Source organism: Kocuria sp. CCUG 69068 (genome assembly GCF_020833785.1).
In the GTDB taxonomy this organism is placed as follows: domain Bacteria; phylum Actinomycetota; class Actinomycetes; order Actinomycetales; family Micrococcaceae; genus Kocuria; species Kocuria rosea.
Genome location: NZ_PDDL01000010.1, coordinates 1 through 55,873 on the forward strand (window position 1 = coordinate 1; position 55,873 = coordinate 55,873).

A 55,873-nucleotide genomic window follows, 5' to 3' on the forward strand; every position below is an offset into this window, starting at 1 on the left:
GACCGCGCCCCGCCCCGGGGCGCGCCCGCCCGCCGCGCCCCCTGCGGGGGCTGTCCCCCACGGCGCGACGACGGGGCCCGTGCCGGACCCGCTTTGGCGGCCGGCCGGTCCTCCGCGGCCGGGGACGCCGGTGCGGGAGCGCCCCGGGAGCTGTTGAGCCCCCTGCCGCGGACGACGCCCACGAAGTCCTGCACGAGCTCCTCCTGCTCCTCCGGCAGGTCCTGCGGCCACACCAGCGCCACGGGGACCGTGGCGGCATCGGGCACCACGCGGTGGACGAGGTCCTTGCGGTGGTGCAGCCGGGCGAGCGACATGGGCACGACGACCAGCCCCAGGCCCGCGGCGACGAGCTCGACGGCGTCCCGGGCGTGGCGCATCGGGGGCAGCGGCGCGTCCGCGGCGACAGCCTCCGGGGAGCGCAGCCGGTGGCGCTCGGGGAGGGTCGCCGGCTCCTGCAGCAGCACCTCGTCCACGAGCTCCGCGACCGGCACCTCGTCGAGCAGGGTCAGCTCGTGGTCCCGCGGCAGCACCACGACCTGCTGCTCCGCGTAGAGCTCCACCGCCCGGTACTCCTCGCGCAGCGTGGCGAGGTCGTCGAGCCCGGGGCGCGGGTGCGCGGGCAGCCGCACGAAGCACGCGTGGGCGCGCCCCGCTCCCAGCTCCTCCTCCCACGCGTCCGTCTCGAGCGGGCGCTCGGCGAGGACGCGGCCGGGGTTGCGGTCCCGCCACCGGAAGAACCACTTGCCGGGCATCACGCCGGGGACGAAGGCGACCGCCAGGTCTGCCGTCTCGCCGGCCTCGTCGGCTGCGGGGTCGTGGGGTCCGGGCGCGTCGTCCATGCCGGTCAATCTACCCACTGCCGACCCTGCTCCCCGACCACCGGCGGGAACCGCCCCGGACGCGCCGGGCGCCCGAGATGCGAAACCGGCGCAGGATGTATACGATGGAACGGTTGCTCCGGGGCTATAGCTCAGTTGGTAGAGCGTTTCGTTCGCAATGAAAAGGTCAGGGGTTCGATTCCCCTTAGCTCCACCAGAAGGTCGTTGTTCAAACCAACGACATCACCAGTTTGAGTTCCGGATTCGACTGTCTGTCCTTGGCGGCGGACGGCGAGGGTCTGGACGTCCGGGTCGAGGAACACGTTGAACGGCACTCCGGGTTCGGCGTGGATGGTGTCGTCGTCGTGGACGATGAGTTTGTCGAAGAAGGCTTGATTGGCGATCCGCCGTAGCGAGTCGTTGATGCTCATGTAGATGGCGTGCATGTCGCCTGCGAGGGCGAGGCAGTCATCCAGGTGCGCCTTGGCTTGCTCGTATTCGATGTCCCCGGCGTTGAGCTGGGCGTCGAGGAACGCGAGCCTACGGGCGATGCGGTCTTGCTCGGTCCCTAGGAGGTCGAGGGGTACTGCGCCGGCGTAGTGGGCCTGCATGAGTTTCTGCCGTTCGTCGCGCAGGGCGTCTCGTTCGGCCTTGTACCCCTGGGCCTCTTGTTTGGCGACCTGGTGGAGTCGGTCGAACTCGCTGGTGACCAGCTCACGGAGCGCTGGCAGGACGTGTTCGGGTATCTGCATGTGCCGGTAGTGGTCCTCGACGGCGGCTTCGATGTCTGGCACGAACATGGACTTGCGTTCGCAGTTGGTGCGCTTGGCGTGCCGCCCGGTGCACATGAAGTACGGATAGATCACGCCGCGGCGACTCTTGGCGTTGGTCAACGTCAAGCGTGATCCGCATTGGCCGCAGTAGAGGCTGCCCTTGAGGTAGTGGTCATGGGATTGGGTCTTCTCCCCGGAGGTCTGATGCGCGGTGAGCACGGCCTGGACGCGGTACCAGACCTCGGGGGCGACGAGGGGTTCGTGTAGGCCCTCGTAGGTGGCGCCGCGGAAGCGGACGCTGCCCTTGTAGTAGGGGTTGGTGAGCATCTTGTGGATCGTGGACAGCACCGGCGGCTTCGAGGGCCGCTTCGGCGTCGGGACGGTGGTCAGGCCCCGGTCGATGAGTTCTTCGCGCAGGCTGATCGTGGAGTGGTTCCCGGTGGCGTAGGCCTCGAAGGCCCACTTGACCAGCGGTGCCCGGTCGGGATCGACCTCCACAGCGCGGACCTCACGGCCGAGTTCGTCGCGTCGCGTGACGTTAAGGTAGCCCATCGGGGCCTTGCCGTTGGTGCCACCACTCCGTGCTTTCTGGTTCATGCCCTTGGAGACCTCGCCGGCGAGGTTGCGGGAGTAGAACTCCGCGATGGTGGACATGATGCCGTGCAGCAGCATCCCCGAGGGGGTCTCGTCGATGTTCTCGGTCGCGGAGACGAGCATGACGCCGGCCTCTTTGAGGGCGAGGTGGATGGTCACGTCGTCGGCGCGGTTGCGGGCGAGCCGGTCGACCTTGTGGACGATGCAGTAGGCGACCTGGTGGGTCTTGACGTACTCGATCATCCGCATCAGCTCGGGCCGGTCGGCCTTACGTGCGGACTCACCGGCGTCGATGAACTCCTCGACGATGATCGCGTTCAACCCCTGGGCCTTGCGCAGGTTCGCCTCGCGCTGGGCGGGGATGGAGAAGCCCTCATCCCGTCCGCCCTTGGACGCCTGTTCCTTGGTGGAGACGCGCAGGTAGGAGACCGCCAGGGTGGTGGTCTCCCCGATGTGATCCAGAACCTCGGTGGCAGAGGGGGTTTGTGTTGTGGTGCTCATGGGTCGTGTTTTCCCTTCCCGAATGGTCGGGCCAGCACCAGCGGGACTTGGTCCGCTGGTGCGGTGCGACTCGTAACGGGGAAACACGACCCAGCGGGTTCCGCTTCAGCGGTTCCTGCTGGGTAAGCCACGAAGGCCAAACAGGACTGCGCACCACGGGCTGAACCACGCGCGGGTTCAGCCGTTGGCTTCTTGCGTGCTCGATTCTACCTCGTCGCCTCCGACAGGCCCGGTACTGTCCGGCTCGGGCCATGGTGCGGGGCGTTGGGCATCTTGGGTGCGGGCGCGGGCCACGCCGATGAACAGTTGGACCAGCTTGTGCAGGTCCGGGCTCTGCCGTGGTTCGGCCTCGATGCGGTAGTCGCGCATCCGCTCCGGCAGGCGCTCGTCTCGTGCGGGCCGGTGTGGGCGGGTCATGAGACTTCTCCGGTGGGTTCATCGAGGGTGCGGAAGAACGCCTCCTCGGCTTCGCGGCGGGCTTGGACCTGCTCGAAGACGAACTGTACGAAGTCCTCACCCCGGTCGGCGATCACGGTCTCCTCCACCGGCGGTGCGGGGTCCTCGCCAGGCCAGACGGTCTGGCGGGTGGTCCGGTCCCGGTCGAGGCGGGTGCCGGAAGCACTTACCCATTCGCGGAGCCGATTGCGGGTGTCGGCGAAGTCGCGGTGCCAGCCGTTGGGTGCGGACCCGTTCTGTTCGGGGTCGTAGGCGCACAGCCAGTGCAGGTGCAGCGCGGATAGTTCCCAGAGGAGTTCGGGGTGGCGGTGCCAGAACGGCGGCACCACCGACGCGGGGAGCCCGTAGGTGCGGCGCAGCCAGGCGACCCAGTCATTGAGCGCCAGCCACTCGGCTTCCAGGTCATCGGCGCTCAGCAGGTTCCAGTTCACCGGGTGCGGTGGCTCAGCCACATTACCGGCTGGGTCGTCGGTGTCGGGCTCGTCGTCCAGATAGTCCGGCTCGTCACCTGGGTGGTCGGGTTCGTCTGGTTCGGGAGTGTGCTTGCTCATCGTCGATAGCCCCTGTCGGTCACATACTCACGGCCGGCGCCGACTGGGTGGCCGGTCGACGCTCGGGTGCGGTGAACGCGGCGGAGTCGCGTTCGGGTGCGGTGCGGCGGGGTGTGCGGTCGACGTCGTAGCGGGTGCGGGCCATGTCATGGCCGAGGCGGCGGGCGACGAACTCCTCGCCTTCGATGTTCTGCCCGTCGCGCTGGTAGGTGTACTCGCGGACGTACCCCTCGGCGACGAACTTGTCACCCTTGGCCAGACGTTCGTGGCCCTGCTCGGCGGCGGCCTTGAACGCGACCAGGTTGTGGAAGGTGGTCTCGGTCTGGGTGAACGACCCGTCGTCCTCTTGCCGGTAGTGCTCCTTGCCGACCTTCATGAACAGGCGGGCATCACCGCTCTCGGTGTGGCTGAGCTGCGGGTCGGACGCCACGAACCCCGAGAACGACTGCTGGGTGCGGATAGCCATCTGACTCTCCTCCTGACACATCACGCGACCCCACGTGCAGGACCGCTCGTGTCAGACAGGTGCACCCACGCGACCAGACGTGGTCAGGAGCCAGGGCGGCGCAACAGCGCTTCGATCTCGGCCCGGTCACCCTTGAGCTGGGCGGCATCAGACCGCGAGGGCCAAGGACGCAGATCGGTCACGATCGGCGATGCGGCACGCAGCAGGGTCACCCCGGTGCCGAACGGCAGGGTCCTGATCCGGTCCGGCGGGAGTATCGGCACCCGGCGCACCGAGCGCTGATTGGAGCGGGTGCCGTGATCGCCCAGGGTCACCGAGTCGGTGTATTCGTCGCGTTCGCCGATGAGGGTGGAGAGGTCTTGGAGGTCGCGGGAGTTGGAGGCACCGCCGAGGATGACCTTCACGATGGAGGCGTCCCAGATGGCTCCGGCGGCGTTGTCGGACCACTTCTCCCGCGCCTGGGCCAACGACTGCAACACCGGCAGGGTCGTTATCCCCGTGCCACCGCCCTCGGCCATCAGCGTCGGCAGGGAGGGCAACGGGGCGAGGTTGCCGATCTCATCGAGTGCCAGCAGCAGCGGCGGGTCGAGGCGTGCGCCGGGTGAGCGTGCGGCGATCCGGCGGGCGGTCTCGATGAGGTCTTCGACGAACGCCGCCACCAGAGCGGCCGAGGCGCCGGCTCCGGCGCCGGTGGCGAGCAGATAGAGGGTGCCGCGGTCTTGGATGAAAGTCTCGGGGTCGAAGCCCTCACCCGGCCCCGGTGAGACCGCATCCAGCACGCGAGGATCGGCCAGGGCTCCGAGGGCCAGCGCCACGCCTTGCCAGATGGAGTCCCTGGTCTTGGGGTCTGAGTCGATCATCGCCCCGAGCGAGTCCGCCCACCCGGTCGCGGCCTGGGTGGTGTTGGTGAGGATGGCGACGGCCTCGGCGGCGGCGGTCGGGTCGAGAGTCCAGCGGAACAGCTCCGCGGGTGGGCGGTGGTCGAGGGCGGCGGCGTGCAGGAGGGCTTGGAGGGCGGTGCGGGTCTTGCCTTCCCAGAACCCGCCGGATTCCACCCCGCCGGCGGAGAGTCCGGTGGCGGAGGCGAGTCCGGTGGCGCGGATCATCGCGGTCAGGGGGTCGTGGCAGCCGCGGATCGGTGACCACCGCATCCCGGCGGGGATGCCTTCTGCGAGGTGCTGGGGGTCGAACACCGCCACCGGACGACCGTCTCGTTGGCGGGCGCGGAGGGTGGCGGTGAGGTTGTCCGGCCGCGTCGAAGTGGTGACGACAGCGCCGGGCGCGTCCAGGATGGCGTTGATGACCACATGCAGGCCCTTACCCGAGCGGGGTGGGCCGATCAGCAGGATCGAGTCCTCCACCGAAGCCCACACCTGCCTGCCGCGCGAACGACCCAACAGGTAGCCCACATCGGACGGTGCGGCCTCGTCGAGCGAGGGACGCAACGTCGCGGCGCGGCGTAGCAATGCCTTCGAAGACGCGGTCTGAGTGACCTCATGTGCCGTGGCGGTGCCGGCCAGGCGACGCGGGTCGGTCTCGACCTTGCGCGAGTGGCGACGCAGCCGTACCCACACCCACATCCCCGCCGCAGCGAGCACGCCGAGCAGGACGGCGGTAGTGATCCAGTACGCAGCCGGGTTCAGACCATCCGCATCCAGCGCCGTCGCGGGGTCGGCGGGATTGAACAGCACTCTGAGCCCGGATGCAGGGCCGGAGGCGGGTTGGGGTGTGCCGGTGAGGAGCGCGGCCGCTGATCCTGCGGCGCGCAGGACGAGCGCGAAGCCGAAGGCACCGATCAGGGTGACGATGGCGGCATTGGTCAGCTCATCGCCCATGCTCCCAGTCTGCCGCTGCCCGGTCACCGTGAGAACCGCCGGATGTGCAGGGTGCCTGAGACCCGTCCCAGCAGCACGACCTCACCGGCGCCGCCGGCCAGGACAGGCGCGAGCCGGTCGGTGTCGATCAGGGCGCGGGCGTGGCCGGTGCCGGTGGCGTCGGTGTGAGCGACGACGACGGCGACCGCGATGTCCTCACCGGGCACGAACCCCTCACCGGTGACCTCCACCAGCTCCGGCCCCTGCTTGGTCTTGGTGTGCTTGTCACGCTGTTCCTGCGGCTTGGTCTCCGCGGGTTCTGCCGGTGTGGGCTTGCGGGCGCGGATGAGGTCGGTGAACACGGACCCGTCGACCTCGCGGACCTCGATCCGCACCGCGATGGTCCGGTCCGCAGTGATCGCGTCCATCAGCTCACCGAAGGTGCTGCGCGTCCACGCGGCGCCCTGTTGTGGTGGCGGGAACGGTGTGCCGTCGACGGTGACGTCCAGGGCACCGTTTTCGGCGACTGTGACGATGACGTGTGGCAGCAGCACCGGGGTCTCTGCCCGGTCCTGCCCGGTGGTGCGGCGTGGCTTCTTCGATGCCATCAGATGACCCCCTGGGTGAGGCGGGAGCTGGTGTCGAACAGTCCCAGCTCGGCGGGGTGAAGCTGGTGCTGGGTCACGAAGGAGCGATCCTTGATCCGCCACAACCCCTGCCCGACCCCCAGCGAGGGGAGCAGCTTCTGTTCGGTGCCGGTCAGTCCGAGGGCGGTGGCGGTAGGTCCGAGCTGGTCGGATTCCTGCCGGTACACGATCCTCGTCTCGGCGTTCGCCAGCAGGCTGTTGGCGAGGGAGCGCATGGCTGAGCCGTGGTCGCCGACGTTGTCGAGGTCGGAGAGCTTGTGGAAGATCAGCATGTTCGCGATCCCGTAATGACGAGCGAGCCGCCAGTGCGCGTCCATGCGCTTCAACAGCGCCGGGTGGGACATGAGACGCCAGGCCTCGTCGTAGATCACCCACCGCTGCCCACCGGCCGGGTCCAGCAGTGCGGACTCCATCCACGCGCTGGAGCACGTCATCAGCACCGAGATGAGGGTGGAGTTCTCCGTCACCCGCGACAGGTCGAGGCTGATCATCGGCAGCGACGCGTCGAACGCAACAGTGCTCGGTCCGTCGAAGAGCCCTTGAAGGTCACCAGCGACGAGCCTGCGTAGGGCGTGGCCGACGAGCCGGCCATCCTCGGCCAATCGACTGTCGGCGTCTGCCTCTGAGGTGCTGGGGTTGAGGATGTGGTCGACGACCATCGGCAGGATCGGCACGTCGTTCTCCCGCACCGTGGCTGTCAACGCGAGGTCGATGGCGGTGTGCTCCAACGGCGTCAACCCGCGCGCGAGGACGGTCTCCGCCAGGGCGCCGATGAGGTCCCGGCGGCGGGAGGCCACGGTCGTCTTCCACTGCTCATCACTGAGCCCGCCGGGGCGGTGGCCCTCGTCGAGAGGGTTGAGCCGAGTGTTCAGGCCGTGGCCGAGGACGATCGCCCGGCCTCCGACCGCGTTCGCGACCGCGGTGTGTTCGCCTTTGGGGTCGCCGGGGACGTAGACGCGGCGCCCGAACGGCAGGGACCGGGTGTAGAGGGACTTGGCGAGACTCGACTTGCCGGAGCCGACGATCCCGGCCAACACGACGTTGGGTGCGGTGATGATGCCACGGGCGTACAAGACCCAGGGGTCGTAGACGAAGCTGCCGCCGGAGTAGAGGTCTTGGCCCACGAACACCCCGTCGGAGCCCAGCCCGCCTTCGGCGACGAACGGATACGCCCCCGCCAACGTCGCCGAGGTGTCCTGGTGGCGCGGGAGCCGGAACCGACCCGGTGACCTGAGCGCAGCCGGGCCGGGTTCGCCAGCGGCGGGTAGGTAGCGGGTGGCGCGGCGTTCGGCGCGCTCAGCCTCGGCCTTCGCGCGCGCGGCGGCTTTCTCGGCGGCATGCTGCTCGGTCAGGAGTTTGGCGGCTGCCTTCCGGCGTTGCCTGCGCAGGCGGCGGCGCTCGGCGGCGGGGGCGACGAGGACCGAGGTGTGCAGCCGCTCCCGCTCGTCTCCCTCGCCGGTCATAGTGACAGCCCCCGTCCCGAACCGGCCGAATTGCCAGAGGGGGTGGCGTACCAGTCGCGGTCCGCGCCGAGGGCGGCGCGCCGGGCAGCCGACGTCTCCCGAGCCGGTGCGGGGTCCCGGTGTGGCTGCTCGGCCTCGTGCACCGAAGCGTCTGATGGTGTGTCGAACTCGCGGTACAGGCCAACATGCCCGAGCGCGTGGTTGTAGGTCAGCGCGTACCCGCCGTCCTGGACGGTCCGGTCGGTGCTGCCGGTGGGCGGTTGGTCGTCGTAGACGTACCCGTTCTCCAAGGCCGCCTGGGTGGTCTCCTCGCCATAGTCGTACCCGCTCAGGCGTCCGATGGCAGCCTCGGCGCCGTCGCTGTCGATCAGATCGAGCACCGCATCGGTCTCCTCCCCCTGGAGGAAGGCCACGTTCAGCCACCGCCGCCCCACCCGCGCCGGTCCGGCGACGCGCTCGGTGGAGCCGTGCTCGCTCAGCTCGGCCAGGGCGTCGGCGTTGGTGCGGGCGGCCTCGGCCACCCACGCCGGGAACAGGCCCTCGTGATCAGGGCTGCTGCCGGGATGATCGATCGCGTACTGGCGAGCCTCACCCGCGGCGCTCAGGAAGGTCACGAGGTCGCGGATGGCGCGGTCGGGGTCGACGGGAGTGCCGGCGCCGGTGAACAGGTCCCGGCCCTCCACCGCTTCGCCGGTGGTGGTGTCGGTGATCCGGTAGGCGTAGCGCTGATGCTCACCCACCGGCGCATCGGTCCACACCGCCAACGTGAGCGAACCGGCCTGCACGGTCGTGGTGGCGGGGTCGCCGCCGAGGCGTGCCACCAGTCGTTCCCGGGCGGCGTCTCGGTCGACGACCGGTTCGGGGTGCCAGGCGATCCTCCCGGAGTGCGAGAACGCCGCGTCGAGCCGGTCATAGGCCTGATCCAGCAGCGTGCCGGCCTGGTGCAGCTCATCGGCCGCGGCCAGCGCGGACGCCGCGCCCGCGGTGGGGTCGCCGTCATCGTCGAACGCCCGATCCCGCGCACCCAGGTGGGTGCTGGCGAGCTGGTCGAGCACCTGGAGCAGCGACCGAACCCCCGCCACGAGGTCACCGAACACCCGGTACGTGTCCGCCGGATCATCGAACACGCGGGAAGCGTGGGCCAGGCCCCGCAGGGCCTCGGAGGCCTCGGCCGCATCGGCGAGCGGATCGTGGAACGTGGGCATCACAGCCTCCAAGACGATGGGCGAACAGAGAGGGGCGAACCCGGTAGTTCGGGCTCACCCCTCAGGTGCACACCGGCACCCACCCCCGGCTGGTCAGCTCAGACGCGGCGGCACAACGGCAGTGCGGCGGCGGTGAACGCCGCGGCCTGCTGGCCCACCAGTAACCGGGTCTCGCACCAGGCCTGAATGGCGGCCTGCTCGATCGCCGCCACCCCCGCTTCGAGCTCTTCCACTGTCGGGGCGGAGACAGAGATGAGGCCGGTGTATCTGAGGACGCCGTGGCCGGCGGTGAGGTCGGCTTCCTGCTGGAGCACGTCTTGGTATTCGGCGGTGTGGGCGGCGTCTTCGATCTGCCCGATCTTTGCCCGCTGAGCTTGGTCGGAGATGTGCTCGACCCTCTTCTTGCGGATGTCGCGTGCGGCTTGGTCGGAGCGCATTGGGGTGCAGATCAGCGAGAACGACCGCTGGATGCCGGTCGACAAGAGCACCGGGGACAAGAACCCCGGATACACCATCGAGCGGGGCCACTCCGAGACCCACAGCACGGCGTGGTGGGCGGAGTCGGTGCGGATGCGGGTCCAGGACTCGTTGACCGCGACCGGCCCGGCGGTGGCGAGGGATTGGCCGAGTTCGCCGTGGCGTTCCAAGGTGGCGGCGATCGCCGGGTCATACGCCGAGCGCAGGATCACCGCGATCTCGCCCGGTGACAGCCATCCCGAAGGTGTCAGGTCGGCGGACCGGAGCGCGGCCACGAGGGTGGACATCTCTTGGCACAGGACGGCGGCGGCGCCGCGGATGCCGCCGCCGGCGGTTCTGATCTGCCGGGCGGAGGACTTCATGTCCAGCGACAAGCTCAGGGTGGTGGCGTGGCGTTCGCCGGCTGGTCCGGCGCGGTCGATCAGCTCGGCGTAGGTGGTCGCGGCCCAGGTGTCGTCGGCGGTGCCGTGGGCGGCCCACCACTCGGCCAGTCCGGTGCCGGAGTCCGGCAGCGTCCGCTCTAGCACCTGCAACGTGGCGATGCGTCCGGAGCGGCAGACTGTGGCCAGGACGCGGCCCCAGGAGGTGACTCGTCGTTCCTGCTCGCCGGGGTCGAGGAGTACGAATGCCGGATGGGACACTTCGCAGACCACGGTGAGGGTCTGGGCGTGGGGGTCGTGGATCATCCCGGCCTCTGTTTCGGGGTCGGTGTACTCGCGCAGCCTGGCCATGTCACCGGGCAGCGCCAGCGCCCCGGCCGGGCGTGGGGTGACGACCCGACGGCGGTACAGGAGTTGTCCGCCGGTCGAACGCCAGAGCCACCAGAACGCGACCGGCAGCCACTCCACCGCGGGCCGGCCGGCAATCGGTATCCACGTCAGCGCGGCGGCGATCGCCCAGACCGGGGCGGTGTAGGCGAGCAGGATGCCGCCACCGGCATACAGGGCCCCGACCAAGGAGAGGATGCCGGTGGCGAGGGTGATGAGCTGAGACAGCGAGAGGCCCAGGAGGATGCCACGGCGGGTGAGCCGGGAGAACTTCACCGGCACCAACTCCGCCGACGTGGCGGGCTCGGTCTGCTTCGTGGGCATTGCGGATTCACTCCTTCCCTGTCGGCTTTGGTGCCGGCGGTGGGGGCTGCTTCGGCGGACGCGCCTCCGTCCCCGACGCCCCACCAGTGGGCGCCTTGGGCTGAGGCGTCGACGACGGGGGTGCCTGCGCGGACGGCGGGGTGCTGCCGGTCTGCCCGGCGGAGTCGGCCGCGGTCTCGCCCTGGTTGCCCAGGGCCTTGCCGGCCTTGGGTCCGGCGGTCGCGGCGTCCTTGGCGACCTTCGCCGCCACCACGGCCGCTGCTGCGGGCCCCGCCGCTGCAGCCCCAGCCCCAGCACCTGCACCGCTGCTCGCGGCCGCCTTCCCGCCACCGGCCCCGGCCGAGCCAGCGGTGCCGCTGGATGCTTGCGGCTTCGGGTTCTTCGGCTCCGGGGGCTTCTTTCCACCCCCACCGCCGCTCCCGCCTCCACCGGACTTGTCGTCACCGCCGTCGAGCACCTTCTTCGGCTCGTTCCCGTTGCCGCCGGGCTTGGAGGGGGTGGGGACGGGGCGGTTGAGGGCGTTCTTGGCGTCCTGCTCCGATCCGATGGCGTGGTACATGTCGAACCCGACGAAGTTCAGGAACTTGTAGGTCATGTAGGGGGCGAAGGCGGCCATCGCCATAAGCACGATCCCGGCGATCGGGTCCGCCACGGAGGCCAGGTCGCCGTCGATCGGTGCCGACACCTGGGTGATGGCAACGAGGAACATCACGACCAGGACGAGTTTGGAGACGATCAGGGCGATGACGAACATCGCCCACTTGCTGATCCACCCCTTCGTCGCATCCCAGGAGGCGCCGGAGAACGCCAGCGGGGCGAGCACGATCGCGACCAGCAGCAGCGCCTTCCTGACCAAGAGACTGAGCCAGACGATGGTGGCGGCCGATATCGCCAGCCCGGCGAGGAAGATGGTGATGATCGCGCCGACCCCTGGTGCGGCGATGTTGATCCCCACCAGCCCTGCGGCGAGCAGGGTGATCTTGTCGCCCATCGACTCGGTGGTCTCGCCGGCGGCTTGGATGATCCCGATGCAGAGCTGATCGACGATCTCCAACAGCAACGCGGTCAGGGTGATGACCACGAACGACCCCAGCACAGACTTGGCGAGGCCGAGGGCTGCACGACTGAGCGCGGTGGGGTCGCGGCGGATCAGTCCGGTGATGAGTTGGAGGCAGAAGAACAGCAGCATCACGAACACCGCGATGCCGAACAGGATGTTGTAGACCGCCACATACTCCGGCGACGTGACGTCGACCAGGGTCGTCGTGTCGAACACCGACCACACGGCCTCGAACAACCAGCCGGCGGCGGCGCCCATCGCGCCGGCGAGCCAGTCGAACGGAGCGGAGACCAGCGAGGCGGCGGCCTCGCCGGCGGTGTCACAGACAGTTGAGACAAGGGGGATATCGCACACACCCACCGCAGATCACTCCTTCACGAAGCAGAGTCGAGTGGGTGGGGTCAGACCTGCTGGCCGACGTCCCAGAAGAAGTTGATCAGCGTGACGCTGGCGCCGCAGATGACGGCGGCGCCACAGCTCACGAGGACGCCGACCTTCCCCCTGCCCGCCAGGTGCGGGTTGGAGGAGTTGGCGCCGAAGCCCCACACGATCGCCGAAATGATCAGCGCGAGGACGGACAGAATCAGCCCGATGGTCATCACGGCGCCGACGATGGTGCGGAGCTGGCTGATGCCGGGAAGTCCGGAGTCGTTGGGGTTGATGTCGATGTTGGCCGGCAGCACCATCGGCAAGGCGGTGGCGGTGGCGGTGGTTTCGGTGAGCAGGCTCAGGACGGTCATGGCGGGGTGCTCCTTCGGGGCGTCGGCGAAACAGTGGGTCTCGCCGATCAGGTGCACCGCCCGCCCCACACAGTCGGGACCATGAAGGGGTCCGCGAATGGGGTGTGTTCAGAGTTGTTGGCCGAGGTCGATCAGCCAGTTCATCCAGGCCACGCCACCCCCGGCGAGGACTGCTGCGCCCAGGGCGGTCCAGGCGCCGACACGTGCTTTGGTGGCAGCGGCGTGATGGCCGTTCGCGGTCGACAGCGCCCACACGATGATGCAGATGATCAGCATCAGCACCGCGATGATGAGCACGAAGGTGAGCAGGGCACCGATCACCTCACGCAGGTCACCGATCCCACCGAGACCTTCGAAGTTGGGGAACACGTCCATGACGACTCAGCTCCCCGCCCGGACGGTGACATGGAGGTGGTCGGCGTGCGAGCCCGTGATGCTGTCGGGGTCGTGCATGCCGCCGCCGTCGTAGGGACGCCAGCCCTCGGCATCGCGGGCCAGGGACCAGATGAGGCCGTCCCAGATCAGGTACTCCACGCCCAGGGTCTGGGCGTGGTCCTGCATCCAGTTCGTCACCTCCCACCCGAGTTCGCGCTGCTCCGGGGTGGGGTGTTCGCCGATGGCGTTGCCGAACGTCCCGTCACAGGCGCGCCCGAGGGGGTGCTCGGAGACGGTGCCGGGCCGGGGTGAGTAACAGGCCCAGCTCGTGTCGGGGAACGCGGCGATGGTCTGGGTGTAGAGGTGCAGCATCCGCGCGGTGATCTGCCCATCCGAGGTCGGATCGTCGACCAGGCGGTCGGGTTCGCCGTCGAGGGGGTCCGGGTCACCGCCGGGTGTGCCGTTGCTGGTGTCGCAGTCGCCGTTGGGCGCTCCGGTTTCGGGTTCGGGGAGGTCGGCGGCGTTGTGGGCATTCAGCCAGGCGGCGGGGTCGGTGTGCTCACCGTTCGTGCCGCCGAGGCGGACCTCGAAATGCAGATGCGGCCCCGTGCTGTTGCCGGAGCTGCCGGTGTCGCCGATGTGCTGACCAGCCGTCACGGTGTCACCGGGGGCGACGTGGATGCCGTGTTCCCACATGTGCGCATACGCCGTGGCCACCGTGTCGCCGTCGATGGTGTGTTCGATGACGATGAGGCCGCCGTAGCCGCCGGAGAACTCCGCCACCGTCACGGTCCCGTCCGCGGCAGCCAGGAGGGGTGTGCCGTCGGGTGCGGCGAAGTCGGTGCCGGTGTGGAAGGAGTCCTCGCCAGTGATCGGATGCACTCGCGGGCCGTACTCGCTGGTGAGCACCCAGGTGCCCTCGGGCATCGGGAACACCACCCGCGACGTGGATGCCGTTGTCGTCTGGGCAGCCGGGACCACAGCATCGCCGGCGGACGCGTCCGTGCCGGACGCTGTGGTGGTGAGGGTGGACAGGATGGTCTCAGCGACCGGCTCGTAGTTGCGATACCGGTCCGGATACGCGCTGACCTCGACGGCTTGGGCGGCCTCGCCCTTGTCCATCTCCTCCCACCCGGGAATGTCCAACAGTCCCCGAGGTGAGGGGTGGTTGGGTCCGGTGGGGCCGCCGAAGAACGCCTGCGCTTGGTAGACGGGGTCCATCAGCTCCGCGACCGTGCCCCAGCCGGACTGCGGCCGCATCTGAAACAAGCCCAGGGAGTCGTGGTCGGAGCCGTCGCCGTCATTGGGATAGTCCGCGGACTCGGGGTAGGCGCTGGTGTTGGACAGCATCCGCAGCGTGGACTCGGTCAGTGCCGCCATGAGCGCGATCACCAGCCCATCGCGGGTGATCCCGTCGATGCTGCTGCCGCTCTCGATGATCGTCGCGGCATGGGTGAGCTGGGTCCGGTTCAGCGTGAACGTCTCACCGTTCGCGGTGGTGACCTCCAGTTCGTCGGGGACGTCCCCGACGGTGACGTTCGAGCCGCCGGGGATGGTGCAGGAGCCGGTGGCCGTCAGGGCGGGGTTCATCACCACCCCGATCCCGATCAGCACCAGCGACGGCGCGAGGAAGACCAGTGCGAGGGCGGCGATGGCGAGCTTCTTCAACACAACGCGTCACCGACCTATCGGAGGGGGTTGTCGAGCTGGGACAGCCGCAGCAGATGACAGGTCTCATAGGTCGGGCCGCAGACCACGAACACCGTGAACGCCACCGCGTGCTCGGAGGTCACCTGCTCGTCGTTCCACAGCCCGGTGCGGTGGCGGGTGCCCTCGATCGTGACCGCGACCGTGCCCTCGCCAAGCTGACCAGGCTGGGCCTGCTCTACCGCGGCCGCCCACGCGTCGGGGACGAACGCGTTGTCGATAGTGATGTGCTGGGCGGTGGCGTACTGCCGCAGCTCCAGCCAGGCATCCCGGCTCGGGAGGTAGGAGGCGATGTCCGAGGCGAGCCCCGCCTGCTCTTGGCCGGTGGGGTCGCCGACATCGAGGACCACGCTGGTGTAGTCCAGGGGCATGAACCCGCTGGCGGTGTCCCACTCGAACAGCACGGTGGCGACGTTGCGGGCGAAGGTCTGCGGATCGTCCGACGCCCGCACCGCCGGCAGCCGCGGCGTGGTCGTGGGCACCGGATCGGACGGCGCGGTGACACTCGGCTCAGGGCTGCCGCCGTCATCGTCCCGGCCCGGGCTGGGTGGTCCGACCAGCAGGCCGTAAACGCCGACACCGGCCAGCACGAGGACGATGACCGCCGCGGTGAGGGCGGCGATGAGTCGGCGGCGGGTACGAGGTTCGGAGAGGTCGGGAGTCTTCATACCCACCAGGTGCACTCCCACCACCAACCGAGGCAGGTCAAGGGTGGCCGTCAGAGGGCGCGCAGATGCACGCGGGCCGGCACCGGCTCATCGTCAGCAGTGTCGCGGTCGCGCAGGGCGCGCAGTTCCTCGGCGAAGCGGCTGGTTCCCTCGACGGTGGTCAGAAACAACTCGATCTGCTCATCGCTCAGCTCAGCGGCGAGATGTTCGACGTCGTAGTGCCTCCACCACCCGTCCAGCTCGCCCCAGGTGAGCACGAATGCCCGCACCGGGTACTGGGCGGGCTCGCCGTCGTCGGTGACCGGTCGGGGCCGGAGCGGGCGCTTACCGGTCTTCGTCTGCTTGGCGCGGGCGAGGGCGTCGGCGGCGAGCTGATGCAGGTCGGTCTCACGTTCGGCCTGCGCGCTCTGGCCGGCGGCGCGGATCGCCTCAAAGATCGGATGCACCGGAGCCCCGGCGTCGATGCGCTCCAGCTCAGCGCTCACCTGTGCCCGGAGCGCGGCGGGCTGGGCAGGGTCTTCGGCGATCTTCTGGAGGTAGCCGATCTTCTCCAACGTCGTGTGCGAGGCACCACCGGGGATCATCGCTGCCGCCTGTTGACGTGCCTCGCCCAACGCTCCTGACGGTCCCGCAAAATTTGCGGGACCGTCAGCGCCGGGTTGATTCTGGGCACTGAACTGGGTCGCTGCCTTCCTGCGGTCGGCGTCCTCGGCCATCAGCGTCTTCAGCTCCCGATACAGAGCGGCCGCCTCGATCTGAGTCAGCGGCTTGTGGAGCACGTTGTCGTCCTGCTCGGCCAGCAGGTGCCCGAGGCGGTCGGAGATGCCCGAGCGGACCCAGACGTTGACCTTGCGCCAGCCGAGCTTCTTGATCGCCGCCAACCGGCGCGCCCCGCACACCAGCACTCCGTCGGGGGTGATGGTGATGGGCTGCAACAGCCCGTCCCGGCCGATCGAGGCGGCGAGTTCGTCGATGTTGCCGAACGCGGTCCGGTGTCGGCGCCCGACCCGGATCGAGTCGACGGTGCGTTCCAGCTCGATGTACCCGGCCGGTGCGGTCACGACCGACCACCACCAGAATCGTCGGGGTCCTCATGGGTGCCGGGTGCGGCCAGGGAGATGGTCAGGATGAGGTCGTCATCGCGCAGCAGCACCGGCAGGGTCTCGCCGATCAGCAGCCGCAACAGCACACCCCGCCCCGCGGTCGTAGCGGCGTAGGCGGGGTGCGGGTTGCCCAACAAGGCGCGCAGCAGCGCCGTCCACGAGGAACGCGGTACGTCCAGCAGTGCGCGGGCGTGCTTGTCCCGCCGCAACGCCTCGTAGGCGGCTTGGCGGGTGCCGGTCTTGGTCAACGCGACGCAGACATGCTCGACCCCGGCCCGGGCGGTCGCCGGGTCCCAGCCCAGCAGCGTGAACAGCGCGATGGCGTCCTCGGCCGCCGACCCAGCGGACATGCACGCCCGATCCGAACCGCGCCCACCATCATCGGAGCCCGCCCCGCCAGCGTCCGTCTCCGCGTCGCCGGTGGCGTGGTAGTGGGGGTCGGTGATCTGGAAGGCCGGGTGATAGTCCATCAACGCGTTCTCCCGGTCGGAGAACCGCTCCGGATCGTGGAACGCCGAGACGTGCGGACGACGAGCCTGATGCACCGAGCAGAGCAGGCCTTGGGCGCGTTCTTCGAAGATGCAGGTGATCCGCACCGCGTGCGTGATCACCGCCCAGGGGTCGCGTGCTTCGCGGGCGGCGCGGGTGATCATCACCTTGAACGCCGCGCTGGCGGCTTCCCACGGGTCGAGGCCGTGCTTGCGGGCGAGGGGTTCGTACTTGGTCGCGGTGTGGGCCATCAGCTCCGCGGCCGTCGGATCATGGCTCCACGAGCCTGGCCCGGCGTCGTGGAGCCGGTGCAGCAGGGTGCGGAGCCCGTTGCTGGTGGCGAAGTCCTCCCCGGTTGTGCCGCCGGGAGTGTGTCGGTTGGTGGTCGTGGTCATGGTCATGGTCTGGCACCTCCTGACAGAGAGGTGCGCGCACGTCCCCACACCACCGGCAGCGTCGGCGACGTTGTGGTGGGGGCGCGCATCTCAGGTCACCCCAGCCCGATCCCCGAACGAGACACCCACGACTGATGCCGACTGCTACGGCCGAACTCCGAAACATCGGGCAGCCGCCGCGCCCGCTCACTGATGGCTTTGCCAGCCTTGCCGAGACCGCGGCCGCTGGCGCGCGTGACGTGGCTGGTGAGCTTGCGGGTGCGGCGGGCGAGTTCGACCTCGAAGTCGATACCCCGCCCCGCCACCGCCGCGGACTGGCGGGCGAGCAGGTCGGTGGGCCGCATCCACTCCACACTCCGCGCCCGCCGCGCGCTATCCGCGATCGTGGCCTTGTCGGGACGGTTGCGTTGGGCGACCTTGGCGGCCTGCACCGCCTCCGGCGTCCCCGCCTTCTCCGGCTCCTCCGGGACCGAGTGGTCCTTGGTCGGCTCGGGTGCGTTCTGCCGGCGCTCATGCTGGTGGCGGGCCTGGTCTGTGGTATTCATGGTGTCTTCGCCTCCTCGACGGTCTGCTTGTCGGGAAGGTGCGCGGACGTGAACCAGCGGCCGACCGTGGACGGGTGCACGCCGAGGTCGCGGGCGATGCGCTTGTTCGACCACCCCTGCTCACGCAGCCTCGCGGCACGCTCACGCCGATCCGAGCTCGTGGCGCCGGCCCGCAGGCGTGAGTTGACCCCCTGCGGTGGCGGTGGCGGGGCAACTGGCGCGCTGTCCCCATCTGCGGCACTCTCCGCCGGGGCTTCGACGGGCACAGGCGACTGCGTCGGATGCTCCACGGGCGCGAGCTGCTCGCGGTCGACTGCGCCCGTGTCGAGTTCAGCGGCTGTTGGGAGTGGTCGGGTGAGGATCACGGTCAGGTGGGTGATCGCCAGCAGCACCACCGGCGGCACCGCCGCCACTGCGGCGGCCAGCACGCCCGGTACGTCGGCGTCGGCGGCGACCACGGCGTGGAGGGCGTTGGCGGTCACCGAGACCGCGGCGCCGCCGATCAGCAGCACCCACGGATACCACGCCGTCTTCTGGCCGGCGAGTGCGACGACGGCGACGGTGGCGACCACGATGATGCCATCCACAATCAGCGGCCACGCCCACGCCTGCCCGGCACCGATCCCGGACCTGGCGGCGAGGTCTGCCAACGCGGTGAAGGACAGCCAGAAGGCGCCGGCGGCGATGAACACCGTCCCGGACACCGCCGTCACCACCGCCCAGCGGCGACCCGCCGCCCTGCTCGCGACCGTGCTGCTCGTGATCGGGGTGGTCATCACAGCCCCCGCACCCTCGACGACCCCGCCGACGGGCGGGTGCTGGTGTTGCGGTCGAACCAGCCGTCCGCGGCCAGCGGCGGCTCACCCCGCGCCGGCGACGACCCATCGTGTGCGCCGCGCCGGGCGGGGGTGGGGTGGACGGTGCGGTAGGCGGAGCGGACCGTGGCGGTGATCTCGCGCTCGGCGAGCCCGGCGTGACCGGCGGCCGCGGTCAGCACATCGAGCGCCTCCGACGCAGGTAGCCCGTTCTCCGCGAGCCGGCACGCCGCCCAGAACAGTCCACGGTTCCGCTCGCCCTCATCACGGGCAGCGACCCACGCTGTCAGCCGCGATACATCGGCACCCCGATCCAGACCCGCGGGCGCGGGGCGCGGTGTGGGGCGGGGGTCGAGGAAGTCCCGCAGCCCTCCCGCATCCAGCGTGCTGCTGGCGGGGCCGGTGTTGATCGTTTCCACTTCGTAGGCGACTGTGGTGCCCTCGATGGAGCGGACCGAGGGCGGGACGACGATGTAGCCACCGTCGCCGCGGAAGTCGATCCCAGCACGTGCCGCCTGCCACGACCGCTGCTCCGTGCCGGGCGTGGCCGGGTAGTAGGCGTGCATCCCGCCCGTGGGAGTGCGCACCAGCAGCTCCCACCCCTCCACCAGCCCGGCACGGGCGGCGCGATCGAAACGGGTCCGCCCATCGACCGGGCCGTGCACGTCGACATCCACCACGACCGCGCCCGAGGCGGCGCCGGTCGGAACCCCGATGTTCGCGCCCGGCGACTGCCGCCACCACGCCTCGATCTGATCCAGGTCCGTGGTGGCGTCGTGGAACCCGTGTCCGGTGGCCGGACGCTTCCCCCACGGTGCGCAGGGGAAGACCGGCACCCCCGCACGGGCGAACTCCCGCGCGGCGGCCGACAGCGGCCACGCCGCGTTCATCCGCAGCAGCACCGAGGAAACGACTCCGTGCTCGATCATCACAGCCCCCGCCCCACGACCGCCGACACCGCGGCGGGTCGCGCGGCCGGCTCAAGCGATGGAGCCGTCCGCCGCGGCGAAGCCGGCTCCGGCACCGGCGATGCCTGCGCGGCTGCGTCGCGGCGGGTCGCGTCTCGGTCCAGACCCGGCGGGGTGCCGTCACCGACCTGCGTCGTGTCGAGCTGGTCCAGGATCGTCAGCGCGGTCTTGCGGACCCGCTCCCCGGTCGCCTTGACCACCTCCACCGGCTCCTTGCCATCAACCCGTGCCGCCCATGTGGAGACGTACGGGATCGTGTAACCGCTGGTGTCCATCCCGTGCGCGGCGCCGACCATCAGCGCGACGGACTCGGCTTCGACCTCCCCGATGCCGCGATGCTGCCGCGCCTCGTCCTGATCGGGGCCGTGGAGGAGGACGTGGCCGAGTTCGTGGGCGAGGGTCTTGACCTGCGCGGCCGGGTCCATGTTCTCCCGCACCGCGACCGTGTTCGCGGTGTAGTCGGTCATGCCGTTGGCGCCGTGGATCATGCCCTCGTGCGGCACTCGCAGCACCGTGAACCCGGCTGCCTCGACCTGCGCCGCCAGCCCGTCCCACAGCCCTGCCGGGGCCTGGCCTTCCAGCAGCTTCGGTGCCGGTGGTTCGGGGATGGGGTCGCCGGCGGTCTGGGAGGCGTCCCACACATAGGCGGGCCGGACGCCGACCATCCGCGTGCGCACGACCTCACCGGCACGAGGCTTCTCGCCCTTGCCCAGGCGCCGCCACGACTCAGCATCCGCCGGGGTGGCGGTGGCGAAACGTCCGGTGACCGGCGCGAGAATCTGATACCCCGACTGGCCCTTCTGCACCTGCCTACCCAGGCCCTGCCACTGCCGATACCCGGCCACATACGACGGGAACGGCTCGGGCACCAGCCCAGCCTCGTAAGCACCTTGGTGCTGCTCCCAGATCAGCAGCGTGTTGGAAAACGATCTTGCCCTGAACCGTGCCGCGAACGCGAGCGCCCGCGCCCAGTCCTCATCGGAGACGAGCTGTTCGACCGCACCGGTCAGACGCTCGTGCAGCTCGTCGAGCTTCGCCTCCCGCGCGGCTTTGGCCTGCTCCCGTGTTGTCGCCATCGTCGTGTCCTCCGATACCCTGAGCACCGGGCCGAACCAGGCCCCGGTGACCACCAGGTGCGCCGGGATCACCAGCAATGACGAGACGGACAACGGATGACGTGACCGTCAGGCGTGTGGCGAACCCGACGAGTCCGTACCGGACTATCAGCCCCTCAGCGGTCTCGGGCGCCGAGGCCGGCGATGATGCGGATACCTGTATCGGCGTTGCGGCGATCTGTATCGCCCGCGCCTTCTCAGGCGGCAGTCTTCTGTCGGCTCAGTTCGCGGTAGCGGGCCGGGGTGACGCCCACGGCTTGGCGGAACATCCGAGCAGCGTGACCTCGGCTGTACCAGCCGACCCGTCGCATCGCCTCCTCGATCGGCAGGTCGGTCTCACGCAACAACCGGGCGAGCTGCTCCGCGCGGATGGTCACCAGGTACGTCATCGGGGTCTTGCCGTAAGCGTCGACGAAGACCCGGCCGAGCTGCGAAGGCGACAAGTGCACCGCCTCGGCCAGACCCTGGAGTGTCCACCGCCCGGCTGGATCAGCACGCAGCAACTCGACGGCTTCTCGCGCCTCTTCCCGCAGGGGCACGAACTTACGGTGGCGCGGGCTACTCGGGTGCGCCGTCCTGCGCTGGGTCGGCGAGCGGCGCACCGCGGTGGTCTTCACGTAGGGCGCGATCACGTCCAGGACCGCGAACAGCAGCGCTTGCATCCGGTAGAACCGTTCCGGTGATGGTCCGTCCAGGCTCAGAGCCACCAGTTCATCCAGCCAGGGCATGAGCATCCCAGCACGTTCCTCGCCGAGGCGGAGAATCTGCGCCGGGTCGGAGTACAGTTCAGCGGTGAAGTCTTGGGCGTCGAGCCTGTCGGTCAAGAGCCCTGCGTGCTGCCAGAACACCTGATCGGTCACATAGTCCCGATCCAGATAGAGCGTTGTGACGGTGATCGACCCCTCGGGCTCGCTCCCGCACAGCGTGTTCGCAGCCAGTGCGATCACATCACCGACTTTGACGTGGCGCTCGCCGAACTCGCTGAGCAGGATCGACGAACCGTACCGGACGAAGATGAGCTTCACGCAGTCGTAGGCGACTGGTGGCCGCGCCGACGAAACGGTGGTGGAGCGTGCCACGATGGGCGCAAACGTGGCCTCATCGAGCGCTGACCGCTCTGGGCACCGTTGCAGTGGTTCGCCGTCGTTCACGATCTCGGCCCCGGCTGACTGTTCCCCGGCTGGTCCGGCCTGTGCCCGAAGCTGCTAGCGCGCCTCACGGTCCCAGCTCGTGGTGGTACCGAAGCGCCGGTCATCGAGGATCGACCAACTGGCTATCGAGCTACTGGTGCCGGCCCGCCGCGGCGCGAGAGCATTGACACGGTGCGCCACAGGAGGACGGTGAGAATCACCAGGACCGCACTGATGAAGACCGGGCCGCGCACGCCGATGGCTTCGATAGCGAGGCGGTCGGTGATGGGTCCGACGACGGCACCGACGTTCAACGCAACGGTGGCGAAGGCGCCGCCCACGGCTGCAGCGGCTAGGACCGGTGGGCCGACGACCATCCTCAAAGCAACACCGGGCTGTGCGGAGTCGAGGGCGCAGACATGCCCTGAGTTCAGGGCCAATCTGTCGAGTCTTGGGGTGAGAGATTCTGGCCATGGGCCACGACGAAGGTCACGGGGATTGATGTGCCGTTCTGGATCAGTGGCTTGAGACCTTCGAAGTGCCGTCGGAAGCGATCCGTCTGCGCCCAGTTCTCCTTAGCCTCTGCGGATCGGAAGCGGGTGAGGACGATCAGGCTGGTGTCGTCGTCTGAGCGATAGACCTCGTTGCCCAGCCAGCCGTGCGCGGTGGCCTCTGCTCTCATGTCCTCCATTTCGGCTATCTGGAAGACAGTCAGTGCGTCGATGCCGCCTTCAACAGCGGTGAACGTGTTGATCGAGATGGATGGACTCTGGTGCCGCTGATCGGTCATGGGGAAGCTCCTCTGTGAATGCTCGGATCGCGGCAATAGCGCCGCGCTCAGTTGGGAAACGGATGGTGGGCGCGGGCGTCGGTAAGCAGGTCGGCCCACCAAGCCAGTTCCGCCAGGGCACCTTCCAGCGCCTTGGCCACGGTCTCGCTCGGTGCAAAGCGCTCGGCATCGTCTACGGCCTCCCACGGGGCGGGCAGTCCGAGACAGCGGCGGGTGGTGACCATGTTCAGTTCGGCCAGCACTCCGCGTAGATGCTCAATCGCCGAGTATCCGCCGTGTACGCCGTAGGCGACGATGGTGGCGGGCTTCAACTTCCACTGGGTGTAGTGCCAGTCGATCAGCCGCTTCAGCGACGCCGGGTAGGAGTGGTTGTACTCCGGGGTGACGAAGACGAATGCAGCAGCCGCCTCGATCCGCTCGCCTACCTCTGTCGCTGGTCCGCCGCCTGGGGAGAGCAGGTTGTCATCGGGCAGTGCGATCTGAGCCAGGTCGATCAGATCGACCTCGATGCCGTGATTCTCGGCCAGGGAGGTCAGCACCCAGTCGGCGATGCTCGGACTCATACGGTCGTCGCGAATGCTGGAAGAGATGACCGCGATCCGGCTCTGAGCGGGTGCGGGAGCAGTTTGTTGCTCGGTGGGCTGTGGTCTCGGTGATGTCATATTTCTCCAGACTGAGGGTTGAACATATGTTGAAGTCAAGGGCGGTCGTTGAACCGCGAGTGGGATGAACGACTAGCCATCGGCAGACCGTTCGCCAGCGTTCGCTGGCGCTGGTGAGGGAGGTTGTCCGTCTTTCAGAGACCTGCCCCTGCTGGTCATCATCACGACGCAGGCCAGCGCCAGGAGCAGGACGGCGGCACCGGCGGTGATGGTGGACTGTCCAGCGTTGAAAGCCGACTGCGCCGCCTCCAATAGCGTGTTCCCGACCGTTTCGGGAAGGGTGTCGGCAGTTGTGACGGCGTTCTGGAGTGACTGCCCGGCTTGCTCGGCATCGCTGGCACTTAGCTCTGACGGAAGCGAGAGTCCGTTGCGGTAGACCACCGAGGCGGCAGTGCCGAGGACAGCGATGCTCAGCGCTGCGCCGAGTTCGGAACTGGTCTCCGAGAGCGCCGAAGCCGACCCCGCGTGATCGGGCGGCGCGGCAGCGACGGTGAGGTCAGTGGCCAGGGAGAGAAACGCGGTCACGCCAACGCTCAGTGCGACACCGCTCAGCAGCACCAAGACGAGTGACTGCGTGGGGGTGGCCAAGGCGATACCGAATAGGCCAAGGCTTGCGGCACCCAGCCCGAGGACGATGACGCGCGGTTTCGATAGCCGGGTGATGAGGACGCTGGCCAGGATCGCGCCGCCGATGCCGAACACGGCCATCGGGATCATCGCCAGTGATGCGAGCAGCGGAGAGAGGCCGAGTACGAGTTGCAGGTACTGGGCCAGCGACATGTTCGGCCCGGTGAGGGCGAACATTCCGACCGCGACGATCAGCAGTCCGAGCCTGACGCCGGGCACGCGGATCAGGTCGCGGTCGATCAGGGGATGCCGTGCGCGGCGCTGATGCCACACGAACCCGACACCCGCTGCCAGCGTGAGAGCGAGCAGCAGCCACTCGGTCACACCCCAGCCGCCGGAGGTTGCTTGCTTCAGCAACGCCATCGCCGAGACGACCAACGCGAGACCGATCAGAGCACCGACGAGGGGCAACGGCGCAGAGGCCTCGGCGCGAGACTCCGCCACCCACAGCCGCAACCCGAGCAGCAGGAGCACCACGACGGGGGCATTGATGATGAACACCGACCCCCAGGGGAAGAACTCAAGCAGTCCGCCTGCGACCACCGGCCCCAGCGCACCGCCCGCCGCGAACGCTGCCGTCCACAGGCCGATGGCTCTAGCACGCTGCTGCTCGTCGGTGAACGTCGTGCGGATGAGTGCGAGCGTCGAGGGCATCAGCGTGGCACCGCCGACTCCCATCATCGCGCGAGCGAAGATCAGCCACCCGGCTGAGGTCGAAAACGCGGCAGCCAACGATGCGAGCCCGAACAGCACCGCCCCGATCACGAGCAGGCGGCGGCGTCCGATGCGATCCCCGAGCCTGCCCGCCGGGATCAAGAGTGCAGCCAGGACGAACCCGTAGGCGTCCATGATCCACAGCAGTTGTGAACCCGACGGGCGCAACTGCTCACTCAGCGACGGCACCGCGAGATAGAGCACCGTGAGATCCATCGACACCACCACTACCGGCAGCAGCAACGTGGTCAGGGCCAGACGCTGGCGCGGATTCATCTTCATACCCACGACGCTAGAACTTGAACATTGGTTGAAGTCAAGCCATGCTGGAACCATGACCACCATCGAGACTCACGCCCCCGAGTTGCTGACGGTCGGCGAGGCGGCTGAGCTCAGCGGCACCGCAACCTCAGCGATCAGGTTCTACGAGCGGCAAGGACTGATCGAGTCACAGCGCACCTCCGGCAACCAGCGCCGCTACCAGCCCTGGGTTCCCTGCGTGGTTCGCGTGGCCCGAGTGGCCCAGCGCGTTGGGTTGTCCGTGCAGGAGATCGCCAAGGTGCTGGAGGATGTTCCGGATGAGCCGACACCCGAGGACTGGCAGCGACTGACCGACCACCTCATCGCTGACGCCGAACGCCGGATCGCCGAACTCCACGCCGTGCTCGCAGACCTGAAATCCGAGACCAAGCGCTGCGACCTTCCCGGTCGCTGAGTCCTGACTTCCACATTCGCACCCGGGCCCCTACGGCAACGCTTCCTTAGTGGTGCCCGCGCTTCTTCCAACCACTTCTAGCCAACTGAATAGATAGATGCACGAACGCACCCTGTCCGCACCCTTCGCGCTCCTCGCCGCCGCACGCGGGACCAGCCCGATCGGCCTGGGCGCCGGGGTGATCCCGCTCGCCGGCGAAGACCCCGGCAAGCTCGCCGAGTAAGCCGCCACCGCCGACCTACTCAGCGGCGGACGACTCAGGCTCGGCGTCTCCTCCGGCGCCAGCCCTGCAACGCGATACCCCGTGAACACGTCTGGCTGCGCCTCACCGCCGTGCGCTCCGCTCGGCGGCGAACCCATCGACCTACCCCCAGAAGTCCTGAACCCCGGTGGACCCCACCAAGTGCTCCGTGCCCTACCCGCCAGCCCCGGACTGAGCCCTCTCCCAGTTGCCACGGGGCGGGTTCCACCTGGCGAAGGATCGCACTTGCATCGTCGCCGGGGCTGCGGTGGTGGGGTTGCATCGGGAATCGGTTGCGCCTCCGGGAAGGTTGCGGACTGCCGGTGCGAAGAGCAGACCACGACCGTTCTCGATCACCACGAACTCCGGGGGCAAGGCCTCGATTGCGGCCCCATGTGCGACCAGAACCCCGAGTGAGTGCTGGGCGCGAGGTCGGCCTGCTTGCCGGCAGTGGATACGTTCTGTCAGGGGAATCCTTCGCAGGGGATCTCCACCGGTTCGACGGCGTTTCAGTCGATGGTGGTGACGGCACCTAGGTTCGGCGCGTCGGGCCAGTAGTGGGCGAAGACCCGGGTGAGGGCTAATCGATCTCGAAGAACCAGATCGTCTCAGCGTCGAAGACGTGCTCGACGGCGAAGTCGAGGCCGCCGTATCCGGAAAACAGCGACCCGACCCGCAGACGACAGCCCTCGGGTGGAACCGAGTGGTTGCGCATGAGGGCTCCGGCGGTTCGGTGATCCCGGACCCGAACCCCTCGCGGACCCCTTCGCCGGGCTGATCACCTGCCAGGTGCGCGACCCCGATCAACGGCCGCCGATGCCTCGCTGACAACACGACCAGGCACGCCCACTCCCGGCCGTCGGCCCGACCCCGATCCGTCTCTCGCTCAGCCCACCATCGGAACTGCCACGCGTCTTGCAGGTCGAGGTAGATCGAGCCGCTACGGTACGGCCAGCCGCGTCACGGAACGACGAGCAGACCCGCGACTGCCACAAGTTCGTCGTGTAGCACGGCGATTCTCGGGCGGGTGCTGCTGATTGAAAGAAGATAGCGCCGCCATCCGTCCACGCTGAGCCGACGATCTCCAGTCACTCGAAGGCCTAAAGGCACTGTGCTCTTCCGTAGCTCATCGTTCGCTCGCTTGAGTGCGGACTCAGACTGGTGTGCGAGCGCGTTGCGAATGAGTCGGGTGGCGAGCACGGGTTTGAACTGAAACGAGGAGATTCCACCCAGTGCCGTCCGGTAAGGGTCGGCGAGCCACCGCCGAGCGAACTTATCGAGATCGCCGTGTTCACGAATCACGATGTTGTTCTCCTGCGGGTCCAATAGCTGGCGAACCAGATTCAGGCTGAAGTGAGACTGCGTGATGAGGGTCGCTGCAAGATGTGAGCTAGGGACACGAAGCTCCTCCTCCGCGTGCTCTTGCAAGCGGGTTGCGAGTTGCCTCACGGCCTGCGACGCATCCTTGTTCACTGCGGCGACCAACCAGCGTGAGAGGAACGACTCCCACGAGACAGCTAGCGAGAGGAAGGCGTCAGAGGCTGCTCGACGGCGGAGGCTAAGCGACTGCGACGCAAGCGCTGCGTCGATCGTCTCCCAGTCCGCGAGTGCGTCGGCCGTCGCCGTGGTGAAGGCCGCAGCTACATCGTTGGGCGACGCTTTTCTCATGCTGTGACTCTATCGATGTGACCGGCGTTGGCATGTGGGCGAGCGCGCACCTCGCAGCGTGACGGTTTCGATGCGGGTGATGAGTGCCGGCGATGGCTACAAGTACCTGCTGCGCACGGTGGCCGCCGCTGATGGGGACCGTTCGCTGTCGACGCCGCTGACGAGGTACTACGTGGAGGCGGGCACCCCGTAGGGGAGCAAAAGTAGTCGCGTCGCGCTCCGCGTGATTGCTGGTTTCAGGTTACCCCGTGTGCGGCAAGAGTAGTCGCGTCGTGATTGCTCGATGCCGACTCGAACACTGGCGTCGTGCAGGGTGGCCAGTGTCGGTGGCACGCGTCGGCCTCGCGGTCGGCGGATTATCCTCGGTGGATCGGCGTAATGAGACGATGGTCGTAGACGGCGATCACCAAGTGAGCGCGGTCGCCGGAGTGAACCTTCGCCAGCAACTTGCCGATGCGGGCCTTGACGTATTGGGGAGGACGCTCAGTCCGTACCTGATCTCGCCTTGAGAAGCTCGCGTCCGACCAGGGGTGAGCACCTCGGCATTCGACCCTGCGCGGTGAAGGCGACCGGCCCGTTTCCTGGCAGGGATAGGTCGTGATACGGTACATGCATGCACATGCAGACAGACGCAACAGAGGTTTCGCTCGGCAGCGGTGTCAGCGCCGCTTGGTCGAAGGTCGCCGCGTTCGCGTCGGCGGTGGATGCGAGTTTGGACAAGTGGCTCGCGGACACGCACCGGGTCGGGCTGACGGAGTTCCGCGCCCTGGTCTTCGTGAGTCAGTCGTCAGACAAGGAACTGCGCGTCAATGACCTCGCGCAGCGCGTGGGGTTGACCCAGAGTTCGGCGACCCGCCTGGTCAGTCGGTTGGAGGCCAAGGGGTTTGCTCGCCGAGATGTCTGCGAGGACGACGGGCGCGGTGTGTACGCAGTGATTACTGAGCAGGGAGAGGGGCTGCTGCGCCAGGTGCGGGAACCCTACGAGGGCCGGGTTCGGGAATTGCTGGACCGGCCGTCGCTGCACTTTCCGCACCTTGATGCGGGGCAGCTCGGCCGCGCCCTGGATGAGGTCGGAGCGGTGATCGGGTCCTGAATCCGCACGGCACCCGCCAGATCCTTTGGAGTAGTATATGCATGTACATGTAAGTAAATCGGCAAGAATGACAACGCGAGAAGGAGCCCATCAGGTGAGTACGCAGGTCGATGTCTTCGTGGACTACGTGTGCCCGTTCTGCTTCCTGGTCGAGGGAGCGGTCGAGGAGTTGAAGCGTGACCGGGATGTGGAAGTGCGGATTCGGCCGTTCGAGCTACGGCCTGATCCGGTGCCGACTCTGCGGCCGGAGGATGAGTACCTGCCGCGGGTGTGGAAGTCCTCGGTGTATCCGATGGCCGAGCGTCTGGGCGTCGATATCACCTTGCCGTCGATTTCTCCGCAGCCGCGCACCGAGAAGGCGTTCATGGTGCTGCAGCTGGCTCAGGAACAGGGCAAGGCCGAGGAGTACACCGAGGCAATGTTCAAAGCGTTCTTCCAGGACGACCGCGATATCGGCCACGACGCCGTGATCATCGAGGTGGCGCTCTCGGTGGGCTTGGACCGCTCCCAAGTGGAAGAGGCCCTGCACAGCGATCAGCGCCGGGACCGGCAGCGCGCTGATCAGGACTATGCGGTGAACACCGTCGGGATCGAAGCGGTGCCGGGCATCGTTGTCGAGGGCCAACTGCTGCGTGGAGTGCCCAGCGCGACCCGGTTGAAGAAGGTCGTCGACCAGCTCACCGCACAGGACGTCCCTCCGAGGCCCGAGCCGTGAGGCCGGCCCGGTTGCGGGCGGTCATGGAGCGGGCGGTCGAGGAGTGCATCGCGCACGTTACGACCGGTGGTCTGCCCTTCGTCGGCGTCGTCGTGGATCAGGGCGGGGTCGTCTCCGAGTTCGGCGTCAACCGGGTGCATGAAACCGGTGACCCGAGCGCACACGCCGAGATCGTGGCGATGCGAGACGCGATGGTCTCGCACGGGATTCAAAGTCTGGCCGGGACCGCGTTGTTGGCCACCGGGGAGCCCTGCGGCTTGTGCTACCGCTTCGCGATCGACCACCGCGTTGACGCCATCCACGTCGCCGTTGACCGCGATGCGGTCGCGGACTTCGGCTTCGACTACCGCGGCAGCTACCCGGCGCTGGAGATCACCGACGAGTTGCGCGCCGGCCTCCTGCGTCACCTGCCCGTTGAGCGGGGCGCAGAGCCCTTCACCAGGTACCTCCACAACTACACACTTCACGGGCGCTGACAAGGGCGCTCACACAACGAACTGACGTAAAGGAACACCATCATGAGCTGGCTCTACCTCGGCATTGCCGTCATCTTCGAAGTCGCCGTCGGCATCTCTGCCGGCAAGGCGCAGGGTTTCACCAGGCTGTGGTGGACCATCGCAACCCTGGTCAGCGGAGGGATTGCCACCTTCTTCCTCAGCCTCGCGCTGTTGACCTTCGACGTCGGCGTCGGCTACGCGCTGTGGACCTCGCTGGCCGGCGTCGGGATCGTCATCGTCGGTGCACTCTTCCTCAGCCAGCGCCTGACGTGGAAGAAGTTCCTCGGCATCGCCATCGTGATCGGCGGCGTCGTGGGGCTCAACCTCGCCAGCACCGCCTGAACCACCCCCGCGCAAACACTGTGAAAGGACATACTCCATGACCACCACGACGCACACCCCGGCATCGGGTACCGCCGAGAAGAAGACGGGCCCCTGGCTCGCCCTGCTGCTGGCCGGAGGGTTCGAGGTCGGCTACGCACTCAGCGTCAACGGCAGCCAGGGATTCACCAACCTCGTCTGGTCCATCGTCGCCGTCGTCTTCTTCCTGCTCACCCTGTTCTTCCTCAGCGTCGCCCTCAAAGGCATCGACGTCGGGATCGGCTACGCCGTCTGGGCAGGCATCGGCGCCATCGGTGCCGCACTCCTGGGCCCGGTCTTCTTCGACGAGACCCTGACGATGACCAAGGCGTTCTGGCTGGCGGTCATCATCGGCGGCGTTGTGTGGCTCAAGCTCGCCGACAGCCCCAAGCTCACCGCCCACCAGACAGATTCCGAACCGGGAGCGTCCGATCAGCAGTCCTGACCATGCTGCAAGAGCAGCGCGGCGTGGGGCCGCCGGGGCGAAACGAGAAACCAGGTGTCCCCACGCCGGGTGCGGACCGCGCAGACGGGCCGGGAAAGTCACTTCCACGACAGGGACCACCGTGCCGCACGGTAACGACGGAGGGGGCGTCAATGACTGTCCAGGCAGAGCGAGATTACTACTTCTACGAGCCCGCATCCGGGACTGGGCTTCCGCACTCACCGTTCAACGCCATCATCGCGCCTCGGCCGATCGGCTGGATATCGAGCCGGAACGTCGATGGGGTGTTGAATCTGGCGCCGTACAGCTTCTTCACGGCCTTCCACTACACCCCGCCGATCATCGGATTCGCCAGCAACGGCTCGAAGGACACTCTTGCGAACGTCGAAGCGACCGGACAGTTCTGCTGGAACTTGGTCACCCGAGAACTCGCAGAAGCGATGAACGTCACCTCGGCGGCAGCGCCCCCGGAGGTCGACGAGTTCGCCCTCGCCGGCCTGACCCCCGCGCCGTCGCGCATCATCGACACCCCGCACGTCGCCGAATCCCAAGCGGTGTTCGAATGCCGCGCCACACAAATCGTCACCCTCCACACCGCCACCGGGACCCTCACCGACACCCGCGTGGTCTTCGGTGAGGTGGTGGGCGTGCATATTGACCGCGGCCTGCTGGCCGAGGGCATCTACCAGACCGCGCTGGCCGACCCGGTCCTGCGCGGCGGCGGGCCAGGCACCTACTTCACACTCGACGAACACCACCGCTTCGACATGTTCCGCCCCGGGCCTGATGGTCGCCGATCATCGCCGTAAACAGGCCGTCCACACCGCCTAGTGAAGAATGTCGCACGAGCCGGCCTGGCGCCGCACCACGCCGTGACGGTTGCTGGTGGGGCACTCACTCCGATTGTCGTCAGGACCACGACGATCCATGCCCCGATCACACCGGTGGCTTACGACAGGGTGAAGCTCATCGCGGTCCGGTCAGGCTCGGCGATCCTGCTGAGCGAGTTCGGTGAGAAGCCGGTGAGCGCCGGCGACGTCATCCTGCTCAGTGCGAGCACGCTATGCGGGAGCGAGCCCGAGCACGCGGTCACCGTCACGACGATCTACCTCGACCGCGACTACGTCGCCGACCAGGTGTTCTGGCAGTACGCCCACCTCCTGACAGATCGCTGGGCCGCGCAGGACATCCTCGCAAAGCTGTTCTGCCCACCCGCTCAGATCCTCCGGCTCGGCAAACAACGGCTAGGAATGATCATGCCCTGGCTCGATGAGCTGACCACCCTCAGTCTCGACCGCCCCGCCCCGGAACGCTTCTACCGCGCCCAAGCGCTGCTGTTCGCCGTTCTCGACGTCATCGCTCCCTACGTGACAACGACGCCGACACCACCACCTTCGATTCAGCGCGGCACTACACGCCGTGGCGCGCCGGAGATCCGACAACTTGCGCCGCTGCGGGAGGAGGTCCGCACCGTGATCGACCTGCTACGTGACGCACCAGCCAAGCGATGGACCCTGCGCGAGCTTGCCGCAGCCGTGCATCTCTCGCCGTCCCAGCTCGGCCGAGTATTCGTCCAGACCTACGGCAAGACACCCCTGGGCTGCCTCGCAACAATCCGGGTGGAGAACCTGACGCGACTCCTGCGACAGACCGACCTCCCCATCGAGGCCGCGATGCGTGAAGTGGGATGGCACAGCCGTGGACATGCCGCCCGGGTGTTCCGCGAGGCCGTCGGCGTCACCCCGAGTCGGTACCGACGCCTCGTCCACGAAGGACCGTCCACAGGACATTCGCATCTTCCCATAGGCGGCCAGCAAAGCTGCCCGCTCACGGGCACGACCCTGTAGCGGCCAGCCACCGCCGCCCCGCTGCATAACGATCGTGAGGCTACCGGCGCAGTGCGCACCTGACGTGCATGACGGTCTCGATGCGGGTGATGAGCGCCGGCGACGGCCACAAGTATCTGCTTCGTAGCGTGGTCGCCGCGGATGGCGACCGCTCGCTCTCCACTCCGTTGACGCGGTATTGCGCGGAGGAAGGTACCCCGTAGGGGAGCAGACGTAGCTGCGTCCTGATCGCTGGAACCTTACCCGGACTTGGTGCTGGTGCTGCAGCCTCAACTCGTAACCCGAGCAGGGCGCAGGTAGGTGCTGGCCGGGCGAATGCTTACGTTGGTGGTGGCCATGCGATGGAAGACGGCTCAGCAATGTGAATTCTGGAAGCTCAGGGGAGAACGTGCCTCAGCCGGGGGTGATGAGATCTCCGAGAGCGCGGACGGCATCGGCGGCCATCGCCGCGAGCGGTCCGTTGTTGACGTAGACGACGTGGATGAACCGGACCGGGCGCGGGGTGAGGATTTCGATTACCGAGACGTGCTCCCGAGTTCCGCGGAGTCCCAGCCGCGGCAGGACCGTGGCGCCAAGTCCCCGGTCGACCATGTCGAGCGCTGTGGCGTAGTCGTGTGCCTGATGCCGGAACACCGGTTCAACGCCGGCAGACCGGCAGGCGTCGATCAGCATCTGTCTGCAGCTACTGTCGCGCAGTTCGTTGTCGATCCATGGCAGAGCGCGCAACTGCGCCAGGGAAACCGCGGAGAGCCGAGTGCACTCGTGGCCGGTCGGAACGGCGGCCACATAGTCGTCCGCGAGCAGAATCCGACTGCTCATCCCGGAGGGCGTCGCGAGTTCGCGTTCCGCTGTCACGACAAGTTGCACCTCGAAGCCTGCTGGCTTCACGTGGCCGTCGGTGAGTTCGAGGCGCACTCCGGAGGCCGGATGGGTGTTTTCGAGGTATGCCACGAGATCCGGTAGCCACCGGGCGCCAGCGGAGGAGAAGTAGCCGATCGTCAAGCAACCCAACCGCGCTGCAGCCAGATCGGCGATTCGCTCGTCCAGCACGGCGACGGCGCCGAAAACTTCGTCGATCGCTGCCACCAGTTCGGACCCGGCCTCGCTGACGATCAGTCTGCGCCCGCCGCGAACGAACAGATCGAAGCCGATGTCGCGTTCCAGGGCTCGGATCTGGGCGCTCACGGCCGAGGGCGTATAGCCCAGCCGCTCCGCGGCCGCGCGGACCGACCCGCACAGCGCTGTCGAACGGAAGGACTGAAGCTGACGGAGATCGCGCATGTCCCGAGCGTACGCAATTCCTGCACAGTTGTGCTCAAACGTGCGCTTCTCTTTCATCCACGCGGAGGCCAAGCTGAGAGCTATGAGCCACATCTCCGCGCGCCTCTCGTCCTCGCTCGCTACCGCGCCAGGCTGGCTGCCCTGGTTCGCCTGCGGACTCACCATGCTGTTCTGGGCCTCGTCATTCGTCGTCATCCGTGCCGGCGCCGAGCACTTTGAGCCGGGGCCGATGGCGCTGTTGCGCATGAGCGCAGCCGCCGCCGTCATGCTCGCGTTCGCCTTCGTCGCCCGGATCCGCCTGCCGCGCTCGTGGCGGACCTGGTGCACGGTGTGCCTATGGGGACTTCTGTGGTTCGCGGTCTACACGGTCGTCCTTAATGCTGCCGAACGCGACCTCGACGCTGCGACGGCCGCGATGCTGGTGAACCTTGCACCTCTCATCGTCGCGGTGGTCTCCGGCCTGTTCTTCGGTGAGGGCCTGAACGTGCGTCTGTTATGCGGCATTGCGGTCGCACTCGGTGGCATCGCTCTCATCACCGCCGCCACCTCGACCGGCAGGATCTCCATCATCGGTGTTGTTCTGGCTGTGGTCGCCGCGCTGATCTACGCCGGTGCAGTCCTCGCTCAGAAGCGGATTCTTCGCGTCATCGACTCGAACACGATGACGGTGATCGGGATCATGTTCGCCGCCCTGGCGTGCGTGCCATTTGCCCCGGAGCTTGGCCGACAGGTAGCCGAGGCACCGCTCGGGGCGGTCCTCGTCATCGTGTACCTCGGCGTTTTCCCCACCGCGATCGCCTTCGTTCTCTGGGGATACGCGCTGACTCACACCCCGGCGGGAGTGCTGAGCACCTCGTCGCTCGTCGTGCCCGCGCTCGTCGTCGTCATGTCGTGGGTGGTCCTCGGCGAAACTCCTCCGCCCCTGGCGGCTCTTGGTGGTCTCCTCTGCTTAGTCGGCGCGGGGTTCGCAATCGCGCCGCATGTCAGCGCGAGCCTCGCTGCCCGGCGGAGGGGGATTTCATCGGCTCGCCCGATAACCGACCTGCACCGGAGCGACCCCAGCCGTCAGTCCGGAGACTTCACCGCCAACTCCGCCGCCAAGCGACCGAGCGGCCACGTCTATGGATGCGGACTCTAGCTTTCACGCGGCCGCTGATGTGCGCGACGAGAACGGGCATATCCTCGACGGCCTCGCTACGAGGGTCGAGGTCGGCGTCCCCGAGCGAAAGTGCTGTGGTTGCTGGCGGGCATGGATGACACCAGACGGCTCATGGCCGCCCTCTCGGAGCCGGTCGTTGACGGAGTTACTGGTGCCATCAGCCCGAGGACAGACGCCATGAACACCACTTGCTAGCCTCACCGCCTCACGGCGGTGTGAAAGAGCGCCTCTGCGAATCAGGGCGCCCACGGGATCACGGCGGCACTCGTGGTGTCGCCGCGCGCGCCCGCCTCCGCTGTGAACTGTCGGCCGCCCGCTGCCGTGAACTGGAGCTCGCACCTTGTCACCATGACGGTGTCGATGCGGGTGATGAGTGCTGGGGACGGGTACAAATACCTGCTGCGCTCCGTTGCGGCAGCGGACGGTGATCGGTCGCTTTCGACGCCGTTGACGCGGTACTACGCGGAGGAAGGTACCCCACCGGGGCAGTGGCTCGGCTCTGGGGTCGCCGCGCTCGGCAAGGGTCAGCTCGCGGTCGGTGATCGGGTGTCGGAGGCCCAGCTTCAGCTCGTGATGGGGATGGGCCGTGATCCGATCACCGGCGACCCGCTCGGCCTCGCGTTCCCGGTCTACAAGTCGGTTCCGGAGCGGGTCGAGGCGCGGATCGCCGATCTCGACCCATCGCTGAGTCCGGGCGCGAAAGGTGAGGCGGTCGCGCGGATCGAGGCCGAGGAGGCCGAGCGTGGGAAGCGTCGTGCGGTGGCGGGGTTCGACTTCACGTTCTCGGTCCCGAAGTCGGCCTCGGCGTTGTGGGCGGTGGCCGACGCCGGCACCCAGGCGTTGATCGGGGAGGCGCATCATCGGGCGGTTGCGGAGGTGGTTGCGTTCATGGAGCGGGAGGTTGCGGCCACCCGCACCGGTGCAACCGCGGGCGACGGGGCCGTTGCGCAGGTCGATGTCGCCGGCTTGGTGGCGACGGCGTTCGATCACTTCGACTCCCGCTCGGGTGATCCTCATCTGCACACCCATGTCGTGATCAGCAACAAGGTGCAGACCGTGCTGGACGGGAAGTGGCGGAGCTTGGATGGGCGGCCGATGCACGCCGCGGTGGTCGCCCTGTCGGAGCTGCACGAGGCGGTGTTCGCCGACCACATGACCCGCAGCTTCGGCGTCGAATGGGAGGCTCGCGACATGGGCCGGGACCGCAATCCCGCCTGGGCGATCAGCAGCGTGCCGGAGGAGCTGGTAGCCGAGTTCTCCACCCGAGCGCGGCACATCGAGGTGGAGAAGGACCGACTGATCGCCGACTACGTCGCCCGGCACGGCCGCCAGCCCTCGACGGCGACGATCATCAAGCTCCGCGCCCAAGCCACCCTCGCCACGCGTCCGGAGAAGAAGGTCCGGTCGCTTGCCGACCTCACCACCGAGTGGCGCACCCGCGCCGCCGGAGTGCTCGGAACCGACGCGACGGCCTGGGCGCGTGAGGTGACAGACAACGACAAGCCGTTGCTGTTGCGCGCTGACGACGTGCCTTTGGACGTGGTCGCCGATCTCGGCCGGAGCGTGGTCGGCGTGGTGGGTGAGAAGCGCTCGACGTGGCGGCGGTGGAACCTGATGGCCGAGGCGTCCCGGCAGACTATGGGGTGGCGCTTCGCGTCCATGCAGGACCGGGAGGCGATCGTCGCGATGGTCGCCGACGCCGCCGAAGCTGTGTCGTTGCGGCTGACACCGCCGGACCTGGCGACCAGCCCAGCCGTGTTCCGCCGCGTGGACGGCACCAGCGTGTTCCGGCCGAAGCACTCGACCGTGTTCTCCTCCGAGGAACTCCTCGCGGCCGAGGACCGGCTGCTCGACCGCACCCGCACCCTGACCGCGCCGACCGTGTCGGTGGCGACGGTCGAGAAGATCACCACCAAGCCCGACCGTCAGGGACGGATGCTCGGTGCCGACCAGGCGGAGGCGCTGACACGCATCGCGGTCTCCGGGCGCTTGCTCGACGTGCTGGTCGGCCCGGCCGGCGCCGGGAAGACGACGGCGATGTCGGCGTTGCGGCGGGCGTGGGAGAAGGCGCACGGTGCCGGGTCCGTGGTCGGGCTGGCACCGTCCGCGGTGGCCGCGCAGGTCCTCGCCGAGGACTTGGGAATCGCGACGGAGAACACGGCGAAGTGGTGGCAGAACCACCTCGTCCACGGCACCGACTTCCAGGCGGGTCAGCTTGTCATCATCGATGAAGCCTCTCTGGCCGGCACGCTCTCGTTGGAGCGGATCACGCACCTGGCCGAGCGGGCCGGGGCGAAGGTGTTGCTGGTGGGCGACTTCGCCCAGCTCCAGTCGGTGGACGCCGGTGGCGCGTTCGGGCTCCTCGTGGGTGACCGGGACGATGCGCCCGAGCTGGTCGACGTGCACCGGTTCACCAACGAGTGGGAGAAGATCGCCTCCCTGGCACTGCGCCACGGTCGCACGCAGGTGATTGACACCTACCTCGCCCACGACCGCATCCACGACGGCGACGCCGAGGCGATGACCGACGCCGCCTACACCGCCTGGCGCGCCGACCGGAACCAAGGCTTGGTGTCGGTGCTGGTCGCCGAGACCCGCGACCACGTGAGCGCCCTCAACCAGCGCGCTCGTGCCGATCTGATTCTCGACGGCACGTTGACACCTGGTCGGGAGGTCGAGCTTAACGACGGCACCACTGCTGGGGTCGGGGACACGATCATCACCCGCCGCAACGACCGCCGCCTCCGCAACGGGAAGACGTGGGTGCGCAACGGTGACACCTGGACCATCACCGGCGTCCGCGACGACGGCTCGGTCACGATCCGCAAGACCGGCCACCGGTTCGGCGGCTCAATTGCCCTCCCCGCCTCCTACGTGGCCGATCACGTCGATCTGGGATACGCGGTCACCGCCCACAGGGCGCAAGGCGTCACTGTCGATACCGCGCATGTGCTGGTGGAGCCGACCACGACGAGGGAGAACTTCTACGTCGCGATGACCCGCGGCAAGCATTCCAACCACGCCTACGTGATGCTCGACCGGGCCGACGAGCACGCCCAGCCGCATCCCGGCGAGAATCCCGACGCCACCGGCCGGTCGGTGTTGTTCGGGGTGCTCCAGCATGTGGGTGCTGAGTTGTCCGCGCACCAGACCATCACTGCCGAACAGGAGAACTGGGGGTCGATCGCCCAGCTCGCCGCCGAGTACGAGACCATCGCCGCCGCAGCCCAACGAGACCGCTGGGCCACCCTCATCCGATCCTCCGGCCTCACCGCCGAACAAGCCGACACCGCGATCGAGTCCGAGGCGTTCGGCGCACTCACCGCCGAACTGCGCCGCGCCGAGGCCAACCACCACAACGTCGACACCCTGTTTCCGCGCCTGGTCGCCGCGCGCGGATTCACCGACGCCGACGACATCGCCTCCGTGCTGCACTACCGCGTTGCGCGCGCCACCGCCCGCCCGGCGGGCTCGGGTCGTGCTCGCAAGACGCCGCGGCTGATCGCCGGACTGATCCCGGCTGCGGACGGCCCGATGACCGACGATATGCGGCAGGCCCTCGATGAGCGGCGCGAGATGATCGAAGCTCGCGCTGATGCCGTGCTCGACACCGCACGCGAGACCGGCGAAGCGTGGGTGCAGCATCTTGGCGAGCCACCCCGCGATCAGCGCCAAGCCGCTGCGTGGCGACGTTACGGGCGCACCGTTGCGGCCTACCGCGACAGATACGGCGTCACGGATGCCCGACCTCTGGGACCGCCGCCGCAGTCCACGGCGCAGAGCATTGACGCCGCCCGTGCACGAACTGCTTTCGATCGAGCACGTGGCTTCATCATCCAAGCGAGCGATGTACCGCAGCATTCACCGGGACGCGAGGACATCGAGCGCTCGTTGTAAGTGTGGCGCAATTCGGCACTTCCGAAGCTTGCAGTCGACTTGATTCGATTGTGAGGGTCAGCCGTTGCCGAACGGCGTCGCTGATGATTCGCCATCGCCATCGCCATCACCTTCGCCGGTCGGCCAGGGATACGCATTCCAAGCGTTCAGCAGAATCGGATTCTCGGTATCAGCGTTCTTACCGATGTCACGCAGGCTGACGACACCTCCTGCACTCTTCGCTATCTCTGCGAGGAGCAGCGGCTCAACGTCTTTGCCGTGCGTCACGAGCCACTCGACTTCACGCGCGCTCGCCGCGGCTACAGGAACATCTGGGAGCCTCCCGCCGGGGATGACCGCAACGTCATGGTCGAGAAGGTACGCGGCCCCGGTATAGAACGGCTCCGCCGTGACGATCAACCCCAACATGGGGCGGTCCGTTGGGATGTGCGTGAACGCCGGGTGACTGTCAGCAAGATGGCTGACAGTCCGGGTCAACTGCTTCCGTGCGCCGCCCAGGGTCTCGCTGAGCGAGTTCATCAGCGTCGCATCGCCGGCCCGTGCTGCCGGGGCGAGGCGGCGAGACTTGACCTCCACTAAGATGACCAGATTGGGCAGGATCACAAACCAGTCAACGCTCTTGTGACCGCCACCCTTGCCGAAGACAATCTCGGGTTCGACCTCCGCGTCTTCGATCAGGTTGAGTTGTCGACCAATGTAGTGCTCGAACAGGCCTCCGAGATCATCCGCGAAAGCCTTGCCGTGCTTGGTCATCCCGGCGTAGTACAAGCCTCCCGGCGTGACCGTCCGCATGATCAGACGCGTCGCTGGAGCAACAGGCTCCCCGTCGCCCATGTCCACGAACGGCGTCGCCATCAACGGGTTGTAATCGAATCGGGCCGCTGTGGCTGTTCCGACCGAGTGGTCGTTGAAAGCAGTCCGAAAGGCTGCGGGTGTCGTGGTGAGTCGAGAGGCGATCTTCTCTATGTTCGTCCGCGGATAGAGCTTCAGCACTTCAGTGAAGTTTGGCTGATCCAGCCAGCCAGGCTTGTATGCTCCACCGTTCTGGAAGGCACCCACTTGGAGGAAGAACGTCGCGCCGATCGCCTCGCGGAACGGAATTCCGTCGAGCATGGCCGCCAGCGAGTCCTCCGTGATCACTCGGGTCTCGACGTCGGGCAGACCCTCGACCATCCAGGCGTGGGAGCGAGCAAGTTCCTCGAACATCGACTCCTGGTAGGGGAACTGCTCGTACGTGACCCGAGTCATCAGTTTGACGAGGAAGTCCTCGGACCCCACATCAGCATCGTCGATGTCCATCGCGATCTGGAACTTGTGCATCAGCTTCCGCAGCGCCTTCTCATCGACGGCCTTTGAGCGATACTCATTGCCGTAGAGAAGCGAATCTCGCGCGGCCGCAGCCAATCCCCACGGCGGCATCCGATGTTTCACAGCATCTGGCCTGACTTGCACAGGTTTAGTGACCCACGGCGTCCGGGGTCTCGAGGGCTTTGAGGATGTGGCGGGCGTCGTCGGTGAGGGGGTCGACGGCGGTGTGGAGGTGTCCGCTGATGTTGATCTGGACCTCGAGCAGCGGCCTCAGGGCCCGGATGATCTTGCGGATGCTGTAGCCGGTCTTGTCCTGGAGGTAGCGGGCGATCGCTAGCGCGGTGAACACGATCGTGAGGTGGGCTTCGATCGCGTCGCGTTGGTGGTGGAACATTGGCCTGGCCTGCAGGTCTGTCTTGCTCATTCGGAACGACTGTTCGACGTGCCAGAGGTCGTGGTAGCTGGAGAGCACCTCCGCCGCGGGCATGACGGTTGCTTCGATGTTGGTGACGTAACCCTTCAATCCTGCGAGGGACCGGGCCCTCTCGAGAGAGGCTTCGTCGAGGATGCGGCCAGCGGCGGTGGTCTTGACGAACCGGGTCCCCTTCACGTTCGCGTCGCCGGCGATCACGGCTCTGGCGCGGTTCTCCTGCTGTGTCAGGGTGTAGTCATCGTGCACGGCCCGCTTGCGGGAGTAGGCCCAGATCGCCCGCCAATGCCCGGGATGCTCATCCGCGTCCCAGACCGGCTCTCGCCGGCGCCGCTTCGTCTCGGTTTGCGTGTTGCCGTGGCGCGGGGTGACGGTGTCGATCAGCTGCCCGTCGGTGAACGCGTCTCCGTGCCAGTGGAAATGATTAGCCAGGTCACCGGGTGCTTTCTTCGGTCTCGAGCCGACGATGAACCGCAGCCCGGCCTCATCGATCGCATTCAGGTTCTCCATCGAGAGCATCCCGGCGTCGGCGACGACGACCATGTCGGCCAGTCCGTGACGGGCCTGGAATTGCTTGATGATCGGCACGATCGTTTTCGTCTCGGCCTTGTTGCCCTCGTAGCAGCCGATCTCGAGTGGGAACCCGGTCCGGTCCACGAGCAGTCCGACCACGATCTGCGGATCCACGCGGCGCTCTTTCGAGAAACCGACCTTGCGCAGCTCGTCCTCCTTCGGCGCCTCGAAGTAGAGAGTGGTGACGTCGTAGAGCACCAGCGAAACATCACCGCTGGTCCAGACGTGTTCGAAGCATTTCTTCGCGATCTGGTCGCGGTACTCCCGCTGCCCGCAGCGTCGCAGGGCGGCGTGGAAGGTGTTGCGGTGAACGGGGTTGATCCCGACCTCGCGAAGGACTCGGCGGGAATCGCTCATCGAGGTCGGCTCGATCAGCCGCGCGGCGACGAGCTGGAAGAACGCCTCATCATCGACGACCTCGAAACCGAGCCGGTGCCACGCCGCCTCGAGGACCTCCACGAGGTATCGGCTGCGCCGATCTTGCATGGTCAGCACACCCGCAGCAGGCGCAGTAGTACTGGTCAGGTCAAGATCAAGCGCTTCCTGCCCCGCATGCAGGCGTTCGCGGCCCAGATGCATCAACGCTGCGAGCTCCGCCTCGGAATGCGCGGAGCCGAGGTGCTCCAGGACCCGGTTACGGCGACCCTCCTTGGCCACGACCTGGACCGCCGTCGCACCGGAGGCTGTCTTCACCTTCCTCAAGAACGGGGCCATCGCCCGATCCTACCGCCACATTAGTGACCCACTTTCGCGATCGGAAACGCGCTGACCAGCCCTAATACCCTCAGAATGGCTGTGAACCGCGCTCACCTGTGCAAGTCAGGTCTGGATACGGCGGTTCGCCGAGCGAGGCCGAGGCCTGCGCGATCGCCGGGATCAGCTCGCTGGGTTTGAAGGCGCGGCACGCTTGAGTGAATGCCGAGTAGGGCAAGCCCGGATCGCGCGAGAAGCTCATAGACGTCCGTGTCCTTCGGAGCGCCGTTGTCTAGACGTCGAGCGAATCCTCCACGCGAGAGTGACGCTCAACATGGTGTTACGGGCGACCGCGAGGTCGGTTGGCGCAGTCAAGACGCATCCGGGAGGAGCACATCTTCGATGACACCTGATCTTGCAGACGTACGTAAACGCATGGTGGGCACGTACCTTGCGCGGTAGTCTTCACCGTCGATGGGGTCGGAGTCGTCCCATTCATGGACTACTACACGCAGGGTGTTGGTCAATCGCCCGATGAGAAGCGCAAGTGGGAACGGGCACCGCAGCAGGAGGTGCACCTCGGCGTTGGAGTTGTCGTTCGACAGGGCACGGATGTGCGCGGCGACGTCGGCGGCGATCAGGCCTGCATCAGTGGGGTCGAGGAGCGTGCCGCTCGCACTTGTGAGATGACGCCAGGCCGCGAGAAACGGCCTATGGTCTTCGATATAGCGGGTGAAGGCGGTGTCGCTGCGTTGGGGCAGGAGATCGACATACACGGCTACGGAGGGACGGCCGGCCGTGATCGCCGATGGCTCGCCGCCTTGATCTGCGATTTGCACTTGCGTTTGCGTGATGAACCGCGCTTCGCCATCGCTCGACCAGGTGGCGCCCTGTTGGTCGATCACGTCCATGTGTCCGATTCGAGACGAAGGCAAGGCCGCCCCGACCGCGAAGGCCACGGAGAGATGAGCCCCTCCAGCAACACGTAGGCGATGTGCCCCGGAACGGGTCACGGCATCGGGGAGGAGACCGATGGTGTCCTTGAGGTCTCGGAGCCCATCGGCGCTCGGAAGCCGTTCGTGATCGGAGGGCATGAGCCGGATGTCCAGTTCGTCACCGGTTCGGTCATAGACCTGTGGCGTGTTCCTGGTCTGGAGGCTCAGGTGGAACGTCTGGTCGGTTGTCTCGATTCGCTTGCGAAGAGACGCGATCCGGTGCCAGACCAAACTGCGGATCAATGCCAGCAGACCATCGCGCTCGGCGGATTGCTGATCTACACCGCTCAAGGTGCCGGGACGAATCTCTAGGAGCCGGTCGGGAGCGTCGTAATCTGTTCCGCCGTCGTCTGTCTTCACCGAGTTGATGATGCCAAGTGCAAACACTTCGTGGTCGCGGTGTAGCTCAAGGAGTTGAGGTGCTTCCAACGTCTTCACGACTCTGCTGTTCACCACGTCCGGTGTCGTCACGAGAACGCCGCCGGAGATGCCGGCCGCTATCGCTTGCTTGAGTCGGGCCTCGGTGTCGCCTGGCGGCAGATCGTCTCGGTCCCGCCAGACAGGGATGCCGGCGGCCCGGAGGAGCCAGGCGAGCTCCGTAGCAACACCAGTACCGTCCTTCTGGCGGTACGAGATGAAGACAGGGTCTGCTGGGTCAGGGGCGGCGGAATCGGATGTCATGGCGTCTCCTTGTGTTCTTCAGTTACGAAGGTGGCGTGCCTCACCGCGTCACTGGCGTGCGGGCTGTTTACAGCAGGCGCCGTAGGAAGCCTCTCGGGTGACACTGCCAAGATGCGGTCCCGTTCTACGAGCCAAATTGCAACGACCACTCGTGTCGATGAATCGAATCCAGCGATGATCGCGACGAACTTGTCGAACCCCAGTTCGGGGTCGTGCAGATGGCGCATGTAGGAGTGGAGATCAACCTCGCTCGGGGAGAGTCCTCCGGTCGGGTGGGTGTGCCATTCGCCTATCCACTGGCTACGGTCCTCCGACCAGGCGTAGTCCGCGAGACGCCGGGCATGGTCGAGGTCTCGCATAAAGGTGCGTTCGCCGCGGGTGGCATTGGGTCCAGGTCCGCCGGCGTGTCGGATGTCGATCCCATCAGTCGCGTCGTTCCCGAGCAGGATGCCGCCAGTTTCGAGTCCATCGACGGACCGCAACGCCTCGCGCGCGATCGTGCTGAGTGCGACGTCAGTGATCGTCACCGGAGGCACCTCTCTTCGACCTGTCATCCTGGCGAGCAGGTCGGGCACGATGCACGAGGTCTGGGAATGGACGACCACCGAACATCGCCGGCTTGGCTGAGGTCGAAAGGGGCTGCGAGGTCACCTGCTGGTCGAAGACCGATGATGGCGTGTTCGCCGGGAACCTGCTGGGTGTGGTCACCGTGAAGCGATTCCAGCAGTGTCGCGATCGCTACTTTTGCGGCGAACGTGCCGATGTATCGGAGATCAGGCGGCACAGCCGTCATTGGCTGGTGGACGCGCCCGGTGCCGTAATCCAACTCCTGATCCGCCTCAGCGTCCATCGCTCCCTGATCTGCAAGCTGCTGCCGTAGACAGAGGAGACATCCGAACCGGGGTGTTGGTCGCAGCCTGATGACTTCTCCGATCGAGCCATTGTCGAGCACGCACGCCAAGATCGCCGGCCTCCGTGCGCGCCTGGAGAGGTGGCTGACGACACGCCTGGGAGCAATACCGTCTGCGGCACAGAGCACCAGATCGACGCGGTCGACGATAGGCCGGATGTAGTGCGCCTCGGCAACCACGTCGCGTCGGTGGGCAAGCACTGTCTGTTGCGGCCAGTGCTGGGCGAGGTGATCTTTCATGGCCGCCACCTTGAACCGCCCGACGCTTTCGGCGCCGAGAGTGTGGCGGAGCATGTTGTGCCAGAGGAATCGGTCCGGGTCGACCAGTTCCACACGTCCGACTCCATATCCTGCGAGCGCTTCTGCTGCGGCGCTGCCGATGCTGCCGCAGCCCACGACCATGACGCTGTTGGCGGCGAGCTGCTCGATCGGCCACTTGCCAGCCAACTGTGCCAGCCCAACAACTTCTGGCTCTATCTCGATAGCGAGAGGTTCCACACCGCTGCGCCGGACAGCCCATCCCGCAAACTCCGAGGCACCCGCCTCCACCAGCTCCGGTGGAAGATCGGGGTCGTGAGTGACGACCACGCCAAGGTGGTTGCCGGGATCGCCAACGCCCGGCACCAGCTCCCTGAATTCTTTGAACCCTATGGAGATATCGGGGCGTCTGGACAAGAAGAGATGGTGAAGATGGGCGTCGTTCGGTGCCACCCTGATCCACTGAGCGGCATGGTGAGGGTCGCCTGAACGAAGCGCGGCGTACTCGCGTGGGACTTCGGCTGGAAGACGGATGTCTTTGCCGGTTTCCACGGTCTGGACGACATACATATCGTCCGCGGGAACGCGGCGGAGCACCAGCGATCCGCCCGACAGGTCGGAGCCTGCGATCTTGGTGACCGCGTCTCTGGGCATCACGATGTAGGGGTTATGGGGAGACATCTGTGTCTCCCGCCTCGGTCGGGTCCGGTGTTGGAGCTGCTCGCTGAATCGCTCGGTCAATCAGGTGGTCGTGTGAGGGGTCAGAGACGATGCCATGGACCGACATCTCATTGATGACTCCAGCCTTCATGAGGGCGTACTCGATTCGCCACCCCGATGCCTTCGCCAGAAGCTCGGTGAGGCTGGCTTCGGGCTGCCAGCCGCCATCGCTCTGGAGCAGACAGAGCGATCCTCCTGGGGCTACGTGCCATGCGGACTGTGTCTGTTCCCAGATCGACGGCTCCGGATCGAGGGAGTAGATGGTCGGCGGCACCATCGGGTGCGCCGCGGAGTAGGCGACGAGCACCCGCAGTTCCTGGTCCCCGAGCAGCTCGTCGAGAGCATTGGGCTGCGGCCGCTCGAACGGCCAGCGGGGGAGCACGCCGATCCATCCGCCGTGCGGCAAGCCGTCGTCTGCTGGACTCTGGTATTCGAGCAACGGCGCGAAAGCCTGGACTTCATCTTGGTCGCGCGCCAGTCGCACAGGTTCACGTTCAGTCCAGAGCACGGGGTTGAGCGCCGCGGTGCCCGCGCCGCGATCCGGCCCTGTTGCGCGAGTCATCCCTGCGGAGTGTCCTTCACCGGTCGGGGCGCCGCTGGTACGACCGCAGGCGCCGGGTTGCCAGTGGAGGCGGGAGGCTTCGGGAAGTCGTCCCCAAACACCTCACCCCAGTGCTTAATCGCAGCGGCAGTGTCGTTGTTCGCCTGTGCCTGGAAGGCCTTGATCGCGTTATCTCGTGCAGATCCAAGGGAATCGGCGAACTCGCAGTAGTCGATGTCAGGCTGAATCGGTCCACAGAGCCCAGCAGGATCGGCGACTTCGTTCCCACCCTCAATGTGGTAGCAGGCGCTGACGAAGAACTGCTTGATCGCAGCGGGCTGGTTGACGTCCGTCGGCAGGAAGTCGAGCGCGAGGACCTCCATGACGAGAGACTTGATCTTGGTGTCTTGCTCGGCGGCCCACCACTTGAGCATCCGAACAGTGCCGGCGAACTTGTTCCACTGTGCGTGCCTATCCGCGACCTCGGCGATCAGGGACTCGGGGTCGCAAGCGACCCAGTCTTCCGAGAGTGCTTCAGGAATGAGGAGCCGCCCATCGCGGCGAAGTGCTGGCATGGCATCAACCGTGAAAGCGTCAGGATCGTCAGGGTCATCTAGGAAGCACTTGACGGCATGGTTGCGCCACCGGGCCAGTCGGACGGCGTGGTCGTAGGTGCCGTTCGTCGCCCCGAGCAGCGCGTTGACACGCTCGCGCGTGTGATCGAGAGCGTCCGCGGCGGAACCTCCCGGCGCTCCCCACTCAGGATGATCGTCCTGATCGAAGACGACGATCACATCGACGTCATGGATCGGGTCCTTGTGCGTCCCTCGCGCGAGCGATCCGGACGCGATGACTTCCTCCACATCGTCCTCGGTGCCGAAGGCACTCTTGAAGAGATCGCGCCGGGCGCGCGCTTCGCGGACGTGTGTGATGTCAGCGTTCACGACGTCCTGAAAGGTCTTGAAGGCGTCCGTCACACTCATAGTCGTTCTCCTGGTTGGTTCGTCGTTCGATCACCGTAGTTACTGCCACCGACATTGCTGCGTCGAGCAGGTGCGGCTCGTTGCCTACTTCTTCTTGCTGCGCTTGCCGGTGGTCTCGTTGGTCGTGGTCTTCGGGTGACGCTTCACCGTGGACTGCTTCACGAACCGACCCGTGACCGCGCTGCGCCCTCGCTTGCCTGCCATGCTCCTCACCTCCTCGGTGTTCTAGACTCGATGCTGCGTTTCAATTCTAACACACTCCGTGTCGGAGGCGACGGACTGTCGCAGATGTGACACACTGGGGGTATGGCCAAAACCACGATCAACACGGCCGCGCTGTACTCCGCCCTAGACGCCGCGCGTCAAGAGCGCCAACTCTCCTGGCGAGCACTGGCCGGTGAGATCGGCGTGAGCCCCTCCTTGCTCTCCCGGCTCGGCAACGGCCTCAAGCCAGACACCGATGGCTTCGCCACGATCATCGCCTGGCTCCGACTCCCGGCCGAGGACTTCTTCGAGCACGAGGGAGAACGTGACGCCGACGACACTCGCGAACCCGACCTCATGGCCCAGCTCGCACCGCTCCTGCGCGCCCGGAAGGACCTCAGCGAAACCGACGTCAAGTACCTGCAGCAGGTGATCGGCGCGACCATCGAACGTGCACGGGCCCAGGGATGACTCGTGCGTCGAGGATTCAAGACCGAGGCGAAGCGCCTCGCGTTGGAGCTACGAACCGAAATCGGCCTCGACGCGCACGCGCCGTTCGACCCCTATGCCTTCGCGTCTGAGTACGGCATCCCCGTCGTCCAGCTCAGCGACCTCGATGGTGTGGCGCGCGACCACTTCCTACGAGCGGACGGGAGCGCACTATCCGGGGCGCTGATCCCGAACGGCAGCGGGGTGGTCATCCTGGAGAACGATGCTCAGCCCTTGACTCGTCGGCGCACCACCATGTGCCACGAACTCGCCCACGTCGTCCTGGAGCACCAGTTCGGCGTTTCGCTTTCCGACGAGAGGAAGTGTGGGCTGGGCGGCGACCAAGAAGCCGAAGCCGACTGGCTCTCGGGGGAGATGCTGATCCCCAACGACGGAGCCTTCCGGCTCGCCCGAGCGAACGCCACCGACGAGGAGGCCGCGGATGCCTACCACGTCAGCCTCGCTGTCGCCCGCTGGAGGATGAACCACAGCGGCGCCCGCAAGGTCATGGAACGCGCTCGCGCCAAGTGGTCTAAGGCGCCCAGCTCCTACCGATAGTTGCGACCCAGCAGCGGGCGATCGGCCTGGGCTCGGTGCGAGTTCGCCCGTCCCTTCCTTCACGTCCGGCCCGAGGCGTAGACTTGGCCTCGAGGCGGATTTCTCCTCTGTAATGCGCCGCTCGCGGCAGACCCTCGGGTCACTCTTCAACGCACCGCCTCGTCATATTAACTGTGCGATGGAGAGGAAGACCATGATCCGTCTGATCTGGACCGTCAGCGTCCACACCCGCTACTTCCTGCGGCGCTACATGCCCACCAACATCCTGCTGGATGCGATCCGAACTCACCGACGCGGCTTGAAGTGGGGTATCCCCGCGATGCTGCTCGCAGTCCCGTACATCCTGATCGCGAACGTCTGTGTCCAACTCATCGAGGACGGCGCACCCGGATGGCTCCACCTCGCAGTGCTGTGGGCGATCTGGAACATGCTCAAGATGCTCTGGATCGGGCCGGTCAGCGCTGTGCTCCTAATCCGCGCCCGTGTCCGCGAGTCCGTCACCGCCCGTCGCGAGCGCGCCAGCTCGCCCAGCGAAGCAGACGACGCAAAAGAGCGGGCCGTGGTGGACGCGATAGGTATCCGGTGAGGTGTGAAGAACTCAGGCGCCGACCCGGCGACGACCGCCGACACGGATGGTCCCGCCGCACGCGAGCACCGCCGAGCGCACGGCCTCATGGCTTACTCCGAGTCGCGCGGCGACCTGAGCGAGCGTCATCCCACCCGCATAGAGCTGAGCGGCGTCCACTCGGATCGCGTCGGGCAACTCCGGGCGACGCGCCGCCAAGCCCGCCTCCCGAGCTATCTCCCGCACGGTGCCGCGGTGCACGTTGAATCGTGTCGCCAGCTCGCGCACGGGCACACCAGCGGCGTAACCGGCGACCAGCTCGGCTCGATTGGAGACGCTCAAACGGGTTTGAGACTGACGCGAATTCTCACGCACCGGACCGCGCCCATCGGCGATCTGAGCACGCTGAGTGTGCGGCCGACGACCCGGCGATCTCCGTAGGACGCGGGAAATCAGCGATCCGAGCGGCTTCCGGGGGTTTGAGAAGCTGCTACGGAGGTCCACCCAAATTGTCTTACGGGAACACGCGACATGCGAAGAGTCGTCGTGTTCCTGTAAGGGTTCCTCTCCCTCGTCGCTGCCGCTGTCGTGTGCTTCGCGGATGATGGTGGCGAATGGCTCCGCGAGTCTCGGGCGTAGTTGCTCGTCGTCGGTGATGTCGAGTCTCGTGTAGAACGCCTGGTTCGCCAGCCGCCGGTCGGCATCTCCCGATCGCGCGTACGCATGGTGCGCGTCGGTGAGCAGCCGCAGGCTGTCGTGCAGGAAAGCGCGTCCGCCGGTGTGGTGTTCGTCGTGCTCGGCCAGGCGCTGGTTCACGTCGGCGAGGCCCGCCCGGATGCGGTCTTGATGCCGTTTCAGGGTGGGGAGGTCGATGGCGTCGGCGAAGTGCGCGGCCAGCAGCTTGTCACTCTCGGCTTCGAGCTTGGCGCGGTTGGCCATGAGATCGGCTATCTCTTGGTCGCGGCCTGCCATGCGCTTGTCGAACGCCGCATCGACTTTCGCGGCGAGGTCGCGGTAGGTGGCGTCGCTGATCGTGATGTTCGCGTAGGAATCCGCGACGAGGCGTTCAGCGACCGCGACCGGCACTGCACGGCGGGTGCAGCTCGTCTTCTTGGCGGCGCGGCCGGAGCAGACGAAGTAGGCGTAGGTGGTGCCGCGCGGGTTGGTGGCGAAGTCGAGCAGCATCCGTGACCCGCAGGTGCCGCAATGCAGCAAGCCTTTCAGGTGGTGGGCGTGCTGGACGTGCCGCGTCATCTTCGCCGTCCGCGCCTTGAGCAGTGACTGCACCCGGTCGAACAGGGCCGGTTCCACGATGGGCTCATGGGCACCCGGATACAGGGCTCGCTTGTACCGGATCACCCCGGCGTAGTACGGGTTCGTCAGCAGCTTGTAGAGCGTGTTCTTCCCCAACGGCTTCGACGGGCGCTTCGGCGTCGGCACCGTGACGAGGCCGCGCGCGGTGAGGTCGCGCAGCAGCCCGGTCACGGAGGTCTCGCCCTCGGCATAGTGCTCGAATGCCCAACGGATGAGCGGGGCACGTGCCGGATCGACCTCGACCGTGCGCACCTCCCTGCCGTTGTCGTCCGTCTTGCGGACGTTGAGGTAGCCGATCGGGGCGCGCATCGGGGTGCCACCCTGCGCGATCTTCTGCGACAAACCCTTGGACACTTCGGTGGCGAGGTTGCGGCTGTAGAACTCCGCGATGGAGGACATGATGCCGTGGACGAGCATCCCGGACGGGGTTTGGTCGATGGACTCGGTGGCGGAGACGAGGGTGACCCCGGCAGACAGCAGTGCTTGGTGGATAGCAACGTCGTCGGCGCGGTTGCGGGCGAGCCGGTCGAGCTTGTGCACGATGCAGAACGTGACGCGGGTCGCGGCGATGAACGCCAACATCTCCTGCAACCCATCCCGATCCGCAGACCGTGCCGACTCGCCCGCGTCCACGAACTCACGCACAATCCGTGCGCCGAGTTCGTCGGCCTTGCGAGCGTTGGCTTCGCGTTGGGCGGGGATGGAGAAGCCCTCGTCGGTGCCGCCGCGCTCGGCCTGTTCCCGCGTGGACACCCGCAGATACGAGACGGCCAGCAGCATCGGCTTGTCGCCCGCGTGGTCGTCGGTCACGCCGAACGGGGCGAGAGTGTGGGCGGGAGCGGTGGTGGTGCTCATGCTGTGCTCCTTCGTTGGTGCAGTGCCTCGGGTTCCATCCTGCCTCGTGCATCTGACACCGGGCCGAGCCCGTCGGGTGTCGGGAGGTCGTAGGGGTCGGGTTCCCCGGCGAGGTGTGCGTCGTAGCGGGCCTGGGTGATGTTCAGCACCCACTCCACCAGCTTGCGCATGTCCGGTTCCGTCCGCCGCACGACCCGCAGTCGCAACTGAGGGTCGTCGTTGCCTGTGCCCGTTCCGCGCGCACCCCTGCCCTGCGCCGCGCGTCGCGGTCGCTCAGCGTTCGTGTGTCGGGGCCGGTCACTCATCTCTATCTCGCGTCGTGGCAGATACGTGAGTTCAGGGTAGCACACATATGGCGTAGCGGCCATTGCATGAGGTGAGGTAGGCTTGGTGGCATGGTTGAGGAGTTGGAGAGCGTGCCGCTGCTGGTGCCGGAGGACTTGCCTGCGGGCTGGCAGATGCCCGACCCGACGCCTATCGACCCCGACCACGACAGCCCCGCGATTGACGCGGCGCTCAAGTATGAGCGGTGGGTCGATCCCGCGCCGGGGCTGGATCGCAGGCTCCAGTCCGGCCACCACAACAACATCGACTCCGGGCGCTGGTTCCTGATCCAGCACGTCGAGTCATCCACGCGGGTGCTGCTGCGGCTGCAACGTCAGTACGTGATGGGTGAGGAGCCCAAGGGTGAGGTGCGGATCACCGGGATCGTGTACCTGCCGGAGTGGGCGGGCGACCCGGTGGCGAGCCCGATGCTGCGCAACCTGCCCACGTCGCGGATCGAGGCGGCGATCAACCGCCGCCAGTTCGCCGTCACCGGAGCCAGCCGATTCGAGGGCGGCACCATGACCATGCCCTCGGGTCGCGTCCTGCGCGCCGAGGACGTGTTGCAGCCGCTCGGGAACCCGAAGCGCACCCCGGACTTCTACGAGGTCGTCGCGCTCCAGCACACCCGCCTCGTGGACGACGGCGAACCGAACCCGACCGCACGCATGGCGGAGATCAGCCGCGTGCCGCTCTCGACCGCGCAGGGCTGGGTCGCCCGCGCCCGCCGCAAAGGACTCCTCCCACCCGGCAGGAGAGGCCGCGCCGGATAAGACGAGAGGAGCGAGCGATGAGTGACACGACGCCGACCGCCGAGACTCCGGCAGCGCGGGCGCGGCCGGACTTCACGCACGTCTCGGACGTGATGCTCTACGACATCGCCCGCCACACCGCCTCACTGCTGACCTCGCTCTTCCTGAACCGTCAGCGGGATGCGACCGACGACGCCGAGCGAGAGCACTGGGCAGCCCGCGAGCGGCTGGTCATGCGACAGGTGCAGGCACTCGATCCCGACGACCGGGCCGGGCTGATCGCGCAGAACGAGGCCTGGCAGGACGAGGACCGCGCCCTGCGCGACGGACAGCAGTAACGAGCGGCGCGGGGGTGAGTGACCTGCTGTTCGCTCGGCACCATCCCGCCCGTGAGCCCTCTGCACAGGCCCCGGATCGGGAACCCCCTACATGTGGACTCTGACCTCGCCCCCAGGAACCCGGCACCGTCGCCACCGACCCTGCGAAGACCTCCGCCGCATCCCTCCACCTCGACGCCAGCACCGCGACTCGCCCTCTGCCCGAGCACGCCCGCGCACCACGCCTCCGCGCCCCACAGCCCACTCCTGACCCCTCAAGTTCTCGCCCCTTTCTCAGAGAATGAACGTATCCTAAGTGCCGTAGTTGCTGATACGCTAGATGCCCAGTGAGGCAGATGCAGGGTGGTGGTCGAGATGCGTGGCGGTGTGATCCCGTTCCGGGGAACCGGGGCCGATGCGCTGCGCTATGTCGAGGCCGACCGCTCCCGCGCCGACGACTACTACCTCGGCACGGAGACGACCGTCGCGCAGTTCGCGGCGCTCGACGGATCGGGCGCGGTGACTGCCGAGCTGAGCCTTGACCCTGTGGCGTATGCGGGGTGGGTGGACTGGAGAAACCCGCTGACCGGCGAGTCGATGGGCAAGCCGCGTCGAGCGGGGGCGGATCGGCGGGGCTCGCCCCGGTTCATGGAAATGGTCATCAACACGCCCAAGTCGCTGTCGATCGCGGCCGCGCTGCACCCGGAGGTCTCCGACGCTCTCGACGCGGCCCAGCAGGACGCGCTCTCGGAGCTTCGGCGGTGGCTCGCCCTCCACTCCGTGACTCGTGTGGGGTCGCTGGGTGCGCAGGAGGTCGTGCCCATCGAGCAGATGCATGTCGTCGGCATCACCCACAGGACGAGCAGGGCGGGTGATCCGCACCGGCATATCCACATGCAGATCGGCACCCGCGTCTTCGCGGCAGGGAAATGGCGGGGCCTGTTCACCGCCGCCCTGTTCAAGCAGCAGGGCGCGATCCGCGCACTCGGCACCGCCGTGATCGCCGCCAGCCCCGAGCTGGCTGACGTGCTCGACCGGCATGGCCTGACCCTCGACCCCGCCACGGGCGAAGTGGTCGAGTTGCAGCCGTACAACGCCCTGATGAGCAAGCGCGGCGCGCAGGTGGGCAAGAACCTGGAACGTCTCGAAGCCGCCTGGGATCAGGCGCATCCCGGCGAGAGCGTGGGGCCGGTCGTCGCGACCCGCCTGCGAGCCGAGGCATGGGCGCATGAACGGCCCGCGAAGAAACCGACCACTTTGGCGGAGGAAGCTGCCTGGGTTACGGAGTTGCGCGAGGCTGGATACGACCCCGAGGCGCTGCGACGGCCCGCGCCGCGCGCAACGGTGTCGCTGGATGACCTGAGCGTGCAGGAGGTTGCCTCCCGCACGCTGGATCGTTGCGCCGCCGCCGCGTCCGCGTGGACGGCGCACACGGTGACCGAGCACGCGATGCGGATTATGACCGAGCACGGCGTGCGCGCTGCTCCCGGCGAGGTACGCGACTTCATCACTGTTGCGGTGCGGTTGGCGTTGGAGGACTGCTTCACGATCCTCCCGCCCGACGCACCCCAGCCTGAGCATGTGGCGCATCTGACGAGCGTGCGCGTCATGCAGGTCGAGATGGAACTGCGCGACCTGATCGCGGCACGGGTGCAAGTCGATGAGCCGGTCCTGTCGGATGCGAAGGAACTGGCACGGGCTGCCGGCCTCGACGCCGGGCAGACCGAGGCCGCCGCTGCGGTCGCCTCAACCGACCCGTTGGTGATCGTGGAGGGCGCGGCAGGGTCGGGTAAGACGACGATGCTTGCCACCGCAATCGCCGTAGCGGAGCAGGAGGGTCGGCCGATGCGGGTGGTGGCGCCGACGAAGAAGGCCGCCGACGTCGCACACCAGACCCTCGGCGTTCCGGCTGACTCCGTGGCCGCGCTTGTCCACGCCCACGGCTACAGGTGGAACGCAGACGGGGTATGGGCACGTCTCGCACCGGGGGATACCGATCCGGAGACGGGCCGCACCTACACCGGCCCGCCCGAGGCAGCGCGCCTGCGCGAAGGTGAGCGGATCGTGGTGGACGAGGCGGGGATGCTCGACCAGGACAGCGCCCTCGCGTTGTTCACCGTCGCAGCAGAGACGGGCGGGACACTCGCGCTCGTCGGCGACCGTGCGCAACTCCCCGCAGTCGGACGCGGCGGCGTGCTCGACATGTCCGCGCAGCTTCGGGGCCGCACCATCGACATGGCCGAGGTGCACAGGTACACCGACCCCGCCTACGCGCAACTGTCGGTGCGGTTGCGCGACCGACTTGATCCCGGTGCGATCTTCGACCAGCTCGCAGCGCTTGGCCTGATCCGCCTGCACGCGGATGCGGAGAGCCTGTACGAGCACATTGCCGAGCAGCGCAGCGATGGAGAGGCGGTCACGGTTGCCACCAACGGCGAGGCAATCCGGTTGAACGCCCGCATCCGCGACGAGCGCGTGCAGGCCGGGGCCGTGGACGACGAGACGACCACCACGGGGTCGGATGGTCTTCCCATCGGGCGGGGCGACCTGATCCAGACGCGGAAGAACGACACCGCGCTGGGGGTGGCGAACCGTCAGCAGTGGGTGGTGCAACACGTCGCCGACGACGGGGCGCTGTGGGCAGTCGAGGCAGGTGGCGGCCGCAAACGCGACCAGACTGTGCGCCTGCCCGCGGCCTATGTCGCCGAGCACACCCACCTCGCCTACGCCTCGACCGCCTATGGCGTGCAGGGCATCACCGCACCGGCATCGCACACGATCCTCACCGACGCCATGAGCGGTGCAGCAGTCTACGTCGGCATGACCAGGGGTACCGACCGGAATCAGTTGCACGTCACCGCCGAGAACATCGCCGGCGCCCGGCGGCAGTTCATCGACGCGGCAGAGCGTGACCGCGCCGACCGGGGACTCGCCGACGCCACCCAGCACGCGCAGGAGGTCGTCCGGGGTCTGGTCGACGACGGTCCCGTGAAGTTCGTGCGCACCGAGATAGCAGCTCTCATTCGGCGTGCCGAACGCGCCGAAGCCAGAGCAGCACAATGGGAGCAAGCGAGCGATGCGCTGGACGAACTGCACGCCCGGCAGAGGGCGGAACGAGAGCAGGCCACCGAGGCCAACGAAGCGGCAATACAGCAGGTCGAACTCGTGCGCGCCGAGGTCGCCGGACCGTTGACCGCACAAGCCCAGGCCGCGCTCACGGAGTGGCAGCACGCCGACACCGCCCAGCGGACCGCAAGCGCGAAGGTGCGCGCGGCGGGCAGGTTCACCAAGCGCCGTGCCACCGCCGAGCACGACACCGCCCACACCGTCGTCCGCGAGGCGAAACGACGCCTCGCCGAGGCGTGGGGTGAGCCGCCTCGCTGGAACGAGACCCAGGCCGCATGGGTCGAGCGCGTCATCCAGCCCCAGATCGACACCGATCCCCGCGTGGTCGATGCCGAGCGGCAGCGTGCCGCCACAGCGCAAGCTCTACAGGCCGTGCTCGAGTCGACTCCGTGGCCGAGCATCGGTGTCTATGCGCGCATCTTCGGGGAAGACGTGGTGAGGAAGAACCCGAGCGGCTACCTCAACGCTCGGCCAGCCCGCCAGGTCGAAGAAGCGACCCGTATCGCTCAGCAGGCGCGTGCTGAAGCTGAGGCGTTGCGTTCTCTCACTCCCGGCGAAGCGGTCGAACGGGTCAGGCAGACTCGTGCAGCCGAGGCAGCC

57 protein-coding genes, 1 tRNA gene and 1 pseudogene (1 of these 59 cut by a window edge) are annotated in these 55,873 nt (G+C 67.4%); 20 read left to right on the forward strand and 39 right to left on the reverse strand.

What is annotated here, in order from left to right; genetic code table 11:
• Positions 1 to 839, reverse strand: an 839-nt coding sequence (locus tag CRM73_RS03405; RefSeq protein ID WP_229586855.1) for a LysR family transcriptional regulator substrate-binding protein, incomplete at its 3' end; no start/stop codon positions are given.
• Between the two features lie 120 nt (positions 840 to 959).
• Between CRM73_RS03405 and CRM73_RS03410 the strand changes: the two genes are divergently transcribed.
• From CRM73_RS03410 to CRM73_RS03415, 3 genes are all read left to right on the forward strand, one after another.
• Positions 960 to 1,035 (forward strand) — tRNA-Ala (locus CRM73_RS03410).
• Positions 1,036 to 1,096: 61 nt separating this feature from the next.
• Positions 1,097 to 1,231 carry a hypothetical protein gene (locus tag CRM73_RS19660; RefSeq protein WP_255662367.1) on the forward strand — a complete coding sequence of 45 codons (135 nt, stop codon included), beginning with the start codon at positions 1,097 to 1,099 and terminating at the stop codon, positions 1,229 to 1,231.
• A gap of 186 nt (positions 1,232 to 1,417) precedes the next feature.
• Positions 1,418 to 1,723, forward strand: coding sequence for a hypothetical protein (locus CRM73_RS03415; RefSeq protein ID WP_229586856.1), 306 nt, complete (start codon positions 1,418 to 1,420; stop codon positions 1,721 to 1,723).
• On the opposite strand, the pseudogene CRM73_RS19885 reads toward CRM73_RS03415, so the two are convergent.
• The 25 genes and pseudogenes from CRM73_RS19885 to CRM73_RS03535 form a co-directional block, all read right to left on the reverse strand.
• Positions 1,634 to 2,686: pseudogene (locus CRM73_RS19885) on the reverse strand (recombinase family protein); the annotation flags it as partial. The gene CRM73_RS03415 and the pseudogene CRM73_RS19885 overlap by 90 nt on opposite strands.
• Before the next feature lie 177 nt (positions 2,687 to 2,863).
• Positions 2,864 to 3,103 carry a hypothetical protein gene (locus tag CRM73_RS03420; RefSeq protein WP_188550677.1) on the reverse strand — a complete coding sequence of 80 codons (240 nt, stop codon included), beginning with the start codon at positions 3,101 to 3,103 and terminating at the stop codon, positions 2,864 to 2,866.
• Positions 3,100 to 3,693, reverse strand: coding sequence for a hypothetical protein (locus tag CRM73_RS03425; RefSeq protein WP_188550676.1), 594 nt, complete (start codon positions 3,691 to 3,693; stop codon positions 3,100 to 3,102). Before CRM73_RS03425 ends, CRM73_RS03420 begins: the two co-directional genes overlap by 4 nt.
• A gap of 19 nt (positions 3,694 to 3,712) precedes the next feature.
• Positions 3,713 to 4,159: a single-stranded DNA-binding protein gene (locus CRM73_RS03430; RefSeq protein WP_229586857.1), complete on the reverse strand. Its 447-nt coding sequence runs from the start codon at positions 4,157 to 4,159 to the stop codon at positions 3,713 to 3,715.
• 83 nt (positions 4,160 to 4,242) lie between these two features.
• On the reverse strand, positions 4,243 to 5,994 hold the full coding sequence (locus CRM73_RS03435; protein WP_188550674.1) for a type IV secretory system conjugative DNA transfer family protein: 1,752 nt from the start codon (positions 5,992 to 5,994) through the stop codon (positions 4,243 to 4,245).
• Between the two features lie 23 nt (positions 5,995 to 6,017).
• A complete protein-coding gene (locus CRM73_RS03440) occupies positions 6,018 to 6,581 on the reverse strand; it encodes a hypothetical protein (protein WP_188550673.1) in 564 nt (187 codons plus the stop codon).
• Positions 6,581 to 8,083 (reverse strand): ATP-binding protein, encoded by a 1,503-nt coding sequence (locus CRM73_RS03445; protein WP_188550672.1) that lies wholly within the window; start codon positions 8,081 to 8,083, stop codon positions 6,581 to 6,583. The genes CRM73_RS03440 and CRM73_RS03445 overlap by 1 nt, the downstream gene beginning before the upstream one ends.
• Positions 8,080 to 9,288 (reverse strand): hypothetical protein, encoded by a 1,209-nt coding sequence (locus CRM73_RS19890; protein ID WP_370658517.1) that lies wholly within the window; start codon positions 9,286 to 9,288, stop codon positions 8,080 to 8,082. The genes CRM73_RS03445 and CRM73_RS19890 overlap by 4 nt, the downstream gene beginning before the upstream one ends.
• Before the next feature lie 98 nt (positions 9,289 to 9,386).
• Positions 9,387 to 10,856 (reverse strand): SCO6880 family protein, encoded by a 1,470-nt coding sequence (locus CRM73_RS03455; protein WP_229586858.1) that lies wholly within the window; start codon positions 10,854 to 10,856, stop codon positions 9,387 to 9,389.
• Between the two features lie 7 nt (positions 10,857 to 10,863).
• On the reverse strand, positions 10,864 to 12,276 hold the full coding sequence (locus tag CRM73_RS03460; RefSeq protein WP_188550670.1) for a conjugal transfer protein TrbL: 1,413 nt from the start codon (positions 12,274 to 12,276) through the stop codon (positions 10,864 to 10,866).
• A gap of 41 nt (positions 12,277 to 12,317) precedes the next feature.
• Positions 12,318 to 12,602 carry a DUF6112 family protein gene (locus tag CRM73_RS03465; RefSeq protein ID WP_370658518.1) on the reverse strand — a complete coding sequence of 95 codons (285 nt, stop codon included), beginning with the start codon at positions 12,600 to 12,602 and terminating at the stop codon, positions 12,318 to 12,320.
• Between the two features lie 162 nt (positions 12,603 to 12,764).
• Entirely contained in the window at positions 12,765 to 13,031 is a 267-nt protein-coding gene (locus tag CRM73_RS03470) for a DUF6112 family protein (RefSeq protein ID WP_188550668.1), read from the reverse strand.
• A 6-nt stretch (positions 13,032 to 13,037) separates the two neighbouring features.
• Positions 13,038 to 14,702, reverse strand: a complete 1,665-nt coding sequence (locus CRM73_RS03475; RefSeq protein ID WP_229586859.1) for a M23 family metallopeptidase — start codon at positions 14,700 to 14,702, stop codon at positions 13,038 to 13,040.
• Positions 14,703 to 14,716: 14 nt separating this feature from the next.
• Positions 14,717 to 15,406: a hypothetical protein gene (locus CRM73_RS03480; protein ID WP_188550667.1), complete on the reverse strand. Its 690-nt coding sequence runs from the start codon at positions 15,404 to 15,406 to the stop codon at positions 14,717 to 14,719.
• Positions 15,407 to 15,456: 50 nt separating this feature from the next.
• Positions 15,457 to 16,467, reverse strand: coding sequence for a ParB N-terminal domain-containing protein (locus CRM73_RS03485; protein ID WP_188550666.1), 1,011 nt, complete (start codon positions 16,465 to 16,467; stop codon positions 15,457 to 15,459).
• The gene (locus CRM73_RS03490) at positions 16,464 to 17,399 is read right to left on the reverse strand and encodes a hypothetical protein (RefSeq protein ID WP_229586860.1); all 936 of its coding nucleotides are present in this window, start codon (positions 17,397 to 17,399) and stop codon (positions 16,464 to 16,466) included. The genes CRM73_RS03485 and CRM73_RS03490 overlap by 4 nt, the downstream gene beginning before the upstream one ends.
• Before the next feature lie 89 nt (positions 17,400 to 17,488).
• The gene (locus tag CRM73_RS03495; protein ID WP_229586861.1) at positions 17,489 to 17,938 is read right to left on the reverse strand and encodes a hypothetical protein; all 450 of its coding nucleotides are present in this window, start codon (positions 17,936 to 17,938) and stop codon (positions 17,489 to 17,491) included.
• Positions 17,935 to 18,714, reverse strand: coding sequence for a DUF2637 domain-containing protein (locus CRM73_RS03500; protein ID WP_188550663.1), 780 nt, complete (start codon positions 18,712 to 18,714; stop codon positions 17,935 to 17,937). Before CRM73_RS03500 ends, CRM73_RS03495 begins: the two co-directional genes overlap by 4 nt.
• Positions 18,714 to 19,682, reverse strand: a complete 969-nt coding sequence (locus CRM73_RS03505) for a bifunctional DNA primase/polymerase (protein WP_188550662.1) — start codon at positions 19,680 to 19,682, stop codon at positions 18,714 to 18,716. The genes CRM73_RS03500 and CRM73_RS03505 overlap by 1 nt, the downstream gene beginning before the upstream one ends.
• Positions 19,682 to 20,797, reverse strand: a complete 1,116-nt coding sequence (locus CRM73_RS03510) for an ArdC-like ssDNA-binding domain-containing protein (protein ID WP_188550741.1) — start codon at positions 20,795 to 20,797, stop codon at positions 19,682 to 19,684. The genes CRM73_RS03505 and CRM73_RS03510 overlap by 1 nt, the downstream gene beginning before the upstream one ends.
• 236 nt (positions 20,798 to 21,033) lie before the next feature.
• Positions 21,034 to 21,861, reverse strand: coding sequence for a helix-turn-helix domain-containing protein (locus tag CRM73_RS03515; RefSeq protein ID WP_229586863.1), 828 nt, complete (start codon positions 21,859 to 21,861; stop codon positions 21,034 to 21,036).
• A gap of 248 nt (positions 21,862 to 22,109) precedes the next feature.
• Complete coding sequence (locus CRM73_RS03520) at positions 22,110 to 22,307, reverse strand: hypothetical protein (protein WP_229586864.1); 198 nt, start codon at positions 22,305 to 22,307, stop codon at positions 22,110 to 22,112.
• Positions 22,308 to 22,396: 89 nt separating this feature from the next.
• Positions 22,397 to 22,756, reverse strand: a complete 360-nt coding sequence (locus CRM73_RS03525) for a putative quinol monooxygenase (protein ID WP_188550661.1) — start codon at positions 22,754 to 22,756, stop codon at positions 22,397 to 22,399.
• 47 nt (positions 22,757 to 22,803) lie between these two features.
• On the reverse strand, positions 22,804 to 23,418 hold the full coding sequence (locus tag CRM73_RS03530; protein WP_188550660.1) for an NADPH-dependent FMN reductase: 615 nt from the start codon (positions 23,416 to 23,418) through the stop codon (positions 22,804 to 22,806).
• A 72-nt stretch (positions 23,419 to 23,490) separates the two neighbouring features.
• Positions 23,491 to 25,041, reverse strand: a complete 1,551-nt coding sequence (locus CRM73_RS03535) for an MFS transporter (RefSeq protein WP_229586866.1) — start codon at positions 25,039 to 25,041, stop codon at positions 23,491 to 23,493.
• Positions 25,042 to 25,093: 52 nt separating this feature from the next.
• Here CRM73_RS03535 and CRM73_RS03540 point away from each other — a divergent pair, with 52 nt between their 5' ends.
• Positions 25,094 to 25,474 carry a MerR family DNA-binding transcriptional regulator gene (locus CRM73_RS03540; protein ID WP_188550658.1) on the forward strand — a complete coding sequence of 127 codons (381 nt, stop codon included), beginning with the start codon at positions 25,094 to 25,096 and terminating at the stop codon, positions 25,472 to 25,474.
• A 97-nt stretch (positions 25,475 to 25,571) separates the two neighbouring features.
• Entirely contained in the window at positions 25,572 to 25,697 is a 126-nt protein-coding gene (locus CRM73_RS19670) for a hypothetical protein (RefSeq protein WP_255662369.1), read from the forward strand.
• A 598-nt stretch (positions 25,698 to 26,295) separates the two neighbouring features.
• Here CRM73_RS19670 and CRM73_RS19675 read toward each other — a convergent pair.
• Positions 26,296 to 26,430 (reverse strand): hypothetical protein, encoded by a 135-nt coding sequence (locus CRM73_RS19675; protein WP_255662370.1) that lies wholly within the window; start codon positions 26,428 to 26,430, stop codon positions 26,296 to 26,298.
• Between the two features lie 245 nt (positions 26,431 to 26,675).
• Positions 26,676 to 27,383: a hypothetical protein gene (locus tag CRM73_RS03545; protein ID WP_188550657.1), complete on the reverse strand. Its 708-nt coding sequence runs from the start codon at positions 27,381 to 27,383 to the stop codon at positions 26,676 to 26,678.
• 613 nt (positions 27,384 to 27,996) lie between these two features.
• Here CRM73_RS03545 and CRM73_RS03550 point away from each other — a divergent pair.
• The 7 genes from CRM73_RS03550 (at position 27,997) to CRM73_RS03580 (ending at position 32,340) form a co-directional block, all read left to right on the forward strand.
• Entirely contained in the window at positions 27,997 to 28,476 is a 480-nt protein-coding gene (locus CRM73_RS03550) for a MarR family winged helix-turn-helix transcriptional regulator (RefSeq protein WP_188550656.1), read from the forward strand.
• Positions 28,477 to 28,570: 94 nt separating this feature from the next.
• Positions 28,571 to 29,191 (forward strand): DsbA family protein, encoded by a 621-nt coding sequence (locus tag CRM73_RS03555; RefSeq protein WP_188550655.1) that lies wholly within the window; start codon positions 28,571 to 28,573, stop codon positions 29,189 to 29,191.
• Positions 29,192 to 29,214: 23 nt separating this feature from the next.
• Positions 29,215 to 29,667, forward strand: a complete 453-nt coding sequence (locus CRM73_RS03560; protein ID WP_188550654.1) for a nucleoside deaminase — start codon at positions 29,215 to 29,217, stop codon at positions 29,665 to 29,667.
• Positions 29,668 to 29,709: 42 nt separating this feature from the next.
• A complete protein-coding gene (locus CRM73_RS03565) occupies positions 29,710 to 30,030 on the forward strand; it encodes a multidrug efflux SMR transporter (RefSeq protein ID WP_188550653.1) in 321 nt (106 codons plus the stop codon).
• A 37-nt stretch (positions 30,031 to 30,067) separates the two neighbouring features.
• Entirely contained in the window at positions 30,068 to 30,493 is a 426-nt protein-coding gene (locus CRM73_RS03570) for a multidrug efflux SMR transporter (RefSeq protein ID WP_188550652.1), read from the forward strand.
• Positions 30,494 to 30,645: 152 nt separating this feature from the next.
• Complete coding sequence (locus CRM73_RS03575) at positions 30,646 to 31,302, forward strand: flavin reductase family protein (protein ID WP_188550651.1); 657 nt, start codon at positions 30,646 to 30,648, stop codon at positions 31,300 to 31,302.
• Between the two features lie 93 nt (positions 31,303 to 31,395).
• Complete coding sequence (locus tag CRM73_RS03580; RefSeq protein WP_370658519.1) at positions 31,396 to 32,340, forward strand: helix-turn-helix domain-containing protein; 945 nt, start codon at positions 31,396 to 31,398, stop codon at positions 32,338 to 32,340.
• A 393-nt stretch (positions 32,341 to 32,733) separates the two neighbouring features.
• Here the strand turns inward: CRM73_RS03580 and CRM73_RS03585 are convergent, their stop codons facing one another.
• Entirely contained in the window at positions 32,734 to 33,621 is an 888-nt protein-coding gene (locus tag CRM73_RS03585; RefSeq protein ID WP_229586867.1) for a LysR family transcriptional regulator, read from the reverse strand.
• Positions 33,622 to 33,703: 82 nt separating this feature from the next.
• On the opposite strand from CRM73_RS03585, the gene CRM73_RS03590 reads away from it, so the two are divergent.
• Both CRM73_RS03590 and mobF (CRM73_RS03595) read left to right on the forward strand, forming a co-directional pair.
• Complete coding sequence (locus CRM73_RS03590; protein ID WP_229586868.1) at positions 33,704 to 34,759, forward strand: EamA family transporter; 1,056 nt, start codon at positions 33,704 to 33,706, stop codon at positions 34,757 to 34,759.
• Between the two features lie 369 nt (positions 34,760 to 35,128).
• Entirely contained in the window at positions 35,129 to 38,677 is a 3,549-nt protein-coding gene (gene mobF, locus CRM73_RS03595; protein WP_229586869.1) for a MobF family relaxase, read from the forward strand.
• Positions 38,678 to 38,734: 57 nt separating this feature from the next.
• On the opposite strand, the gene CRM73_RS03600 is transcribed toward mobF (CRM73_RS03595), so the two are convergent.
• From CRM73_RS03600 to CRM73_RS03635, 8 genes are all read right to left on the reverse strand, one after another.
• Positions 38,735 to 40,108, reverse strand: a complete 1,374-nt coding sequence (locus CRM73_RS03600) for a hypothetical protein (RefSeq protein WP_229586870.1) — start codon at positions 40,106 to 40,108, stop codon at positions 38,735 to 38,737.
• 25 nt (positions 40,109 to 40,133) lie between these two features.
• Entirely contained in the window at positions 40,134 to 41,702 is a 1,569-nt protein-coding gene (locus CRM73_RS03605; protein WP_229586871.1) for an IS1634 family transposase, read from the reverse strand.
• Between the two features lie 70 nt (positions 41,703 to 41,772).
• Positions 41,773 to 41,943 carry a hypothetical protein gene (locus CRM73_RS03610; protein WP_229586872.1) on the reverse strand — a complete coding sequence of 57 codons (171 nt, stop codon included), beginning with the start codon at positions 41,941 to 41,943 and terminating at the stop codon, positions 41,773 to 41,775.
• Between the two features lie 109 nt (positions 41,944 to 42,052).
• Positions 42,053 to 43,357 carry an SAVED domain-containing protein gene (locus CRM73_RS03615; protein WP_229586873.1) on the reverse strand — a complete coding sequence of 435 codons (1,305 nt, stop codon included), beginning with the start codon at positions 43,355 to 43,357 and terminating at the stop codon, positions 42,053 to 42,055.
• On the reverse strand, positions 43,354 to 43,884 hold the full coding sequence (locus tag CRM73_RS03620; protein WP_188550645.1) for a Mov34/MPN/PAD-1 family protein: 531 nt from the start codon (positions 43,882 to 43,884) through the stop codon (positions 43,354 to 43,356). Before CRM73_RS03620 ends, CRM73_RS03615 begins: the two co-directional genes overlap by 4 nt.
• Before the next feature lie 23 nt (positions 43,885 to 43,907).
• Entirely contained in the window at positions 43,908 to 45,206 is a 1,299-nt protein-coding gene (locus tag CRM73_RS03625; protein WP_188550644.1) for a ThiF family adenylyltransferase, read from the reverse strand.
• Positions 45,193 to 45,807, reverse strand: coding sequence for a hypothetical protein (locus CRM73_RS03630; RefSeq protein ID WP_188550643.1), 615 nt, complete (start codon positions 45,805 to 45,807; stop codon positions 45,193 to 45,195). Before CRM73_RS03630 ends, CRM73_RS03625 begins: the two co-directional genes overlap by 14 nt.
• A complete protein-coding gene (locus CRM73_RS03635) occupies positions 45,804 to 46,769 on the reverse strand; it encodes a nucleotidyltransferase domain-containing protein (protein ID WP_188550642.1) in 966 nt (321 codons plus the stop codon). Before CRM73_RS03635 ends, CRM73_RS03630 begins: the two co-directional genes overlap by 4 nt.
• A gap of 306 nt (positions 46,770 to 47,075) precedes the next feature.
• On the opposite strand from CRM73_RS03635, the gene CRM73_RS03640 reads away from it, so the two are divergent.
• The 3 genes from CRM73_RS03640 (at position 47,076) to CRM73_RS03650 (ending at position 48,606) form a co-directional block, all read left to right on the forward strand.
• Entirely contained in the window at positions 47,076 to 47,444 is a 369-nt protein-coding gene (locus CRM73_RS03640) for a helix-turn-helix domain-containing protein (RefSeq protein ID WP_188550641.1), read from the forward strand.
• Positions 47,445 to 47,447: 3 nt separating this feature from the next.
• Entirely contained in the window at positions 47,448 to 48,020 is a 573-nt protein-coding gene (locus CRM73_RS03645; protein WP_188550640.1) for an ImmA/IrrE family metallo-endopeptidase, read from the forward strand.
• A gap of 193 nt (positions 48,021 to 48,213) precedes the next feature.
• Positions 48,214 to 48,606: a hypothetical protein gene (locus CRM73_RS03650; RefSeq protein WP_188550639.1), complete on the forward strand. Its 393-nt coding sequence runs from the start codon at positions 48,214 to 48,216 to the stop codon at positions 48,604 to 48,606.
• A 12-nt stretch (positions 48,607 to 48,618) separates the two neighbouring features.
• On the opposite strand, the gene CRM73_RS03655 is transcribed toward CRM73_RS03650, so the two are convergent.
• Together CRM73_RS03655 and CRM73_RS03660 are read right to left on the reverse strand one after the other, a co-directional pair.
• On the reverse strand, positions 48,619 to 50,754 hold the full coding sequence (locus CRM73_RS03655; protein WP_229586874.1) for a recombinase family protein: 2,136 nt from the start codon (positions 50,752 to 50,754) through the stop codon (positions 48,619 to 48,621).
• Complete coding sequence (locus CRM73_RS03660) at positions 50,751 to 50,924, reverse strand: hypothetical protein (RefSeq protein WP_229586875.1); 174 nt, start codon at positions 50,922 to 50,924, stop codon at positions 50,751 to 50,753. The genes CRM73_RS03655 and CRM73_RS03660 overlap by 4 nt, the downstream gene beginning before the upstream one ends.
• Before the next feature lie 225 nt (positions 50,925 to 51,149).
• Here CRM73_RS03660 and CRM73_RS03665 point away from each other — a divergent pair, with 225 nt between their 5' ends.
• The 3 genes from CRM73_RS03665 to mobF (CRM73_RS03675) form a co-directional block, all read left to right on the forward strand.
• Entirely contained in the window at positions 51,150 to 51,851 is a 702-nt protein-coding gene (locus tag CRM73_RS03665; protein ID WP_229586877.1) for a hypothetical protein, read from the forward strand.
• Positions 51,852 to 51,868: 17 nt separating this feature from the next.
• Positions 51,869 to 52,168 (forward strand): hypothetical protein, encoded by a 300-nt coding sequence (locus CRM73_RS03670; RefSeq protein ID WP_229586879.1) that lies wholly within the window; start codon positions 51,869 to 51,871, stop codon positions 52,166 to 52,168.
• Between the two features lie 354 nt (positions 52,169 to 52,522).
• Positions 52,523 to 55,873 carry the 5' portion of a MobF family relaxase gene (gene mobF / locus CRM73_RS03675; protein ID WP_229586889.1) on the forward strand. Its footprint extends 105 nt past the window's final position, so the window shows 3,351 of its 3,456 coding nt (coding positions 1–3,351); it begins with the start codon at positions 52,523 to 52,525; the stop codon falls past the right edge of the window.

Coding starts and splice junctions, on each gene's coding strand:
- CRM73_RS03525 (WP_188550661.1), bottom strand. CDS start 22,756: ATGACCGATCAGCGGCACCAGAGTCCATCCATCTCGATCAACACGTTC.
- CRM73_RS03530 (WP_188550660.1), bottom strand. CDS start 23,418: ATGACATCACCGAGACCACAGCCCACCGAGCAACAAACTGCTCCCGCA.
- CRM73_RS03585 (WP_229586867.1), bottom strand. CDS start 33,621: ATGCGCGATCTCCGTCAGCTTCAGTCCTTCCGTTCGACAGCGCTGTGC.
- CRM73_RS03560 (WP_188550654.1), top strand. CDS start 29,215: ATGGAGCGGGCGGTCGAGGAGTGCATCGCGCACGTTACGACCGGTGGT.
- CRM73_RS03440 (WP_188550673.1), bottom strand. CDS start 6,581: ATGGCATCGAAGAAGCCACGCCGCACCACCGGGCAGGACCGGGCAGAG.
- CRM73_RS19675 (WP_255662370.1), bottom strand. CDS start 26,430: ATGCGCAACCACTCGGTTCCACCCGAGGGCTGTCGTCTGCGGGTCGGG.
- CRM73_RS03590 (WP_229586868.1), top strand. CDS start 33,704: ATGAGCCACATCTCCGCGCGCCTCTCGTCCTCGCTCGCTACCGCGCCA.
- CRM73_RS03480 (WP_188550667.1), bottom strand. CDS start 15,406: ATGAAGACTCCCGACCTCTCCGAACCTCGTACCCGCCGCCGACTCATC.
- CRM73_RS03505 (WP_188550662.1), bottom strand. CDS start 19,682: ATGATCGAGCACGGAGTCGTTTCCTCGGTGCTGCTGCGGATGAACGCG.
- CRM73_RS03615 (WP_229586873.1), bottom strand. CDS start 43,357: ATGACATCCGATTCCGCCGCCCCTGACCCAGCAGACCCTGTCTTCATC.
- CRM73_RS03630 (WP_188550643.1), bottom strand. CDS start 45,807: ATGACTCGCGCAACAGGGCCGGATCGCGGCGCGGGCACCGCGGCGCTC.
- CRM73_RS03575 (WP_188550651.1), top strand. CDS start 30,646: ATGACTGTCCAGGCAGAGCGAGATTACTACTTCTACGAGCCCGCATCC.
- mobF (WP_229586869.1), top strand. CDS start 35,129: ATGACGGTGTCGATGCGGGTGATGAGTGCTGGGGACGGGTACAAATAC.
- CRM73_RS03640 (WP_188550641.1), top strand. CDS start 47,076: ATGGCCAAAACCACGATCAACACGGCCGCGCTGTACTCCGCCCTAGAC.
- CRM73_RS03565 (WP_188550653.1), top strand. CDS start 29,710: ATGAGCTGGCTCTACCTCGGCATTGCCGTCATCTTCGAAGTCGCCGTC.
- CRM73_RS03570 (WP_188550652.1), top strand. CDS start 30,068: ATGACCACCACGACGCACACCCCGGCATCGGGTACCGCCGAGAAGAAG.
- CRM73_RS03650 (WP_188550639.1), top strand. CDS start 48,214: ATGATCCGTCTGATCTGGACCGTCAGCGTCCACACCCGCTACTTCCTG.
- CRM73_RS03470 (WP_188550668.1), bottom strand. CDS start 13,031: ATGGACGTGTTCCCCAACTTCGAAGGTCTCGGTGGGATCGGTGACCTG.
- CRM73_RS03465 (WP_370658518.1), bottom strand. CDS start 12,602: ATGGTGCTGCCGGCCAACATCGACATCAACCCCAACGACTCCGGACTT.
- CRM73_RS19670 (WP_255662369.1), top strand. CDS start 25,572: ATGCACGAACGCACCCTGTCCGCACCCTTCGCGCTCCTCGCCGCCGCA.
- CRM73_RS03610 (WP_229586872.1), bottom strand. CDS start 41,943: ATGAGCTTCTCGCGCGATCCGGGCTTGCCCTACTCGGCATTCACTCAA.
- CRM73_RS03420 (WP_188550677.1), bottom strand. CDS start 3,103: ATGACCCGCCCACACCGGCCCGCACGAGACGAGCGCCTGCCGGAGCGG.
- CRM73_RS03425 (WP_188550676.1), bottom strand. CDS start 3,693: ATGAGCAAGCACACTCCCGAACCAGACGAACCCGACCACCCAGGTGAC.
- CRM73_RS03635 (WP_188550642.1), bottom strand. CDS start 46,769: ATGAGTGTGACGGACGCCTTCAAGACCTTTCAGGACGTCGTGAACGCT.
- CRM73_RS03435 (WP_188550674.1), bottom strand. CDS start 5,994: ATGGGCGATGAGCTGACCAATGCCGCCATCGTCACCCTGATCGGTGCC.
- CRM73_RS03490 (WP_229586860.1), bottom strand. CDS start 17,399: ATGACCATGACCACGACCACCAACCGACACACTCCCGGCGGCACAACC.
- CRM73_RS03550 (WP_188550656.1), top strand. CDS start 27,997: ATGCACATGCAGACAGACGCAACAGAGGTTTCGCTCGGCAGCGGTGTC.
- CRM73_RS03545 (WP_188550657.1), bottom strand. CDS start 27,383: ATGAGAAAAGCGTCGCCCAACGATGTAGCTGCGGCCTTCACCACGGCG.
- CRM73_RS03445 (WP_188550672.1), bottom strand. CDS start 8,083: ATGACCGGCGAGGGAGACGAGCGGGAGCGGCTGCACACCTCGGTCCTC.
- CRM73_RS03605 (WP_229586871.1), bottom strand. CDS start 41,702: ATGGCCCCGTTCTTGAGGAAGGTGAAGACAGCCTCCGGTGCGACGGCG.
- CRM73_RS03625 (WP_188550644.1), bottom strand. CDS start 45,206: ATGTCTCCCCATAACCCCTACATCGTGATGCCCAGAGACGCGGTCACC.
- CRM73_RS03495 (WP_229586861.1), bottom strand. CDS start 17,938: ATGAATACCACAGACCAGGCCCGCCACCAGCATGAGCGCCGGCAGAAC.
- CRM73_RS03535 (WP_229586866.1), bottom strand. CDS start 25,041: ATGAAGATGAATCCGCGCCAGCGTCTGGCCCTGACCACGTTGCTGCTG.
- CRM73_RS03540 (WP_188550658.1), top strand. CDS start 25,094: ATGACCACCATCGAGACTCACGCCCCCGAGTTGCTGACGGTCGGCGAG.
- CRM73_RS03665 (WP_229586877.1), top strand. CDS start 51,150: ATGGTTGAGGAGTTGGAGAGCGTGCCGCTGCTGGTGCCGGAGGACTTG.
- CRM73_RS03430 (WP_229586857.1), bottom strand. CDS start 4,159: ATGGCTATCCGCACCCAGCAGTCGTTCTCGGGGTTCGTGGCGTCCGAC.
- CRM73_RS19890 (WP_370658517.1), bottom strand. CDS start 9,288: ATGCCCACGTTCCACGATCCGCTCGCCGATGCGGCCGAGGCCTCCGAG.
- CRM73_RS03655 (WP_229586874.1), bottom strand. CDS start 50,754: ATGAGCACCACCACCGCTCCCGCCCACACTCTCGCCCCGTTCGGCGTG.
- CRM73_RS03670 (WP_229586879.1), top strand. CDS start 51,869: ATGAGTGACACGACGCCGACCGCCGAGACTCCGGCAGCGCGGGCGCGG.
- CRM73_RS03455 (WP_229586858.1), bottom strand. CDS start 10,856: ATGCCCACGAAGCAGACCGAGCCCGCCACGTCGGCGGAGTTGGTGCCG.
- CRM73_RS03660 (WP_229586875.1), bottom strand. CDS start 50,924: ATGCGCAAGCTGGTGGAGTGGGTGCTGAACATCACCCAGGCCCGCTAC.
- CRM73_RS03500 (WP_188550663.1), bottom strand. CDS start 18,714: ATGACCACCCCGATCACGAGCAGCACGGTCGCGAGCAGGGCGGCGGGT.
- CRM73_RS03510 (WP_188550741.1), bottom strand. CDS start 20,797: ATGGCGACAACACGGGAGCAGGCCAAAGCCGCGCGGGAGGCGAAGCTC.